This window comes from Rhizobacter sp. (genome assembly GCA_021153565.1).
Classification (GTDB): domain Bacteria; phylum Pseudomonadota; class Gammaproteobacteria; order Burkholderiales; family Burkholderiaceae_C; genus Albitalea.
Genome location: JAJKJU010000178.1, coordinates 1 through 56,592, shown reverse-complemented (window position 1 = coordinate 56,592; position 56,592 = coordinate 1). Strand labels below are relative to the sequence as shown.

Sequence of the window (56,592 nt, the reverse complement as noted above, 5' to 3'; positions counted from 1 at the left end):
AGCGGACAGCGACAGGTCAGGCCGTTGAATGCCCCGCATGAAGACGTCGAGCTTGGGCAGGCGACGCGGATCAGCCACGGGCTCACCCTCGGTGCCGCGCATCAGCATCGCGTTCGCGCCGGAGTGCTGGAGGAACTGCGCGAGCGATTGCCCGTATTCCGGATGGGTGTAGTTGCACACCCGAAGTGCGGCTCCGCCACGTGTGGGGTCAAGCAGTTTTGCGACGGTGTGCCCGGGGTTGCGCAAACCCATCACCCAGCGTGCATCGAGCAGACGCGCCAACGGCGGGCACAGGACTTCGGTCGCGATGAACACCGGTTCACGCCGCGCCCAGGCATGGCGCACGTCATCCGCATCGTGGGCAACGGGCAACCCCAAGTCATGAAAGATCTCCGCGGTTGTGACGCGACCGGGGTCGCGCGACGGTCCGTGCACGAGCACGGGGATGCCCTCTTGCGTCAGCAGCAAGGCCAGCAGCGCGGTGAGATTCGGCAGCTTGCGCGCACCGTTGTACGACGGCAGGACCACCATCGGATGCGTGGGCCGAAGCGGATGGCAGCGCTCCTGCGCCGCATCGAGGAAACCCGCGAGTTCCTCGGTCGTTTCACCCTTGATGCGCATGGCGATGGCGAAGGCGCCGATTTCCAGATCGGTCACGCGGCCGTCGAGCACCTGGCTCATGAGGTCGTAAGCCTGCGCCTGAGTCAACGAGCGCGCGCCTTCTTTTCCTCGGCCGATTTCTTTGATGTATGCGGCAATGGTCATGCTGTCTCCTGCATGGAGCCGAGGCAAGTTTCAGGCCTCTTTTTGTGAACGTGAAAAAACGTGAAAAGTGAAATGTGAAACGTGCTGCGGACAGCGTGCAGTCCATCGAAGGATGGCACGTTTGACCCTTTAGTATTCACATTTCACGGCCCAACTGCGCACCAGGCGCTGCAACTCCGGCACACACGATCCGCAGTTGGTCCCGCACTGCAGCTTATCCTTGAGTTGCTGGAGTTGCGCGTCGGGTGATCCGCTGCACATGGCCAGTGCGCCCTCGATCGCCGTCTGGCTCACGTTGAAGCAACTGCAGACCTGCTTGCCGCGTGGCGCCACGGCAATGGGCGCCTTCGCACCAGGAACGAGTAACTGGCGACCGTAGGTCTGTGCGGGCAACTCGTCTTGCAGAACTGTCTTGATCCATGCTTCGGCGCTCGTGTCGCCGGCAAGAAGAAAGCCCTCGAGCTTGGCGTCGCCGCCGTGCATTTCGAGGCGCATGCTGCGGCGCTGGCCACGGCGCTTGTCGACGTAGTGCAGCACATTCTTGCCACCCAGGCCGAGCAAGTCCTCGATACGCACGAGCATGTCGGCAGTGGCCGCTTCGTACGCCGCGGCGCGGAACAGAAGGCCAATGCGTTCGCGGCCGAACGGCACGCAAGAGGCATACGGAAACGCCGTCATCACCGAGCGAAGCTGCTCGCGAGCGGCCAGGGCCTCATCGGCGGGCAGCCACGCGACAGCGAGCAGGCGCCACGGCATCTCCGCCTTCATGATCTTCACTGCTGTGTGCTTCAGCTCCGGCTGCTTCGATCGCGGGCAGTAGGCGGGCGACGTGAGCGCGTTCACGCCTGATACGCGCTCGCCGCTGCTGGTGCTGCCGGAAAGGAACTCCTCGCCCCAGTGCATGGCGATGAAGCATTGCGCCGCAGAGATCTGCGGGCTGATCTGAACAGGCAGGACAAGGCTGCCGCGTCGCGACGTGACGTGGACGAGATCGCCGTCCCGCAGGCGCAGACGGGCGACGTCTTGCGCGTTCATCTCGATCACCGGCTCGGGCACGTGCCCGAAGAGGCGACCAAGCGTGCCGGTGCGGCTCATGCCGTGCCACTGGTCACGCAGGCGGCCGGTGTTCAGGGAGAACGGGTAGCGGGCGTCGCGCGGTTCGGCGAGTGCTTCGTGCGGTGTGTCGGCGAAGCGGGCACGGCCGTCGGGTGTGGGGAAACGACCGTCCACGTAAAGACGAACTGTGCCTGCGCTCGCGCCTTTGGGCCAAGGCCATTGTGCGGGTGCTGCGTCAAGTTGGCGGTAGCCAAGACCCGTGATGTCGAGGTCGCGGCCGCGCGTCGATTCGCGGTGCTCATTCCACACTGCTTCTGGCGTGTCGTAGGGAAACAGGCTGGGCAGTCCGGGCCGAAGCTTCGTTTCGAGGCGACGCGCGAAATCGGTGGCGATGAGCCAGTCATGCCGCGTCTGGCCAGGGCCGGACACTGCGGGCCGAACCCGGCTGATGCGGCGCTCGCTGTTGGTGACCGTGCCGTCCTTCTCGCCCCAGGTGGTGGCGGGCAGCAGAAGGTCGGCGTAGGCGCAGGTGGCGGTGGTCGAGAAGGCCTCTTGCACCACGACGAACTCGGCACGTTCCAGCGCGCGACGCACGGTGGCTTGATCGGGCATGGATTGCGCCGGGTTGGTGCAGGCAATCCACAAGGCCTTGATCTCGCCGTCAGCTGCGGCTTCGAACATCTCCACCGCGGTCTTGCCGGGAATGGCCGGCACCTGGGCCACGCCCCACAACGCCGCCACTTCCGCACGGTGATTGGGGTTCGACAAGTCGCGATGCGCGCTCAGCAGGTTCGCCATGCCGCCCACTTCGCGGCCGCCCATCGCATTGGGCTGTCCCGTCAGAGAAAACGGCCCAGCGCCCGGCTTGCCGATCTGCCCTGTCGCGAGGTGCAGGTTCACGATCGCGGCGTTCTTCATGGTGCCGCTGCTGCTCTGGTTCAAGCCCTGGCAGTACAAAGACAAGGTTGAATTGCGTGACGAGCCGTTCACGCCGGCGAACCATCGCGCCGCCTGCACCAAAGACGCTTCCGGAATGCCGCACAGCTTCGCAACTTCCTTGGGCGAGAAGTCGCGCACGCGATCGCGCGTCACGTCGAAGCCGCTGGTGTGCGCGGCAATGTAGGCGTTGTCGACCAGACCTTCCCACAACATGACGTGAAGCATGCCGTTGAAGAGTGCGACGTCGGTGCCAGGAAGAATCGGCAGGTACAAGTCCGCCACTTCCGCCGTCTCTGTGCGACGCGGGTCGGCGACGATGATCTTCATCGCGGGGTTGGCGCGACGTGCGTCTTCGATGCGGCGGAAAAGAATCGGATGCGCGAAGGCGGTGTTCGAGCCGGCGATGAACAGCGTGTCCGCGAACTTCACGTCGTCGTAGCACGCAGGCGGCGCGTCGGCGCCCAGCGTCAGCTTGTAGCCGGCCACCGCACTGCTCATGCACAGCCGCGAGTTCGTGTCGATGTTGTTGGTGCCGATCAGGCCCTTGGCGAGCTTGTTGAAGACGTAGTAGTCCTCCGTCAGCAGCTGGCCGGAGATGTAGAAGCCGACGGCATCGGGGCCGTGTTTTTCGACGATGCGATGGACGCGATCCACCGCATGGTCCTGCGCCTGGTCCCAATGGATGGGCTCGGGCGTCGCGCCGCGCTGCCGACGAATCTGCGGATGCAGCAGCCGCGTTTGCATCGTGATGCTTTGCGTGGCCGTATGGTGCAGCGTGCTGCCCTTGGTGCACAGCCGTCCGAAATTCGCGGGATGGTCCGGGTCCCCGCGCACGCCGGTGATCTGCCGCCCTTGCGACTCGATGATCACGCCGCATCCCACCCCGCAATAGGGGCAGGTCGAGCGCGTTTCGGTGGGGGCCGCGGCCGCGGAATTCATGTTGTCGCGACGAACTGGCTCAGTGCGAGGCTGTTGAGCTCCTCGATGTCCAAGTGAACCACGCCGTTGTCGACCTTGACGCTGAACTTCTGCGTGCAGCCTTCATCAGGCTGCTTCGCGCAGCCGTCGGCCAGGCCGATGGTCCAGTTGTGCAGCGGGCAGGCCACGCTCTCGCCAAAGACGATGCCCTGGCTGAGCTGGCCGCCCCTGTGCGGGCAGCGGTCGAGCAGCGCGAAGACCTTGTCCTCAGAGTTGCGAAAGACGGCGACATCGCAGCCCTTGTTGCGCGACACGCGACGTGCGCCAAGCACGGGAATGTCGTCGATGCGGCAGATGGATTTCCAGTTGCTCATGGTTCAGCTCAAATTTCGAGTACATGCCGGTCACCCGGTCCATCACTTGCAGAACGCGGTCGCTGGCAGCTTCGCGCTGCAGCAAAGAGGACGTCACGACGCTTCATGCAGACGCCACGGAAACGAACTGCCGCGTGTCGACCGAGGCTTTATCGAAGTCGAACCACGGATCGGGCTCACCGTCGAGCGAGAACTGCAGGCGCTCCCACAGCGCCTTGCGGCCGGTGTGATCTTCGAGGATCTTCTTCTTGACGTAATCGAGGCCCACGCGGCTCACGTAGTGCACCGTTCGCTCCAGGTACCAGCCTTCTTCCCGATAGAGCTGCAAGAAGGCACCGCTGTACTCCAGGACTTCTTCGGACGTCTTCAGCTTGCAGAGAAACACGGCGACTTCAGTCTTGATGCCGCCATTGCCGGCGATGTAGATCTCCCAGCCGGAATCGACGCCGATCACGCCCACGTCCTTGATGCCGGCTTCGGCACAGTTGCGCGGGCAGCCCGACACCGCGAGCTTGACCTTGTGCGGTGCGTACATGCGCCACAACGCACGCTCCAGATCCTTGCCCATCTGCGTGGAGTCTTGCGTGCCGAATCGGCACCACTCGCTGCCGACGCACGTCTTCACCGTGCGCAAGGCCTTCGCATAGGCGTGGCCCGAGGGCATGCCGATGTCCTTCCAGACATTGACCAGATCCTCCTTCTTCACGCCTAGCAAATCGATGCGCTGCCCCCCCGTGACCTTGACGGTCGGGATCTTGTACTTGTCTACCGCGTCTGCAATGCGGCGCAGTTCATCGGCGGTTGTCTCCCCACCCCACATGCGCGGTATCACCGAATAGGTGCCGTCCTTTTGGATGTTCGCGTGGCTGCGCTCGTTGATGAAGCGCGATTGCGGATCGTCCTTGGCCTCTTTGGGCCAGGTGCTGATCAGGTAGTAGTTGACTGCGGGCCGGCAGCTCGAGCAGCCGTTGGGCGTGCGCCAGCGCAGACGCTGGTAGACGCTGTCGATCGTCAGCAGGTGTTCGGCCTTGATGGCCTCGCGCACGTCCTGGTGGCTCGAATCGGTGCAGCCGCACATGGCCTTCTTGGTGGGCGCCTTGGAGTAGTCGCCGCCGGCCGTGAACATCAGCAATTGCTCGACCAATCCGGTGCACGATCCGCACGATGCGCTGGCCTTGGTGTGCTTGCGCACCTCGTCGAGCGTGAAGAGACCCTTCTCCTTGATCGCCTTGCAGACGGTGCCCTTGTTGACTCCGTTGCAGCCGCAGACTTCGTCGGTGTCGGCCATCGCTGCGGCCTTGTTGTGGCCTTCGTGCCCGGTGTCGCCGATGTTCGATTCGCCGAACATCAGCTTGTCGCGGATGTCGCCGATGCTGCGGCCTTCGCGCAACAGCTTGAAGTAGTACGAGCCATCGACGGTGTCGCCATACAGGCAGGCGCCGACCAGCTTGTCGTTCTGGATCACGAGCTTCTTGTAGACGCCGCCGAATGGGTCGCTCATCACGATCTCTTCGCAATCGTCGCCGCCCATGAAGTTGCCGGCGGAGAAGAGATCGATGCCTGTGACCTTGAGTTTGGTCGAAGTTTGTGAGCCGGTGTAGCGGCCGATGCCGAACTCTGCGAGGTGCGTCGCGCAGACCTTGCCTTGCTCGAACAGCGGTGCGACCAGGCCGTAGGCAATGCCGCGGTGTGCAGCGCATTCGCCCACCGAATAGATGCGCGGATCGGTGATGGTCTGCATCGTGTCGCTGACGACGATTCCGCGGTTGCAGTGCAGGCCGATCTTTTCGGCAAGCTCGGTATTGGGGCGGATGCCTGCGGCCATCACGACCAGGTCGGCCGGCACTTCGGTGCCGTCCTTGAACTGCACGGCCATCACTCGGCCGTCCTTGTCGCCGATGAGGGCCTGAGTCTGCGCACCGATCATGAACTTGAGTCCGCGGTCTTCGAGCGACTTGCGCAGAAGCCCGCCCGCCACGTCGTCGAGCTGTCGCTCCATCAGCCACGGCATGATGTGCACGACGGTGACTTGCATGCCGCGCAGCATCAAACCGTTCGCGGCTTCGAGGCCCAGGAGGCCCCCGCCGATGACGACCGCATGCTTGTACTTCGTTGCAGCATCGATCATGGTGTTGGTGTCGGCGATGTCGCGATACGCGATCACGCCTTCGAGGTCCTTGCCTGGGACGGGCAGGATGAAAGGGGTCGATCCGGTGGCGATGAGCAAGCGGTCGTACTCCGCCTCGGTCCCGTCTTCAGCACGCACGACACGATGGCGACGGTCGATCTCGACGACCTTCTTGCCCAACTGCAGATGAATGCCGTTCTCTTCGTACCAGGAGATCGGGTTCAGAACGATCTCGTCGAGCGTCTGTTCGCCGGCCAACACGGGCGACAACAGGATGCGGTTGTAGTTCGGATGCGGCTCCGCACCGAACACGGTGATGTCGTAATGATCGGGCGCGATCTTCAGCAGCTCTTCCAGGGTCCGAACACCGGCCATGCCGTTGCCAACCATCACCAGCTTCATCTTCTTCATCAGGCTCTCCAGGCTCAGTCTATTTAGCAAGGCAAGTGCCAGTTGCGGTGCATTGCACCGTTTCGGGTCCGCACTGTTTCGGTCCGCTTCCGTGCAGCAGGCGCCAATGGCGTGATCCACGATCCGAAGCAGCGCTTCGTGACAGCCGAGGAGATGGTCCTCGCGCTGGAGCGCGGTGCCTCGCGACCTATTTGGGAATCGACAGCATCAGGTGATGTGATAGGTGTCGGTGATGAACGGCGCCATGGCGCCGTTGAGCCCCCAAATGCAGCACGAAAAGCCGGAATACAGGAAGGCAGACACCAGGGTCGGCGCGTGTCCACACGCAAGAAGGTCTTGAAGGTCGACATGGGAATCATGGTCTCCGAAAGACACTCCGGCCGTGGGCCGGGGAAGGAGGCACATGACTGCTCAACGGCGTCGTGAGCATGGCTCGTCGTGCGCGGACAGGGCCTGGGTGCAGCGTCACACCCGACGCAGCATGTTCGCAAGCGCCGTGCCAGGATTTGCCTCCAGGCTGCTATGGTGCAATGCTTGCTGACATCAGACGCTGCCTCGTCGCTGGTAAACAAGCCACCTTTCCGATGATCTCCTGCCTTGTTCTCGCCGGTTCCGGCCCCGCTGCACCCGCTCTCGATGTTGACCTCGAGGCTGCCGGGATTCACGTGCTTGGTGCGGTGCTGCGCGGCAACTTGGTGCAAGAAGCAGTGCGTCTGGTGCCTGATCTGGTCGTTTGTCATGAGTCGACGGTCGATGAGGGGCTGTTCGGCGCGATCGCGCTGTTGCAGGCCAGCTCACCGCGACCCGTGGTGCTTTTCACGCCCGATCCCGACGCAGACAAGATGGCCCGCGCGCTGGAGGTCGGCATCCACGTCTACGTCGTCAACGGCTATGCGGCCCAGCGCCTTCGCCCGCTCATCCATCTGGCGCAGGCACGCTTCGCTCACGAGCAGAAACTCCGAGCTGATTTGGCTGACGTGTCGCATCGTTTCGAGGAGCGAAAGCTCGTCGACCGCGCCAAAGGCATCCTGATGCGAGCGCGGCAGGTGTCGGAAGAAGAAGCGTTCAGGGTCCTGCGCGCCGCGTCCATGCACAGCAACCAGCGCGTCGGGCAGGTCTCTCAGCATGTGATCGCCGCGGCGGGCGTGGCCGAAGCCATCAACCGCGCGGGGCAGCTGCGCATGCTGTCGCAAAGGCTGGTGAAGCTGTATGCCCTGGCGTCGATGGGGGTGGACTGCTCTTCGCAAGCCGAATCGTGCGCACGTGTCGATGCCAATCTCTCGACTCTGGTCAAGACCCTGTCAAAGTCGACTTATGGCGATCTGCTCGACGCAGTCACCACGCCGTGGACTTCGCTCAAGACTTTGCTGGCCGCGACCGTGGACGCAGTCCGCTTGCAAGAGGCCGATGCTCTCGCCGAGCGCATGCTGCTGCAAGCTGACCGGCTCGTCACAGCGCTGGAAACAACGGGTGCCGCGACGACGCTTCATGTGATCAATGTGGCCGGCCGCCAGCGCATGCTGTCGCAGCGCGTTGCCAAGCAGGCGCTTCTTGCTGTTTTGCTGACGGGTGAAGCAGCCACGCAGGCATCAGCCGAAACCGAGCGTTCGCGGCATGCCTTCGAGGAGGCTCTAGGCTACTTGAACGCCGCGCCCCTCACCACTCGCGACATTCGCGAGTCGCTGGACGAAGCGGGCAGGGTATGGGATGCGATGTCGAAAGTCTTGGCGCGGCCTCGTGCCAGCAATGGCCCGAAGACGCTGGCAGACGCAAGCGAAACCTTGCTGATGCTGTTCGATCGCCTCACGCAGCGCTACGAACACAGCATGCAGGTGCTGGTCGGCTGAACGTCTGGATTCAACAGCGGTGCAGGCTGCGAATTGTGTGCACTCTTACGCACATCATGCGACAGGTCATGTCGTCACACCGCTATGATCAATTGAGGGTCGTGCCTGGTTTGCAGGGAGAAGCTTGCAAACCCCACGACCCTTTGACAAAGTGGACGCTCAGGCGTTTCGGTGGCCGGATCCTGACGAAGCGCCGACGAAGGAAAATTCATGACCGAGACAATGCAGTCAACCCCTGCCGAACTGGCAGACCGGGCGAGCGAGCTTCGTGCCGCAAATGGTCTCGCCGAAGGTTCTTTGGGGGCGGTGCTGCTGAGCCTGGTCGAGCGTCTGGAAGCACCCTTTGCGGTCAAGGAAATCAGCACCGGCAAATACGTGCATGTGAACATGCACGTGGCAGCTTTGTACGGTCGCTCGCCCGAGCAATTGCTCGGCCATACCGATGCTGAACTGCTGGGGCCTGAACTGTCGGCTGCCTTGCGCACAGCAGACCAAACGGCCCTCGGCCAGTCCTTGCCCTACACCACCGATCACCGCATCGAGCGTGAACGCAAACGTCGCGAATTCAGCGTCACGCGCGTCGCCTTGCCGACGGCGGACGGCGGGCCGGCTCGCCATTTGTGCTACGTCTGGGTCGAGACGACCCTTGCGCATCATCGCGAGGCGCAACTGACCAAGGCGCTGCAGCAACTGGAACAGCAGCAGGTCGCGGGCGAAACCCTGCGCCGCGAAATGCAGGATCAGACACTGCGCGACAACGTCACCGGCTTGTACCAGCGCGCGCATTTCGACGATCAACTGCGCCGCGAGGTGGACTTGTCGTCACGTGAGCACCGCGAATTTGCGATGGTATCGATTGCGCTCGATCCGCTTCCCGATCAAGTGCGCTCGCACGGCGAAGCAGCAAGAACACGCGTGCTGGAGGAACTCGGTCGATTGCTGCGCGGCAACACGCGTGCGATGGACGCCTCGTGCCGGCTGGACGAAGACCGCTTTGTGATTCTGTTGTCTGGTGTTGGGCTGGCGACCGCCCATTCACGCATGGAAGGCTTGCGCCGGCAGTGCGCAACACAAATCGTGGTGCTCGATGGTCGCGATCTCGGCTTCACGGTGTCCATGGGCGTGGCGAGCTTTCCCCACACCGCACACACGCAGGAAGACTTGATGCAGGCAGCCGATCTGGCGCTGGCCGAGGCGCAGCGCCGGGGTGGAAACCAGGTGACGCTGGCGAGCATCCGCTTCGACGCTGTTTGAATTCCCGGCCGCCGGAGGCGGTCCGGGCTATGGGCAAATTCGCATCAGAGGCTGAGAGTATTTCGATCATGTCCGCTCATCACGCCAAAAGCCCCCTGCTCGTCATTGCAAATGCTCGCCATAGCCCAGCTATGGCTGCGCTTTGCGCCTGGATCAGGCGCCTTTTGACGTGCTGCTCGGACACGTTCGAAATACTCTCAGCCTCTCAGCCGCTGAACGCCTTGAGCAACATATAGCTTGCCAGCGCATATAGCATCAGCGCGAACACCCTTTTCAAGTGCGCAACGTCCATTGCATGCGCCGCTTTGGCCCCTAGCGGCGCGAGGACCACGCTGGCCGATGCGATGACCAGAAGGCCCGGCAACCACAGATAGCCCACTCCGCCCGATATCGGGCTGGCCATCGACCATCCGCCAATGATGTTGCCCAGGGTGCTTGCCACCGCGATCGGGAACCCAAGTGCCGCGCTCGTCGCCACAGCGTTACGCATCGGAACGTTGCACCAGGTCATGAAGGGCACGGAAATGAACCCTCCACCGGCGCCCACCAAACCAGATACGCTTCCGATCACACCGCCCGCCACCCACCGACCCGCCGTGCCCGGCATCTGCCGCGATGCGTGCGTCTTCTTATTGCGCAGCATCTGCGTGGCGGAAAAACCGACGAACAAGGCAAAGATCAGTGCGAGTGCAGCGCCCTTGACCAGGGGATAGATGAAAGCACCGGTGATCAAGGCCATCACCGTGATTCCTGGTGCCAGTGTGCGAACGAGATCCCAGCGGATCGCTCCGTGCGAATGATGCGCTCGAATGCTCGACATCGAGGTGAACATGATCGTGGCCATTGAGGTCGCGATGGACATCTTCACCGCCAGTGCCGAATCGACGCCGTGATGCGACAGGATGAAGGTCATGAAGGGCACCATCAGCATGCCGCCGCCAATGCCAAGAAGACCTGCCAGAAAACCTGTGCAACAGCCCAGAAGGAGAAGTTCGAGAACCAGTTGCCACTCGAGGCCGAAGATCATTCGCGTTCCAGAAGCCTGAGGACGGCGCGATGCTCATCCGCAGTCACCGGAGTGATGGACAAGCGATTGCCGCGCTTCAAGACCTGCATGGTCGCTAATGCTGGCGCTTCACGCATCTCAGTCAGTGAAAGCAGGCGCGTCTTTCTCACGAGCGTCACATCCACATGCAGCCAGCGCGGTGCATCGCGTTTTGCCGTCGCGTCGAAATATGGACTCTCTGGATCGAACTGGGCCTCATCCGGATAGGCTGCACTCGATACTTCCGCCAGGCCGGCAATGCCCGGCTCCGGGCAAGACGAGTGATAGAAGAGCACACCGTCACCAACATGCATTTCGTCGCGCATGAAATTGCGTGCCTGGTAGTTGCGCACACCCACCCACGGCACGGTGTGGCGTGGCATGCGCACAAGGTCGTCGATCGAGCACTCTGTGGGCTCGCTCTTCATCAGCCAATAGGCCATCGGAAACGTCGTCAAGAAAAATGAGGTGTCCACCGCTAACCGTGAGCCGCATTCCTGAACCGGGGGTTCAGGTGGGCCAGGTCAACTGCGCTTCGGGTTCATCTGACGCGAGACGATCACACCTGCGGTGTATGTTCCAAGCCCGAGCTCAATGAGCATTGGTTCAAGGAAATATAAAACTCACGCGAAGGCGGCGGACAAATTCATTCTACGCCGCGCGTCTTCGCAAATCACAGCAATTGACCGTCGGCACCAAGGGTTTGATCAATACGACGGATCAGCGCATCGATGTCCGTGCTACCACCACTTGACGCGACTGAACCCGCGCTCGAAGCAGACGCGGAAAGAGGCCGTTCGGCGAGTGCATAAGCGAGGTTCAGCGCTGCCAGAACGGCGATGCGTTCGCGGGCCTTGACTTTTCCTGCATCGCGAATTGCGCTCATCTCGCGGTCGACGTTGCCCACCGCTGCGAGAAGCGATTGCTCTCCGCCCTCGGGGCAGCCGAGGATATAGCTCTGACCCATGATGGTCACTTCCATCTGTTTCATCGTTCGCTGCCTCCGCTGTCAGATGTTGCGGCAACCGAGTTGTCCCCGGGCAGTCGCTCGAGCAGGGCGTCGATTCGGCCGCGCGCTGCGTTCAGGCGCGACTTGAGGCTGTCGCGTTCGTGCGTGATCTGAGCAAGTTGATGTTCGAGCAGTATGTTGGTGCGCACGATTTCTTCATGTCGCAGCAGCAACCTCTCGACTCGCTCGGCGAGTTCTTCGATCTTGGACATGGAGCGTGTGCCCTGTGCCGGTAAGGAGTTCGATTGTAGGGGGGTGCTTAAAATTAAACGCTACGCTCCCGCGGGGAAGCGGGGGCAGCACTCATGCTCCGGATATTCATCATGTCTCTCCCTCCTTTCGCGCTGCGCGCATCTTCGGCCGCCGCCTGGCTTTGCCTTGTCTGTGGCGTGCTGTCCGCTTCTGCTTTCGCTCAGACGACCACGCTGGCCCCCGTCATGGTGACCGGTTCGCGCGAGCCCGCGCCGATCAATCGCCTCGTCGGCGACGTGTCGGTCATCGATGCCGAGCACATTCGCGCATCGACCGCCGACTCCATTGAAGAACTGCTGCAGCGTGAGGGCGGTATTCAGGTGTCTCGCAACGGCGGGGCCGGTCAAAGCGCTGGCGTCATGCTACGTGGCTCCAGCGCAAGCAGTACGGTGGTACTGATCGATGGTGTGCGGATCGGCTCGGCAACGCTCGGGCAGACGGACCTTTCAGGCATCAGTCTCGCGCAGATCGAACGCATCGAAATACTGCGCGGACCAGCTTCCAGCCTTTACGGTGCGGATGCTGTCGGTGGTGTTGTCCAGATCATTACGCGGCGCGGCAAGGGCCCGCTCGATATCGCGGTGCACGCAGCTATCGGAGCTTACGCATCCCGCGAACTCGATGTCTTTGTGAGCGGATCGTCCGGCGCGTTCGACTACGCAGCTACCTTGAGCCATGAGGCGAGCGACGGCGTGTCGGCGCTCAAGCCTGGCGACAAAAACGGTTACTTCAACCCGGACCGCGACGGCTTCAAGCGCAGCAGCGCGCAGTTTCGTGGGGGATTCATCGTCGCGCCCGGCCATCGGGTGGGTATCAGCATGATCGACAGCCGCTTGCGCTCGCAGTTTGACAGCGCAGACTTTGACCCGTCCACGAACAAGCTGGACCCAACACCGGACTTTCGCAATCGTTTCGACACCCGCGTGACATCACTCGACTATCGCGGCGCAATATCGACGGAATGGACCATGTCGGTGCAGGCGTCCAAGGAGATTGATCGCTTGGAATCGGGCGGTACCACGTTCGCCGGCTTCGACACGAGCCGCCAGCAATTGACTTGGCAAGCCGCCTGGGCGCCGGTGGCTGGCCAGCAGTTTGTCGCAGCGTCCGAACGACTTGATGAAACCGTGGCCGCAGACGCGCTCGCAGGGGCACCCAAGAGACGCAATGACGCGGTCGTCCTCGGCTACAGCGGCGCCTTCACAGGGCACAAGTTGCAGGCCGACGTGCGCCATGATCACAACTCGGCGTTCGGCAACGTCGACACCGGCAAACTTGGCTGGGGATTCGATCTGACGCCAACTCTCTCGCTGCGTGCGGTGGCGGGAACGGCATTCCGCGCCCCGTCGTTCAATGACCTTTATTTCTCCGGCTTCGGTGTCGCCACGATCCGGCCGGAGCGTTCGCAAAGCGTCGAGGTCGGCGCCAATTGGCGCGATGGTGACAGCACGGCTGGCATCACGCTCTACAGAAACCGCGTCCGCGACCTGATCGGTTACGAGCCGCTTGCCGCCAATTGCCCGCCCGGATTTACTGACGGTTGCGCGGCCAACGTGAGTCGTGCGCGCCTGCAGGGAGCGACCCTGAACGCGTCGCAGCGAGTCGGCGCCTTCTCGCTGCGTGCCACGGTCGACTTCCTCGACGCCAAGGACGACATCACCGGCAAGCGGCTTGCTCGACGAGCCGCCCACCAGGAGACATTAGGCGTCGATTGGTCCAGCGGCCAGTGGATCATTGGGGCGACGGTGGTTGACGTGGGTGCGCGCCCCGATGGTGCGGCGACGCTCGACGCCTATCAGACGCTGGACCTGCAGGCGCGATACAAGGCGACGCTTCATTGCCAGATCGAAGCCAAACTGCTGAACGCCACAAATCGCCAATACGAACCGGCGCACGATTACCAATCCTTCGGGCGGCAGGCCTGGATCGGCGTGCGTTACAGCAGCGTGGGACTCTGATCCATCGTCGCGGCCGACCCCGCTTCTTCGGGTGCACGCGAGTTCGACGGTCTAGTGCTTGCGCCCGATGCCCTCGTAGAGCGGCATTGGCATCGTCATTAACCGGTTGGGCGTGCTCGGCTCCCACAAGGCGGCGGGCTGAGTGTCCACTTGCGAGGTGATCGTGTGCATCAGTGCAAGGCTCACACGTGATGCCATCCTTCGCAGAAGCTTGACCTGGTGTGACGACCACTCCTGAGTTGCGCTGATCTGCTCGCAACTGAAGCAGCCGTACAAGGCGCCATTGACCGAGAAACTCACGTCCAGCAGAGAAAACACGTTCTGCGGTCCGAAATAGCTCGAAAGAAAAGGTGTGGTAGCAGGGTGCGTCTTGCAGTCGGGCGCAATGATGCATCCTTCACGCAGCAGGGCGGCAAAGTAGGGCGCCGGGTTGTCAGACTCCATGTCAGGCACCCGCACGTTGACGTTGGTCGCGAAGTCGTGAAGCGCCATCGTCCGCAGGGCGGCGCCATGGTTTGTTTCGATCAGCATGCGCACGCCTGCCCGCGAGCAGCCAATGTCTTGTGCCATGCGTCGCGTGAACAATTCAAGGAATTGGGCTGAGTCGATTTCTCCGCGATCCAAAAGACCGCAGATGCGCTGCAGCGCCATGAGCTCGGACATGACCCGATTCTGGTGGACAGGCTACGTGTTTGATACTGCAAGATCTTGCAGGTTTGCGAGCGCTTCAGGCTGCGGCGTTGCTCCTCACTTGTGTGGTTCGCCACACGGCGCTCGGAGCGCCTTGCATCGCATCCCGTCCAGCGCCACCAAAACGGGAACTTATTCCGGGCCATGTCCTGGACCTAAGGGACGTGAATCGCACAGGTGTGCGACTGCACATTCCTCGCACAAGGGCCGGCGCGCAATGCAGACGTAGCGGCCGTGCAGGATGAGCCAGTGATGCGCGTCGACAACATAGGTCGCTGGCACGCGTTCGAGGAGGCCCATTTCGACTTCCAGCGGCGTCTTTCCGGGGGCAAGTCCTGTGCGATTGCTCACGCGAAAGATGTGTGTATCGACCGCCATGGTCGGTTCGCCGAAGGCGACGTTGAGCACCACATTGGCTGTCTTCCGACCCACGCCTGGCAGCGCTTCGAGGGCCTCGCGGGTGCGCGGCACATGGCCGTCATGCTGTTCAATGAGGATGCGGCTGGTCTCGTGCAGGTTGCGCGCCTTGTTGCGAAAAAGGCCTATCGACTTGATGTGCTCAGTGATGCCATCGACACCCAGCGCCAGCATCCGCTGAGGCGTGTTCGCCACCGCAAACAACCGGCGAGTTGCCTTGTTCACTCCGACGTCTGTGGCTTGTGCCGACAGCAACACGGCGGCCAGAAGTTCGAATACGTTGGTGTATTCGAGTTCGGTATTGGGTCGAGGGTTGGCCGCCTTGAGGATGGCGAAGAAGGGCTCTATCTTGGCTTTGTTCATCACCGCCGATTTTGGCAGCGAGTTGCCCTTACTTGGCAGGTGCTGACGCCTCAGGCGCTGACGCTGCCGCGATTTCCGCGGTCGACGGCAAAGACGGATCCGACGCGGGCGTCGCCGCATTCGCCGCACCCATGGCTTGGGTGGTTGGAGTCGGCGGCTGCGGACTGCCCTTCTTTTGGCACGCGCCGAAGAGCGTCAGAACAGCCAGGCAGGTGGCGAGGGGGAAGTTGATGCGACACATGGATCACCAGTAGCGCGATTGCAGCTCGCGAATCTGTCGCCGGGCTTCGTCCTCACGAATCCCGAAGGTCTTCTGCGATTTGGCGTCCGTGTGTCCCCGACCGCCGTCGCGTTCGCCCGCATCCGGGGCCACGTTCCATTGCTTGCGATGCTCCTTCAAATGTTTGCGAGTTCCCTCGCTGCGATCACGGCTCATTGAGACTCCTCTGACCCAGTGCCGGCACACCGTCCCCGCCAGCCATGCTCAAAGCCTAGTGGGTTGGATGCGCAAAAACGTCAGCGCCTTGCGGCGTTGCCGGTCGGAAGGTGCCGATACGGCTGTAGGAGGCCGCCGACAGGGTTTTCTTGAGCGTTGATTTAGGCGCCAACTGCAGACGAAGAAACGCGTTCGCGTCTGCATCCTTGATGCTTTTGATAATTCGAAATGTTCGCCGACGTCGGGCCAAATCCTAAAGCAACGTAACGTGCGATCCGTCGGCCGCAGATCACGCCTGCGGCACGAGCCACGCCGAGACTCACAGCGCTGCAGCGAGTCAGCGCGACCGGCGAGCCGGTCATGTTCCGGAATTGCCCGTGCCGGACTTGCGCTCGCGTGAACGAGCAAGCGCTGCCTCGATGACCGCGCGCTTGCCGTCGAGCGCCTGGGGTTCCGTCAGCTTGGACACGGCGGGAAGGTCCTGCAATGCGGCCACGGCCTTGGCTGCGAGACGTTCATTTTGTTCGCGCGACTCGCGTTCCAGGCGGAAGCGATGGAAGGCGTAGCGCTCGCGGGCCTCGTCTGCAGCTGCTTCGCTCCACGCATCCCAGCCAGTTCGCGGCCCGGTCACGTCGACTAGCGAGATGCAATCGACAGGGCACACCGGAATGCAAAGCTCGCAGCCAGTGCAGAGCGAGTCGATGACGGTGTGCATGGTCTTGGGCCCGCCTACGATGCAGTCGACCGGGCAGGCCTTGAGGCACAAGGTACAGCCGATGCACCAGTCCTCATCGATGACCGCGAGGTGGCGCGGGCCTTCGACGCCGTGCGTCGGATCCAAAGGACGAATCGGTCGACCCGTGATGGCTGCCAGACGCACGATCCCTTCGGCGCCGCCGGGCGGACAGCGGTTGATGTCGATACCCTCTTCATCGATGGCTTGTGCGTACGAACGGCAATCGGGATAGCCGCAGCGAGTGCACTGCGTTTGAGGCAGTGCGGCATCGATGGCGAGAACGAGGTCGCTGACGGCGGTGGCATTCACCACCGGATTATCGCCAGCGCGCAGACTGCTTCGGGGCCTGGGGCTGCTTCAGAGGCTGGGAGTATTTCGATCATGCCCGCTCATCACGCCAAAAGCCCGCTGCTCGTCGTTGCAAATGCTCGCCATAGCCAAGCTATGGCTGCGCTTTGCGCCTAGATCAGGCGCCTTTTGACGTGCTGCTCGGACACGTTCCGAAATGCTCTCAGCCTCTCAGATCGACGCAGCGGCGCGACGGGGCGTCTTGACGCCCTTGCGGGCGTTCGACTTCTTGTTGCCGCCAGGTTCATCCTGATGACTGGCAATGAAGTCACGGACCTGCGGGTAGACCTTCTCGCGCCAGCGTCGGCCCGAGAAAATGCCGTAGTGGCCGGCACCTTCGACGTCATAGTGGAACTGGCGCGTCTTCGGAATGCCGGTGCAAAGGTCGTGCGCGGCGCGGGTCTGGCCGGCGCCCGAAATGTCGTCGAGCTCCCCTTCGATGGTCAGCAACGAAGTGGTCTTGATGTCTTGCGGCCGCACGAGCTGGCCCCTGACGTCCCAGGTGCCGTTCACGAGCGCGAAGTCCTGGAACACAACTTTGATCGTGTCGAGGTAGTACTCGGCTGGCATGTCGAGCACGGCGTTGTATTCGTCATAGAAGTTGCGATGCGAATCGGCACTGTCGTCGTCGCCGCGAACCAGGTCGAGGAAGTAGTCGTAGTGTGAGCTCAGGTGGCGGTCCGGATTCATCGCGACGAAGCCCGTGTGCTGCAGGAAGCCCGGGTACACGCGGCGGCCATTGCCGGGATAGTTGATGGGCACGCGGTAGATCACGTTGTGCTCGAACCATTCATGGCTCTTGTTCATTGCCAGGTTGTTGACGGCGGTCGGCGACTTGCGGGCGTCGCTGGGGCCACCCATCATGGTCATCGTGCGCGGGGTGGGCTCGCCTCCGCTTGCCATGAGCGAAATCGCTGCCAGCACCGGGACGGTGGGCTGGCACACCGAAATCACGTTCGCTTCGGGGCCAATGTGACGAATGAACTCCTGCACGTAATCGATGTAATCGTCGAGGTGGAAGGGGCCGGCCTCGATCGGCACCATGCGTGCATCGGTCCAATCGGTGATGTAGACCTTGTGGCTTTCCAGCATCGAACGCACTGTATCGCGCAGCAGTGTGGAGTGGTGGCCCGACAGGGGCGCGACGATCAGGACCGTGGGCTGGTCCTTCATCTTGGTGAGCAATGGAAGATTGTCGGAGAAGCGCTTGAAGCGCAGCAGTCGGCAGAAGGGCTTGGCAATGGCGACCTGTTCTTGCACGGCGATATCGATGTCGTCGACCCGCACGGAGTTGATATCGAACTCTGGCTTCTCGTATTCCTTTGACAACCGGTGCATCAAATCGAGCCCGGCCGAAATCCGATGCGCCATCGGCGTATGCGTGAACGGCGACAGCGGATGGTTGTAAAGCTTCGACGATGCACTCGCGAATTCTGCGAAGGGACTCAACAGCGCGCGCTGGGCTTCATAAACCTGGTACAGCATCGACATTCCTTTACGTGGTGGTCAAATCAAGTCTTGAGAGCGCTTGCAGCCCAAAAAATATCGAGCCAAGCCTGTGAACGCGGCATACGCAGTAACCACCTGTGATTGTGCAACGCAACATTCTAGAAAGTTTGCGGTTCATCGTGTTGCAACCAAGCCCTGTGAAAACCCGGAAAAATACTCTCAGCCTCTTCAGGAAACCGTCGCGATGGCACTCACCACTGCATCAATGTTCTTGCTGTTCAGCGCTGCCACGCAGATGCGGCCCGAGTCCACGCCGTAAATTCCGAACTCACCTCGCAGGCGCTGCATCTGGTCCTTGTTGAGCCCCGAGTAACTGAACATGCCCTTTTGCTGCGTGATGAAGCTCATGTCCTGCTTCACGCCCGCCGCCTCGAGCTTGTTTTGCAAGGCGACGCGCATCTGCTCGATGCGAACGCGCATGCCCGCGAGTTCTTGCTCCCACATTTCACGCAGGGCAGGTGTGGTGAGCACGGTGGCGACGACCTGCGCACCGTGTGTCGGTGGGTTGGAATAGTTGGTTCGGATCACGCGCTTCAACTGACTCAGCACGCAGTCGGCTTCTTCCATCGACTTGCACACCACGCTCAGCGCGCCGACGCGTTCGCCGTACAGCGAGAAGCTCTTGGAGAAGCTGGTTGATACGAAGAAATCGAGACCGGCGGCGAGGAATAGTGAGACGACCGCGCCATCTTCGGCAATGCCTTGGCCGAAACCCTGATAGGCCATGTCGAGGAAGGCCACGAGGCCGCGCGCCTTGACGGTCGCGATGACCTGCTCCCACTGGTCGAGCGAGATGTCGTAGCCCGTCGGGTTGTGGCAGCACGCGTGCAGTACCACGATGGTCCCGGTGTCAGCGCCATTGAGCGCGGTGAGCATGCCATCGAAATTGATACCACGCTTCGCGGCGTCGTAGTACGGATAGCTCTCGACCAGGAAGCCGGCGCTTTCGAAGAGCGCGCGGTGATTTTCCCAGCTTGGGTCGCTGATGAGCACCTTTGCGCCGGAATTCACTCGTTTGAGAAAGTCGGCGCCGACCTTCAGTCCGCCGGTGCCGCCCACGGCCTGAACGGTAGCAATTCGACCGCCCTTGACAGCTTCGCTTTCGGCCCCAAACACCAGGCCTTGCACCGCCTTGGCATAGGCCGCGATGCCGTCGATGGGGAGGTAGCCACGTGCCTTGGGCGCGGCGACCATCTGTTTTTCGGCCTGCTGCACGCACTGGAGCAAGGGCAGCTTGCCGTTGTCGTCGTAGTACACGCCGACACCCAGGTTCACTTTTGCCGGATTCGGGTCCGCATTGAACTGTTCGTTCAAGCCCAGGATGGGGTCACGGGGAGCCATTTCGACGGCGGCGAAGAGCGAAGCCATGTCAGTCCTTGCAGATGTGGTAACACACGGAGGTGTCAGTAAAGCTCGTATGAGAATTGAATTGGGCTAACCTCTTCGATTCCCCTTTGCCTTCCCAGGACGGGAAAACCCGGGAATTTTACGTGGTCCCCGGTTTGCTTCATTTCCTCATTTGTTTGCTTCATTTGTACTCGAGCAATGGCTGATCACCTCTCTGTCGTTGGAAGTCCGGACGCCACGGGCATGAACGTGCCGATGCCCGGCGAGTTCGTGAGCTTTCCTGAATCGCCGTTTCAGTTGTGGCAGCCTTACGCGCCAGCCGGTGACCAGCCGACCGCGATCGATCAACTGGTTGAAGGGGTTGAAGACGGCCTGAGCTACCAGACGCTTCTGGGCGTGACGGGTTCTGGCAAGACTTTCACCATGGCGAACGTCATCGCGCGCCTCGGCCGTCCCGCTATCGTGTTCGCGCCCAACAAGACACTCGCCGCTCAGCTCTACAGCGAGTTCCGCGAGTTCTTTCCGAAGAACGCGATCGAATATTTCGTCAGCTACTACGACTATTACCAGCCCGAGGCCTACGTGCCTCAGCGTGACCTGTTCATCGAGAAAGACAGCTCGATCAATGAACACATCGAGCAGATGCGCTTGTCGGCGACCAAAAGCTTGCTGGAGCGTCGCGACGTGGTCATCGTGGCAACCGTAAGTGCCATCTACGGCATCGGCAATCCGAGCGACTACCACCGCATGGTGATGACGCTGCGCGCCGGCGACAAGATGGGCCAGCGCGACGTGATTGCGCAGCTCATCCGCATGCAGTACACGCGCAACGAAATGGATTTTTCGCGCGGCACCTTCCGAGTGCGCGGTGACACGATCGACGTGTTTCCGGCCGAGCATTCGGAACTCGCGATCCGCATCGAATTGTTCGATGACGAGGTCGAGTCGCTGCAGCTCTTCGATCCGCTCACTGGGCGTATTCGCCAGAAGATTCCGCGCTTCACGGTATACCCGTCGAGTCACTACGTGACGCCGCGCGATCGCGTCGTGTCGGCCATCGATACGATCAAGGCGGAGTTGCGCACACGGCTCGACGAATTGGTGAAGTCGGGCAAGCTGGTAGAGGCGCAGCGCCTTGAACAGCGCACGCGCTTCGACCTGGAAATGCTGCAGGAAATTGGTCACTGCAAGGGCATCGAGAACTACACCCGGCATTTGTCGGGTGCCGCGCCCGGCGAGCCGCCGTCGACGCTCGTCGACTACCTGCCCCGTGACGCACTCATGTTCCTCGACGAAAGCCACGTGCTCATCGGGCAGTTTGGCGGCATGTACAACGGAGACAGGGCGCGCAAGACGACGCTCGTCGAATACGGCTTTCGCCTGCCGAGCGCGCTCGACAACCGTCCCCTGAAGTTCGAGGAGTTCGAGTCAAAGATGCGGCAGGTGATGTTCGTGTCGGCCACGCCCGCGGCCTACGAGCAGCAGAACGCGGGTCAAGTGGTCGAGCAGTTGGTGCGTCCCACGGGCCTTATCGATCCGACGGTGGAGGTGCGTCCCGCCACCCGCCAGGTCGACGACGTGCTCCAGGAGATTCATGACCGTGTTGCGGTGAATGAGCGCGTGCTGATCACCACGCTCACCAAGCGCATGGCGGAACAATTGACCGACTACCTCGCGGACAACGGCGTGAAGGTGCGCTACCTGCACAGCGATATCGACACGGTGGAGCGAGTCGAGATCCTGCGCGATTTGAGATTAGGAACTTTCGATGTGCTTGTCGGCATCAACCTGCTTCGCGAGGGCCTGGACATTCCAGAGGTGTCGCTCGTCGCCATCCTCGATGCCGACAAGGAAGGATTCCTGCGCGCCGAACGGTCGCTGATCCAGACAATCGGCCGCGCAGCACGCAATCTGAATGGCAAAGCCATTCTTTATGCGGACAAAATTACCGATTCGATGCGCAAGGCCATTGACGAGACCGAGCGCCGCCGCGCCAAGCAGATCGCGCACAACGAAGCGATGGGCATCACGCCGCGAAGCATCAAGAAACACATCAAAGAGATGATCGACGGGGTCTATTCCGAAAAGACCAAGCGCGAGAACCTGCAAAAGGAACACGACACAGCCGAAGTCGAGGTCATGTCTGAGAAAGACCTCGGAAAGCGCATTAAGTCGCTGGAAAAGCAAATGCTCGAGCATGCTCGCAACATGGAGTTCGAGAAGGCGGGCAGGGTGCGCGACCAGTTGGCGCTGCTGCGCGAGCAGGCCTTCGGTGCACCCGGCACGGACAGCATCGTCTCAATCCAGGCAGGCCCGGGCAAAGGCCAGGAATAACCCCGATCGGCACGTGGATTGCCAGCTCGCACGCGGGAGCAGCGGATTGGTTATTGCGGCGCACCAATTCCGTTGAACTTCCCCCTGCGTTACCGACCGAATCATTGGCATTCAGCTATACTCGACAAAACAAGTAGGAATAAAAACGAGGGTTTCTCAGAGAGGGAAAACCCGGTCTGCGGTGAGTCGGCAAGGGGAACCGTTCAATTCAGGTCGCTGTCTTTGTTGCGCCGCAAGGCTACAGGAGAAATTCAATGCGTTTGACCACCAAAGGGCGTTTTGCCGTTACGGCGATGATCGATCTGGCTCTTCGCGAGCATTCGGGTCCCGTCGCACTGGCTGCCATCAGTGCCCGCCAGCAAATTTCACTTTCCTACCTCGAGCAGTTGTTCGGCAAGCTGCGCCGCCATGAACTGGTGGAGAGCACACGCGGTCCCGGCGGCGGTTACTCGCTGGGTCGCAAATCGGAGGAAATCACCGTTGCCGACATCATCGTCGCCGTTGATGAGCCCATTGATGCCACCGGGTGCGCCGGCAAGGATAACTGCATGGGCGAAGACACCGGTCGCTGCATGACTCACGACCTGTGGGCCAGCCTCAACACCAAGATGATCGAATATCTTGATTCGATTTCGCTCAAGTCGCTCGTCGACGAGCAGCTCTCAAAGGGCGTGTCGATCGAAGAGCATCCGGTGAAGCGCGCGATATCCACTCAGCCGGTGGTCAAGCCCATCAAGGTGACTGCACCCAATTCCGTTTTCGCTCTCGGAAACGCGTTCTCGAAGTAATTGACGTTGACCCTGCGGCGCAGTGGACGCGCCGCGCTGAGCACACTCGCCTCCCATGGACACGACGACCCCTCACTTCCCGATCTACATCGACTACGCCGCGACGACCCCGGTCGACCAACGCGTGGTGGACGCGATGATTCCCTGGTTGCATGAACACTTCGGCAACCCGGCTTCACGCAGTCATGCATGGGGGTGGGAAGCGGAAGCGGCGGTCGAGAAGGCGCGAGAGCAAGTGGCCCAGTTGATCAACGCCGACCCGCGTGAAATCGTCTGGACCTCGGGGGCTACGGAATCCATCAACCTCGCGCTCAAGGGCGCGGCGCAGTTCTACAAGACGCGTGGCAAGCACCTCGTCACCGTGAAGACCGAGCACAAGGCCGTGCTTGACACAATGCGCGAGCTGGAGCGCCAGGGCTTCGAGGTGACCTACCTCGACGTACAGGAAGATGGTCTCGTCGACATTGAGAAGTTCAAGGCCGCGCTGCGGCCCGACACCATTCTTGTGTCGGTGATGTACGTCAACAACGAGATCGGCGTCATTCAAGACATCCCGGCAATGGGCACGATCTGCCGCGAGCGTGGGATCATCTTCCACGTCGACGCGGCGCAAGCCACGGGCAAGGTGGCGATCGACATCACCAAGTTGCCTGTTGACCTGATGAGCCTGGCCTCGCACAAGACCTACGGCCCAAAGGGCATCGGCGCGCTATATGTGCGCCGCAAGCCGCGTGTTCGCATCGAAGCGCAGATGCACGGCGGCGGCCATGAGCGCGGCATGCGTTCGGGCACGCTCGCGACGCATCAAATCGTCGGCATGGGCGAGGCCTATCGCATTGCCCGTGAAGAGATGGGCGTGGAGAGCGAGCGCATCCGAATGCTGCAGAAGCGGCTCATCGACGGTCTGTCAGATATCGAGCAGGTCTTTCTCAATGGCCACCCCGAAAAGCGCGTGCCGCACAACGTGAACATGTCGTTCAACTTTGTGGAAGGCGAGTCGCTGATCATGGGCATCAAGGGGGTGGCTGTGTCGTCGGGCTCGGCTTGCACGTCGGCGAGTCTTGAGCCGAGTTACGTGCTGCGCGCACTTGGCCGAAGCGACGAACTGGCGCACTCGTCATTGCGCATGACGATCGGACGCTTCACCACGGTCGAGGACATCGATTACGTCGTCGGCACATTGAAAGACCGCGTGGCCAAGCTGCGCGAGCTGTCTCCTTTGTGGGAGATGTACCTGGATGGCGTGGACATCAGCGCCATCCAGTGGACCGCACACTGAAGTCGTTGGAGAACTGACATGGCATATAGCGAAAAGGTTGTCGAGCATTACGAAAATCCGCGCAACGTCGGCACGTTCGAAAAGGGCGACGACACGGTTGGTACCGGCATGGTCGGCGCTCCGGCCTGTGGTGACGTGATGAAGCTGCAGATCAAGGTGAATCCGAAGACCGGCCTGATCGAGGACGCGAAGTTCAAGACCTATGGTTGCGGTTCTGCCATCGCGTCGAGTTCACTTGTGACCGAATGGGTCAAAGGCAAGTCGCTCGACGAGGCTCTCACCATCAAGAACACGCACATCGCCGAAGAATTGGCCCTGCCGCCGGTGAAGATTCACTGCTCCATCCTTGCTGAAGACGCGATCAAGGCGGCGGTCCAGGACTACAAGGCCAAGAAAGCCCATTGACCCCATGGCCGTCACTCTGACCGAAGCGGCAGCCCGCCACGTCTCGCGCTACATCACCAAGCGCGGAAAGGGCGTTGGCGTGCGCCTGGGCGTGAAGACGACCGGCTGTTCCGGCCTGGCATACAAACTCGAGTACGCCGACGACGTCGCGCCCGAGGACGTGGTGTTCGAGGAACACGGCGTCAAGGTGCTCATCGACCCGAAGAGCCTGCCGTACATCGACGGCACTGAACTCGACTTCGTGCGCGAAGGCTTGAACGAAGGTTTCAAGTTTCGCAATCCTCGCGAAAAAGACCGCTGCGGATGCGGCGAGTCATTTCGCGTGTAAACCGCCGGAGAGAAGCGCCTACGAAGTTCCGCAGCGCAGGCGAGGTCATGGGCGCCTTTTGCCGCACAACTTCGCAGGAGTTTCGTTGCAGCGTGCGGTTCATGTTTGATATCAGGCGCTGCCGCAAGTCGCGCATTTCTACGTGCCACAGCCACCCACCATGAAGCTCGACAGCGACGACTTCGAACTGTTCGATGTGCCCAGGCGTTTTGAGCAGGACCGTGCCGTGCTCGACGCGCGTTGGCGAGCGTTGCAGGGGGAAGTGCATCCCGACAAGTTCGCTGCAGAAGGTGCGGCGGTCCAGCGCGTGGCAATGCAGTGGGCGGTGAGGGTGAACGAGGCCTATCAGCGGCTCAAGGATCCGCTGAAGCGGGCAGCGTATTTGTGTGCATTGAACGGATCGCCTGTCGACACGGAGAAGAACACGGCCATGCCTGCGAGCTTTCTCATGCAGCAAATGGAATGGCGCGAGGCACTCGACGAGGCGGATTCGATCGAAGAGGTCGAGGCCATTGCCGACGACGTGGCCGCGCGTCAGAAAGCGGCCTTTGCGGAGTTGCGGCACTCCTTCGATGAGCGTCGCGACACCGCTGCTGCCGCAGAGCAGGTAAGAGCCCTCATGTTCGTAGAGCGCTTTGCGCAAGACATCGATCGTCGCCTCGAGGCGCTGGGACAATAATTAGATGGCATTGCTTCAAATCTCCGAGCCCGGCGCCGCGCCCGATCCGCATCAGCGGCGCATTGCGGTGGGCATCGACCTCGGCACGACGCACTCGCTTGTCGCAGCAGTGCGCAATGGTGTGGCCGAATGCCTGCCGGACATGCAGGGTCGCGTGATTTTGCCGTCGGCCGTTCGGTATCTGTCCGAAGGTGGCCGTCATATCGGGCACGATGCGCTGGCGGAGGCGGCCATCGACCCGCGTAATACCATCGTGTCGGTCAAGCGATTGATGGGGCGCGGGCTTGGTGACATCGCGCATCGCGAGAAGCTGCCTTACGACTTCATCGATGCGCCGGGGATGGTGCAGGTGCAGACTGTGGATGGCGTGAAGTCGCCCGTCGAAGTCTCCGCAGAGATCCTGGCCGCGCTTCGTCATCGTGCCGAGGACGCCTTCGCGGATGACCTCTTTGGTGCTGTCATTACCGTGCCGGCCTACTTTGACGAGGCCCAGCGACAAGCCACGAAGGATGCGGCGCAACTTGCCGGGTTGAACGCGCTGCGTCTCATCAACGAACCGACCGCCGCGGCCATCGCCTACGGGCTCGAGCACGGATCGGAGGGGCTCTATGCAGTCTACGACCTCGGAGGCGGCACCTTTGACATCTCGCTCCTGCGACTGAGTCAGGGCGTATTCGAGGTGATTGCGACGGGCGGCGATTCGGCCCTCGGCGGCGACGACTTCGATCGATTGCTGGCCGATTGGGCGCTGTCGCAAAGCGATCTTGAGGCGACGACGCCGCGGGACAAGCGCAGCGTGTTGGTAGCGGCGCGCGCGGCCAAGGAAAAGCTTTCTGCTGCCGATCACGCGACGCTCGCTTGCCCGTTATCCGGGGGCGAATTGTGGGTGCGCGTCAGTCGAAACGAGTTCGAGGCCATGAGTCGCGAACTCGTTGCGCGCACGCTCGCTGCAGTCCGCAAGGTTTTGCGCGACGCCAAGGCAAACAAGACTGAGGTGCACGGTGTTGTGATGGTGGGTGGATCGACACGCATGCCCATGGTGCAGAAGGCGGTCGGCGACTTCTTTTCACAGACGCCGCTCACCAATCTCAATCCCGACGAGGTCGTGGCGCTAGGTGCCGCCATCCAGGCAAACGCGCTCGCGGGCAATGCCGGCGCCGATGAACTGCTCCTGCTCGACGTCATCCCGCTCTCGCTCGGTCTGGAAACCATGGGCGGTCTGGTCGAACGAATCATTCCTCGCAACAGCACCATTCCGACGGCGCGCGCACAAGAGTTCACTACGTTCAAGGACGGCCAGACGGCGATGGCCATCCACGTCGTTCAAGGCGAGCGCGAGTTGGTCAGCGATTGCCGATCTCTCGCCCGCTTCGAACTGCGCGGCATCCCCCCAATGGTGGCCGGCGCCGCGCGCATTCGAGTGAGTTTCCAAGTCGATGCCGATGGCCTGTTGAGCGTGAAAGCGCGCGAGGAAACATCGGGCGTGGAAGCCGCGATCGACGTTAAGCCCAGCTACGGTCTTGCCGACGACGACATCGCGCGCATGCTGCGGGAAAGCTTCATTACCGCCGAATCCGACATGAAAGCGCGCAGCCTCCGAGAGTCGCGCGTGGAGGCCGAGCGCATGCTGCTGGCCACCCGCGCCGCTCTCATGGCCGACGGCGACCTGCTGAGCCAGGACCAGCGCGATGCCATCGAGGCCTTGCTTGCCGGCATCGAAGCGGTGCGCGAAGGCGAAGACCACCACGTTATCGACGCTGCCGTCGAGGCCCTGGCCAAGGGCACCGAGGCATTTGCCGCCGAACGAATGAACCGCAGCATCCACCAGGCGCTGGCAGGCCGCCGCGTCGAAGAAGTCTAGCCATGCCCATCATCAAGATCCTTCCGCATGCCGAATACTGCCCGAACGGCGCCGAGATCAAAGCAGAGGCGGGGACGTCGCTGTGCGAAGCGATGCTCGAACATGACATCGAAATCGAACACGCCTGCGAGATGAGTTGCGCGTGCACGACGTGCCACGTTGTGGTGCGTGAAGGTTTCAATTCACTGGGCGAGATGGACGAATCCGAAGAGGACTTGCTGGACCGTGCATGGGGCCTGGAGCCGACCTCGCGCTTGTCCTGCCAGGCCATCGTCTCGCAGCAGGACGTGACCATCGAGATTCCGAAGTACTCGATCAATCACGCCAAAGAAAAGCACTGAGGATTTGGCCCGGAATAAGTTCCCGTTTTGGGGGCGCTGGGCGGGATGCGGATGCAAGGCGCTCCGAGCGCCGTGTGGCGAGCCACACAAGTGAGGAGCAACGACGCAGCGCGCCCGCCCAGCGCCCCCAAAACGGGAAATCGTTTCGGGCCAAATCCTGACGCCCGAGTTCGGTGCAAAAAAAGCCTCCTGGCCCATGACGACCAGGAGGTTTGTCAAAAGGGGCACGGCCCCACTGAGGAGATAAGCAATCGCGCCGCGACTGCCTATCATGCGCACGCAAGGCCCGTGCCCGCTTCCGTAGCTGTTGTTCTCCTTCTCGAAACTCAGGCCGCCAGCGCCTTCTCGCCGTGCCGCGTGTACAAGAAGTCCAGTACTTCCTTGCGGTAGTGCACGTAGCGCGGATCCTCGGCCAATTCAACGCGCTCGCGCGGGCGCTTCAGGTCGACAGTCAGGATCTCGCCGATGGTCGCCGCCGGTCCGTTCGTCATCATCACGATCCGATCTGACAGCAACACCGCCTCGTCCACATCGTGCGTCACCATCACCACTGTGCTTTGCGTGCGCGCCACGATCTTCAGCAGCTCGTCCTGCAGATGCGCGCGAGTCAGCGCGTCGAGCGCACCAAAGGGTTCGTCGAGCAGCAGCACCTTCGGCTCCATCGCCAGCGCCCGCGCGATGCCCACACGCTGCTTCATGCCGCCGGAGATCTCATGAGGTCGCTTGCCGGTCGCGTGGCCCATGCCCACGAGCTCCAAGGCCTCCTGCGTCCGTTTCTTCAACTTCGTCTTTGCTTCGGTGGCTGCAAACACACGTTCCACCGCGAGGTACACGTTCTCGAAGCAGGTGAGCCACGGCAGAAGCGAATGATTCTGGAATACCACCGCCCGCTCCGGCCCCGGTGCGGCAATCTCGCGGTTGTCGCACAGCAGTGCACCGCTCGTGGGCATCAGCAGGCCGGCGATCAGGTTCAAGAGCGTCGACTTGCCGCAGCCCGAATGCCCGATCAGCGTCACGAACTCACCCTTGGCCACCGTGAGGTGGACGTCGTGCAGCGCGTGAAAACGGCCCTTTTTCGTGCTGAACACCATTTCGGCGCTGTGCACATCAATGAAGTTCTTCTTCATGGCGGATGTCCTCATGTGTTGTCGTAGCTGAATCGCTTGGCGATGCTGACGAGCATCCATTCCAGCAAGAGACCCACGGTGCCGATCACGAAGATCGCGATCAGGATGTGCGTGACGTTGAGGTTGTTCCACTCGTCCCACACCCAGAAGCCGATGCCCACGCCGCCAGTCAGCATTTCGGCCGCGACGATCACGAGCCAGGCGGTGCCAACGGACAGGCGCACACCCGTCAGCATGTACGGCAGCACCGCGGGGAAGAGGATGCGCGAGACGATCTTCCATTCCGACAGGTTCAGCACCTTTGCGACGTTCATATAGTCCTCTGGCACGCGCTGTACACCGACCGCGGTGTTGATGATCATTGGCCAGATCGAACAGATGAAGATCGTCCAGATCGCGGCCGGGTTAGCGGCCTTGAACACAAGCAAGCCAATCGGCAGCCACGCAAGAGGCGAGACCGGGCGCAGCAGGCTGATCAGCGGCGACACCATGCGATTGAGCACATCGAAACGACCGATCATGAAGCCCAGCGGAATGCCCACCGCCGCTGCCATGCCGAATCCGATGGCCACGCGCTGCAGCGAGAAGAGGATGTTCCAGCCGATGCCCTGGTCGTTCGGGCCCTTGCTGTAGAACGGGTCGGAAAACACCTTGATGGCTTCCGTGAAAGTTGCCGCGGGCGTCGGGAAGGTGGTGCTCTTCATCGTGAGCAACCCCCAGATGCCCACCAGCAAGGCAATTCCCGCAAGCGGTGCAAACACCCTGAGAAACAGGCTTCCCCAATCGGCGGGTGGTTTCACCGGCGCCGGCGGCGCCACCTTCTGCTGGGCGGGCGGGGCGATGACCGACGCCGCCTTTACAGGCTGGGCAAGCGCCTCAGCCTGGGATTCCGCCGCAGCTTCGAGCGGCGAATGAAACACTGCACTGACCATGATCGACTCCTTGGTGCTGCGAAATCAGGCCACGCTGGCGCGCACGGAAAAGCTGTCGGCGTACTTCTTAGGGTCCTTGCCGTCCCACACCGTGCCGTCGATCAGCTTGCTCGTGCGGATCGGCTCCTTGGGGATGTTGACCTTGAGCGCACTTGCCGCCTCCTTGTACAGATCGATCTGGTTGATCTGCTTGGCGATCGCGAGATAGTCGGGGTGCTCCTTGATAAGACCCCAGCGCTTGTGCTGCGTGAGAAACCACATGCCATCGGACAGGTATGGGAAGGTGACTGCGCCGTCGTTGAAGAACTTCATGTGGTTGGGGTCGTCCCAGGTCTTGCCGAGGCCGTTCTGGTAGCGGCCCAGGATGCGCTGGTTGATCGCGTCGACGCCGGTATTGACATAGCTCTTGTCGGCCACGGTCTCGGCCATCTTCATCTTGTTCTGCAGGCTCGCGTCGATCCACTTGCCAGCTTCGATGATGGCCATCATCACTGCGCGGCAGGTGTTGGGGTTCTTCTTCACAAAGTCGGCCGTGCTTCCGAGCGTCTTCTCGGGGTGGTCCTTCCAGATGTCCTGCGTGGTGACACCTGTGATGCCGATGCCGTCCATGATGGCCCGGTGGCCCCAGGGCTCGCCGACGCAATAACCGTCCATGTTGCCCACTCGCATGTTGGCAACCATCTGTGGCGGCGGCACGGTGATGACCTTGGCGTCCTTCATCGGATTGATGCCATAGGTCGCGAGCCAGTAGTACAGCCACATGGCATGCGTCCCGGTTGGGAAAGTCTGCGCGAAGGTGTATTCCCGCTTTTCGGCCTGCATCAGCTTGGCGAGACTCGGGCCGTCGACGGCTCCCTTGTCCGCGAGCTTTTTCGACAGCGTGATGGCTTGGCCGTTGTTGTTGAGCGTCATCAACACGGCCATGTCCTTCTTGGGGCCGCTCACCCCCAGGTGCACGCCGTATATCAGGCCGTACAGCACGTGCGCCATGTCGAGCTCGCCGTTGACGAGCTTGTCGCGCACGCCGGCCCACGAGGCTTCCTTGGTCGGAATGATCTTCACACCGTACTTCTTGTCGAAGCCGAGTACCGAGGCCATCACCACCGATGCGCAGTCGGTGAGGGGAATGAAGCCGATGCGAACCTCTTCCTTCTCGGGCTTGTCCGATCCGGCGGCGTAGACCGCGCTTTGCAAGCCGGGGACCATGCCGGCGGCGCCTGCGGCTGCAGCGGCTTTGATGAGTTGACGGCGGCTCATGTCGATCTTTCCGTTCAGGAATGGGGTCATGGTGTTGTCTCGTGCAAAAAGCAAAAATGGCGTCCGCACGTCACTGGCCTAGACCAGTTCGGTGGGGACGCCGTCGTCCTTTCGAGACGTACCGTCGATGGTGCGTATCGATGTTGTTGGAAGATCGCCGTTGACCGTCCGCAAGGGGATATGCAAGCCCCATGCCACGGGGCGTTTGGGTGGGGAATGCGAAGGATCCGCGGACTGTCGACGCAGCCCGACGCGGGACGTCGTCCCGGTGTGGACGATCGTCTGGGGTCCTTCGACCGGCACCTCATGCCCGGACCTTCGCTCTGCCACCCGCGAAGCATTCCGCACCAATTGGACTCGTGCAATGCACAAGCCTTGTGCGTCAGCCAAGCAAATCCGCCACGTCGATGATCCGCTGTGCCACTTCGGCGAGCTTCATGCCCTTGTCCATTGCTGTCTTGCGAAGCCGCGCATAGGCTTCGCCTTCCTCCAGCGAGTGCCGGCGCATCAGGATGCCCTTCGCCCGATCGATCACCTTGCGCTCGGACAGCTGCATGCGCGCATCCGCCAGTTCGCGACGCATGGCTTCTTCATGCTGGAAGCGTGCAAGTGCGACTTCCAGCACGGGTTTCACGCGATCCGCGGCCAGTCCGGCGACAACATAGGCAGTGACACCCGCCGCGATGGCGTCGCGCACATGGCTGGTATCGTCATCGTTGGTGAACAAAACGATCGGCCGACGCGCATCTCGCGTGGCGACCACCACATGTTCCAGCGTGTCGCGTGCCTGGCTCTCGGCGTCCACGATGATCATGTCGGGGCTGATCTGCGCGAGCCGGTCGGGCAGGAATACGTCTGCCGGTAGCACGGCAACGATGTTGTAGCCGTTCTCGAGCATGCCGATGCGCAGGCTGCGCGAGCGCTCTGCCTCCACCTCGGCCTGCGGATCAGAAGGATCGGGGGCGAGGGTGTCGGGAGCGACGATGACGATGCGCAGGGCCGTGGCCTGATTCATGCGCAAGTGTTGCAACATTCGCGCCACAACAGGAATGAAAATGCCCGCTTTCAGCGGGCATTTTCACGAGAAATGAGATGTTCAGCGGCCCCCAGCCGCGCCGGAAATTGCTCGTCGCAGCCATCCCCCGAAAGGGCTCAGCGACCAGAACTGAGGCGTCATGCACTCGCGCTCGAGTAGCACCCCCTTGGCTTCCAGCATCTCGACGAAGTGGCGGACCTCCATGCGTTTCAAGCCAGTGACATTGGCGAGTTGAGTGATCGTCAAGTGGCGATGCGACATGTCGCTCGCCATGCGTCGATACGCAGTGCGGTGGAAGGGCGTAGGCAAATCCGGCCAGCAGGCTAGACGATATTCTTTCATCGCTCTGATGATCTTTCGTGGCGGCTGCTTCGAGACAGACGCTCTATGGGGAGTCCGCAGAGTAGCGGCAGCGCGTCATGCAAGAAAGGCAATTCTTAATGAACAAGGGAAAACTCTGGACAAATCCTGTTTCGAGTTGTTAGTAAGCCAATTCAAATGGTCCGACTGTCACGACGCTGGGATCAACGGGTCCCTCGTAAACTGCTCGCATGAACATCCTCGGAGTCGAGTCGTCCTGCGACGAAACGGGCGTCGCGCTTGTGCGCTGCGCGGACACGGCCGGCGTGCCCGAACTGCGTGCCCATGCCCTGCACAGTCAGATCGACATGCATCAAGCCTATGGTGGTGTGGTGCCGGAACTGGCGTCGCGTGACCACATTCGCCGGGTCCTGCCCTTGACACGCATGGTGCTCGCCGAAGCAGGCGTGCCGCTCGACGAAATTGACGTCGTGGCTTTTACACAGGGTCCCGGCCTGGCCGGCGCATTGCTTGTGGGCGCGGGCGTGGCCTGCGCGCTGGGCGCGGCATTGGGCAAGCCTGTCATGGGCGTGCATCACCTCGAAGGGCATTTGCTCTCGCCATTCCTATCGAAGGATCCGCCCGAGTTCCCATTTGTTGCCCTGCTTGTTTCGGGCGGGCACACGCAGTTGATGCGGGTCGACGATGTGGGCGAATACGAATTGCTCGGAGAAACCATCGACGATGCCGCAGGCGAAGCCTTCGATAAGTCAGCCAAGTTGATGGGGCTCGGGTATCCCGGGGGGCCCGCGTTGGCGAGGCTTGCGGAGTTCGGCGACGCTGCGACTTTCGATCTTCCGCGCCCCTTGCTTCACAGCGGGAACCTGGATTTTTCCTTTGCTGGCCTGAAGACGGCGGTGCGCACGCAGCTCATGAAAATGGGCACCAACGTCTGCGAACAGGACAAGGCGAATTTGGCGGCGTCCACCCAGGAGGCGATCGCGGAAGTGCTGGCTCGCAAGTCGGTGGCAGCCTTGAAAGAGACGGGGCTGAAGCGCCTGGTGGTGGCAGGCGGCGTCGGCGCGAATTCACGCCTGCGAGAAATGCTGAATGCCGAGTGCATGAGGCGGCAGGTGCGAGTGCACTACCCGGAGTTGTCGCTGTGTACTGACAACGGGGCGATGATCGCTCTGGCCGCGGCGATGAGGCTGCAGCGCGGGATCGCGAAGGCCAACAAGTGCTACACGTTCAACGTGAGGCCCAGGTGGCCGCTGCACGCTGCTTGAAGAAAATGCGCGTCCCTCTGAGGCTGAGAGTTTTTCGATCATGCCCGCTCATCACGCCAAACGCCCCCTGCTCGTCGTTGAAAATGCTCGCCATAGCCAAGCTATGGCTGCGCTTTGCGCCTGGATCAGGCGCCTTTTGACGTGCTGCTCGGACACGCTCGAAATACTCTCAGCCTCTCTGCGCAAACAAGGCACTGCAAGATAATCTCCAACCAGCGGCTGCACCAGCAGCCGCATTTTTTTGGAGTGGCCATGAGAAGCGTGATCCGCGATTTGCCTGGGTCAAAGATTCGGGAAGTTGCGAATGCCGGCACGGGGCGCCACGACGTCCTCGCGTTCTGGTTCGGTGAAAGCGATGAGCCGACGCCGGGATTCGTGAAGGATGCGGCAATCGAGTCGCTTCGCCGCGGCGAGACCTTTTATGCGAACAACCTCGGCATTCCGGAGTTGCGCGAGGCGATTGCACGCTACATGAGTGACTTGCATCCTGCGGTGAGTGCGGATCGGATCGCGGTGACGTCGTCGGGTGTCAGCGCGTTGATGGTCGCGATGCAGGCCCTCGCCGGGGCAGGCGACGAGGTGGTGGCGGTCGTGCCTCTGTGGCCGAACTTGACATCGCAACCGGCGATCCTCGGCGCAAACGTGAAGCGGGTGTCGCTTCGCAGCCCGGGTGACGGGTGGCATCTCGACTTGGACGAGTTGTTGTCAACCGTCACCGACAAGACCGCCGTTCTCCTCGTCAACGCCCCCAACAATCCCACCGGCTGGACGCTCACCCGCGACGATCAACAAGCAATCCTGGATCACTGCCGCCGTACCGGCACCTGGGTTGTCGCCGACGAGGTTTACGAGCGAATGTATTTCGCTGAAGGCGCCCGGGCCGCGCCGAGCTTTCTCGACATTGCCGTCGCCGATGATCGTCTCGTTGTCGTGCACAGTTTCTCAAAGAGCTTCCTGATGACCGGCTGGCGTCTGGGCTGGATGGTCGCGCCGCCCGATTTCATCGCCGATGCGGGAAAGCTCATTGAGTTCAACACCTCCTGTGCCCCGGTGTTCGTACAACGAGCCGGCCTCGCAGCTCTGGCCCATGCCGAAGAATTCGTTCCCGGCCTCGTCCGGCGCATGAAAAACTGCCGGGACACATTGATCCCGCAGTTGGCGGCCGTTCCGGGAGTGCAGGTCGCCAATCCCTTGGGCGGCATGTATGCCTTCTTCCGAGTCGAGGGTCAGAAGGATTCCCTCGCCTTTGCCAAGCACCTTGTGTCGTCTGTCGGCCTTGGCATTGCCCCTGGCGCTGCTTTCGGCGACGAGGCCGAAGGCTGGCTGCGCTGGTGCTTCGCTTCGCAAGATCCGGGTCGACTTACCCTTGGGGTAGGGCGGTTGAAGCAGGCGATCCAGTCTCATCCGCTATAATTGACTGGCTTTGCCTTGCACGAATCATTCGAAAAGGTGAAGTCCCCCGCACGGCGCTGGTCGGTTTCACCGGCGACCGCAAGTTCAACACCAGGAAACCGCTGCCCCGCCACATCGGACGCACGGACCTGACCACAGGAAACATCATGAGCATCAACAAGGGCGCGATCGTCAAGGAAAACGCACGCGGCGCCGCCGACACCGGGTCCCCCGAAGTCCAGGTCGCTCTGCTGACTGCACGCATCAACGACCTCACCCCCCACTTCAAGCTCCACTTGAAGGACCATCACGGCCGCCGCGGCCTGTTGAAGATGGTCAACACCCGCAAGAGCCTTCTTGCGTACTTGAAGAGAACTGACGCGGACCGCTACACCGCACTGATCCAAAAGCTGGGTCTGCGCAAGTAAGCAGCCGATGAGATCGAAGAGCCTGTCTGGAAAACTGTCCAGCACAGGCTCTTTGTGTTTGGAGCTGGGCACCCATCGATGACGATGTGTCATTCCATCGACGTTTCTCTCGCTGTGAGCTGGGATGAAGTCTCGCTGGAATGGCATCGCGCCAGGATGCCTTCGCTCCGAGGACAAGAGCGCCGCCCCACAAGGCGCTCGCTATAACCGGAGATCCGAAATATGAGCATGTTCAACAAAGTCACCAAGACCTTCCAATGGGGTCAGCACACCGTCACGCTAGAAACCGGCGAAATCGCCCGCCAGGCGAGTGGTGCGGTCATTGTCAACGTCGAGGACACGGTCGTCCTGGCCACAGTGGTCGGCGCGAAGAGCGCCAAGCCGGGACAGGATTTCTTTCCTCTAACCGTTGACTACATCGAGAAGACCTACGCCGCCGGCAAGATCCCGGGCAGCTTCTTCAAGCGTGAAGGCCGGCCGAGCGAACTCGAGACGCTGACCTCGCGCCTCATCGACCGTCCGCTGCGTCCGCTCTTCCCCGAAGGCTTCTACAACGAAGTCCAGGTCGTCATCCACGTCCTGTCGCTGAACCCTGAAGTCGCGGCCGACATTCCTTCGCTCATCGGCGCCAGCGCTGCGATGGCGATTTCCGGTCTGCCTTTCAACGGCCCGATCGGTGCCGCTCGCGTGGGTTACATCAACGGCCAGTACGTGCTGAACCCGACAAAGACCCAACTGGTCGAATCGCAGATGGACCTCGTCGTCGCCGGCACGCAGGCCGCTGTGCTGATGGTCGAATCCGAAGCCAGGCAGCTGAGCGAAGAAGTGATGCTCGGCGGCGTCGTCTTCGGTCACGATCAAGGCAACATCGCCATCGCCGCGATCAATGACCTGGTGCGCCAGGCCGGCAAGCCGGCCTGGGACTGGAAGCCCGCCGACAAGGACGAAGCTTTCATCGCCAAGGTCACGGCATTGGCCGAAGAGAAACTGCGCGCCGCCTACCAGATCCGCTCCAAGCAGGCCCGCACGCAAGCCACGCGTGAAGTCACCGCTTTCACCATCGGAGCACTGACAGAAGAAGGTGTGGACTTCGACAAGGTCAAGGTCGACAATGTCCTCTTCGACATCGAAGCCAAGATCGTTCGCAGCCAGATCCTGGCGGGCGAGCCACGCATCGACGGTCGCGATACCCGCACCGTGCGCAACATCGAGATCCGCAACGGCGTGCTGCCGCGCGTTCACGGCTCCGCACTGTTCACCCGCGGTGAAACGCAGGCGCTGGTGGCCGCCACGCTCGGCACTGATCGCGATTCGCAGAAGATCGATGCCCTTGCTGGAGAGTTCAGCGAACACTTCATGCTTCACTACAACATGCCTCCGTTCGCCACTGGGGAAACGGGTCGCGTGGGTACTCCGAAGCGTCGCGAAATCGGCCATGGCCGTCTGGCCAAGCGCGCACTGGTTGCCGTGCTGCCGGACCGTGGCGAATTCCCGTATTCGATGCGCGTGGTGTCTGAAATCACCGAGTCGAACGGTTCTTCCTCAATGGCCTCGGTGTGCGGCGGCTGTCTCGCGCTGATGGACGCCGGCGTTCCGATGAAGGCGCACGTCGCCGGCATCGCCATGGGCCTCATCAAGGAAGGCAACCGCTTCGCGGTGCTGACCGACATTCTCGGGGACGAAGATCACCTGGGCGACATGGACTTCAAGGTGGCTGGGACGACCACCGGCGTGACCGCCTTGCAGATGGACATCAAGATCCAGGGCATCACCAAGGAAATCATGCAAGTGGCACTGGCCCAGGCCAAAGAAGCCCGCATGCACATCCTCGGCAAAATGGTTGAGGCCATGGGCGGTGCAAAGACCGAGGTATCGCAGTTCGCTCCGCGCCTGTATACGATGAAGATCAACCCCGAGAAGATCCGTGACGTGATCGGCAAGGGCGGCGCGACCATCCGTGCGCTGACCGAAGAGACCGGCACCACGATCGATATTGGCGAAGACGGCACCATCACCATTGCATCCACCGATGCCGACAAGGCGGAGTACGCGAAGAAGCGCATCGAAGAGATTACGGCGGAAGTCGAAGTGGGCAAGGTCTACGAAGGCCCGATCACCAAGATCCTCGACTTCGGCGCGCTCGTGAACCTGCTGCCGGGCAAGGACGGTCTGCTGCACATCAGCCAGATCGCGCACCAGCGCGTCGAGAAGGTCACCGACTTCCTCAAGGAAGGCCAAATCGTCAAGGTCAAGGTGCTCGAGACCGACGAAAAGGGGCGCGTCAAGCTATCCATGAAGGCGCTGCTCGATCGCGAACCGCAGTCCTCGCACGAGTGACCCAATGAAATGTGACGGGTGAGAGGTGAGGCGTGCCATGCACGCCACGTCTTGCCCGTTATGTCATGGTTCGCCTTTCACGTTTCACCTTTCACGCAAGATGAAAGCCATCGAGATCACGTCTTACGGGGCTCCGGAAGTCCTGCGACTCGCCGTTCGTCCCGACCCTGTCGCGGGTCAAGGCGAGGTGCTTATCCGTGTGGCGGCTTCCGGCGTCAACAGGCCGGACGTGCTTCAGCGCAAAGGGATGTATCCGGTTCCTCCGGGAGCGTCGGATTTGCCCGGGTTGGAAGTCGCGGGGGTGATTGTTGCTGGTGATCAGGCGGCGATGGCGCAGGCTGGCTTCAAGCTAGGCGACCGCGTCTGCGCGCTGGTGGCTGGCGGTGGATACGCCGAGCTGTGCGTGGCTCCAGTCGGCCAGGTCTTGCCGGTGCCCGCTAATCTGAGCGACGTCGAAGCTGCAAGCCTGCCCGAAACCTTCTTCACCGTCTGGTCGAACGTATTCGATCGCGGACATTTGCAACCCGCCGAGACACTGTTGATCCAGGGCGGCAGCAGCGGCATCGGTGTGACGGCGATTCAGTTGGCGAAAGCGGCCGGCGCAAAGGTCATTGTCACTGTGGGGTCGAACGAAAAGGCCGCGGCCTGCACCGCGCTGGGCGCCGACGAAGCTATCAACTACAAGACCCACGATTTCGTGGTCGAGGTGAAGCGCATCACCGAGGGGCGGGGCGTCAATGTCATTCTCGACATGGTTGCCGGCGACTACATCGCGCGTGAGCTCGATTGTCTGGATGACGATGGCCGCCTCGTCATCATTGCCGTCCAGGGTGGCGTGAAGGCACAAATCGATGCGGGAGCCGTGCTGCGTCGACGCTTGACCATCACCGGCTCGACGCTGCGTCCGCGATCCATCCAGTTCAAGGCGGCAATCGCGAAGGCTTTGCGCGAGAACGTCTGGCCGCGGTTGGAAACCGGCAAGGTCAAGCCGGTGATCCACCAGGTCTTTCCGGCCCATCACGTCGTGCAGGCCCACGCCTTGATGGAATCAAACCAGCACATCGGCAAGCTGGTTTTGCAATGGTGAATGGGGAGGCAACAAGAATGCGACGCAAACTGGTAGTCGGCAATTGGAAGATGAATGGCAACCGACGTGCCAACGCGGAATTGTTAGCTGGCATCGAAGAGGCGGGGCCATTCGTGGCCGATGTTGCCGTATGCGCCCCTTTCCCGTACCTCTCGGAAGTCGCACTGTCATTGCAGGGCGACAAGCACATCGGCTGGGGAGGGCAGGATTGCTCCTCGCACGAGGCGGGTGCCTACACAGGCGAAGTGTCCGCCGCGATGCTGGCTGAGTTCGGCTGCAAGTACGTGATCGTCGGCCACTCCGAGCGCCGTGCTTACCACGCCGAGTCTGATCAACTGGTGGCCGACAAGGCCAAAATCGCGCTCGCACACAAGCTCATTCCAATTGTGTGCGTCGGTGAAACGCTGGACGAGCGTGAGGCGAACCGGACCGACAAGGTGGTCAAGCGCCAGATGTCTGCCGTCATCCACACGCTTGGGCACTGCATTTCGCAAATCGTGGTCGCATACGAGCCCGTATGGGCCATCGGCACCGGAAAGACTGCGACGCCGGAGCAAGCGCAGGCGGTGCATGGGCTGCTGCGCACGCAGCTGCATGCGGCGACGCCGAAGTCCGGCGAGATGCAGATTCTGTATGGCGGCAGCGTCAGGCCCGACAACGCCGCGGTTCTGTTTTCGCAGCCCGACATCGACGGCGGGCTGATCGGGGGCGCGTCCCTCAAGGCGGCGGATTTCACCGCCATCTGTCGAGCTGCGGCCTGAAGGCCAATGCCCAACGAATTTCCCTGGAGCTGAGTAAAAAAATGAGCTGGTTGCTGAATGTTGTAGTGATGATCCAGATCTTCGCGGCACTCGTGATGATCGGGCTGGTGCTGGTGCAGCACGGCAAGGGCGCCGACATGGGCGCGTCCTTCGGCAGTGGCGCATCGGGCAGCCTCTTCGGAGCCACCGGCAGCGCAAACTTCTTGTCTCGATCGACGGCGGTTTGCGCGGCCGTGTTCTTCGTGTGTACCTTGGGTCTGGCTTACTTGTCGAATGACCGTGCACGGGCCGTGCCGAGTGGTGCCACAGGCAGCGTGCTCGACCGTGCGCCGGTGACCGCACCCACGCCAGCCGCAAGCGGCGTGCCACAGATTCCGACGGGAGCCGCGCCTGCGCCGACGACGAATGCCACGGCGGCTGCTCCTGCGAGCGCCGCAGCATCGGGTGCCATTCCGACGAAGTGATTTCGTAAGTCAGGATGGAGTCTGAGAGGCTGAGAGTATTTCGATCATGCCCGCTCATCACGTCAAAAGCTCCCTGCTCGTCGTTGCAAATGCTCGCCATAGCCCGGGCTATGGCTGCGCTTTGCGCCTAGATCCGGTGCCTCTTGACGCGCTGCTCGGGCACGCTCGAAAAACTCCCAGCCTCTGAGATGTGTCATCGCGCGAATATCCATGCATCCGGGCTCCAGAAACGTGTTCGACAACCGTTCTGCAGCGCCGCTGCTCACATAGAATCGCCCTTCTTTGGGGTTAGAATGCAAGGCTGTTCAGAGAGCTACTCCTCATGCAAACTGAACTCCGCTTTACACAAGTGGCCGTCGTGGTGAAATTGGTAGACACGCTATCTTGAGGGGGTAGTGGCGAAAGCTGTGCGAGTTCGAGTCTCGCCGACGGCACCAGTGTTTTAGAAGGGGGCTTTTACAGCCCCCTTCGATTGCCAAGCTCACAAAGTCACCATGAATCTGGAACCCTACCTGCCCGTCATCCTCTTCATTTTGGTAGGGGTGGCAGTCGGGGTGGCGCCTCAGGTTCTCGGCTTTGTGCTCGGCCCTCGCCGTCCTGATGCGGCGAAGAATTCCCCCTACGAGTGCGGCTTTGAAGCCTTCGAAGACGCTCGTATGAAGTTCGATGTGCGCTACTACCTTGTCGCCATCCTGTTCATTCTTTTCGACCTCGAGATCGCCTTCCTCTTCCCGTGGGCGGTGTCCTTGCGTGAAATCGGCGCCACGGGCTTTTGGGCCATGATGATTTTCCTGGGCATCCTCGTCGTGGGCTTCGCTTACGAGTGGAAAAAGGGCGCCTTGGACTGGGAGTAAGCAATGGGCATCGAAGGCGTTCTCAAAGAAGGATTCGTCACGACGAGTCTGGATACCGTCATCAACTGGTCCAAGACCGGTTCTCTCTGGCCGATGACATTTGGCCTCGCGTGTTGCGCGGTAGAAATGATGCACGCGGGCGCCGCCCGATACGACATCGACCGATTCGGCATGCTGTTCCGGCCCAGCCCTCGTCAGTCCGATCTGATGATCGTCGCTGGTACGCTTTGCAACAAGATGGCTCCAGCATTGCGCAAGGTGTACGACCAGATGGCCGAACCCCGCTGGGTACTGTCCATGGGCTCATGCGCTAACGGCGGCGGCTACTATCACTACAGCTACTCCGTTGTGCGCGGCTGCGATCGCATCGTGCCGGTCGACGTGTACGTGCCTGGCTGCCCGCCGACGGCAGAAGCGTTGCTGTACGGAATCATCCAACTGCAGGCGAAGATTCGCCGCGAAAACACGATCGCGCGGTGAATATGAAGACTTCGACGAACTGTCTGTTGCGGGCTGAGTGCCGGGCCGCTCCCAAGCATGTCCTCGGCTCGATCGAAGGGCCGGATCGCGCCCCCTCGAAAGACCGTTCGAAGTATTCATCGAACGAGGGGCGGCCATGACCCGACTCGAAACTCTTCAGGCGGCGCTCGAAAATGTGCTCGGCAGCAAGCTCAAGCACCTCGTGAGCGACCGCGGCGAGATTACGATCACCGTGTCCGCTGACGATTACACCGAGGCCGCGCTCGCACTGCGTGACGACCCGGCGCTGAAGTTCGAACAACTCATCGACCTGTGCGGTGTCGACTATTCCAACTACAAGGATCAACCCTGGGACGGCCTGCGCTATTGCATCGTTAGCCACCTGCTGTCGGTCACGCAAAACTGGCGTGTCCGCCTGAAGGTATTTGCACAAGACGATGACGTGCCCACCGTGGCGTCGCTCAACGACGTCTGGAGCGCCGCCAACTGGTTTGAACGCGAAGCGTTCGACCTCTACGGCATCATCTTCGACGGCCACCTCGATCTCCGTCGCATCCTCACCGACTACGGCTTTATCGGCCACCCGTTCCGCAAGGACTTCCCGGTATCTGGACACGTCGAGATGCGCTACGACCCCGAGCAAAAGCGCGTGATTTACCAGCCGGTCACCATCGAGCCGCGCGAAATTACCCCGCGAATCGTTCGCGAAGACAACTACGGCGGTCTCCAGTAATGGCTGAGATCAAGAACTACACCCTGAACTTCGGGCCACAGCATCCGGCAGCCCACGGCGTGCTCCGGCTCGTGCTTGAGCTCGACGGCGAGGTCATCCAGCGCGCCGACCCGCACATCGGCTTGCTTCACCGCGCCACCGAGAAGCTCGCCGAGACACGCACCTTCATCCAGTCGCTGCCGTACATGGATCGTCTCGACTACGTGTCGATGATGTCTAACGAGCATGCGTACTGCCTCGCGATCGAAAAGCTGCTTGGTGTCGATGTCCCGATTCGGGCGCAGTACATCCGCGTGATGTTCGATGAAATCACGCGTCTGCTGAATCATCTGCTATGGCTGGGGGCGCACGGACTCGACTGCGGTGCGATGAACATCTTCATCTACTGCTTCCGCGAGCGAGAAGACCTGTTCGACATGTACGAGGCGGTGTCGGGTGCTCGAATGCACGCGGCCTACTATCGTCCGGGCGGCGTGTACCGCGACCTGCCAGACTCGATGCCGCAGTACAAGTACTCGAAGATCCGCAATGCGAAGGCAATGGCGAAGATGAACGAGAACCGCAGCGGTTCTTTGCTCGACTTCATCGACGACTTCGTGAAGCGCTTCCCAAGCTACATGGACGAGTATGAGACGCTGCTGACGGACAACCGCATCTGGAAGCAGCGCACAGTCGGTATCGGTGTAGTGTCGCCCGAGCGCGCGCTGAACCTCGGCTTTACCGGTCCCATGCTGCGCGGCTCGGGCATCGCCTGGGACTTGCGCAAGAAGCAGCCGTACGAGGTGTACGACAAGATGGATTTCGATATCCCCATCGGGGTCAACGGGGACACCTACGACCGGTATCTCGTGCGAATCGAAGAGATGCGCCAGTCCAACCGCATCATCAAGCAGTGCGTCGACTGGTTGCGTGCCAACCCGAACTTGCCAGTTATCACCAGCAATCACAAGGTGGCCCCGCCGTCTCGTGTCGAGATGAAGTCGAGCATGGAGGAGCTGATCCATCACTTCAAGCTCTTCACTGAAGGCTTTCACGTGCCCGAAGGTGAGGCCTATGCGGCCGTGGAGCATCCGAAGGGTGAGTTCGGCATCTACCTCGTGAGCGACGGCGCGAACAAGCCGTACCGACTGAAGATCCGTGCACCAGGCTTCCCGCACTTGGCGGCGCTTGACGAAATGGCACGCGGACACATGATTGCCGACGCGGTCGCGGTCATCGGTACGATGGACATCGTTTTTGGAGAAATTGACCGATGACGACTGACGACCCCAAGGCTGCCGCTTCGCGTCGTCCGTCCTCCGAGGGGAGCAAGGAGACCATGGGAGGCCCGTCGCTTCTTTCCGAAGCGATACAACAACGCTTCGCCCGAGAGGTCGCGAAGTTCCCGTCCGATCAGAAGCAGTCGGCTGTGATGGCCTGCCTGGCGATCGTGCAGCAGGAGTTCGGCCACGTCTCGCAAGACAGCGAGCTCGCCGTGGCCGACTACCTCGGCATGGCGCCGATCGCGGTGCACGAGGTGACGACCTTCTACAACATGTACAACCAGCAGCCGCTTGGAAAGTACAAGCTGAACGTTTGCACCAACCTGCCTTGTCAGTTGCGGGATGGCGAAGCTGCGCTTGACCACATCTGCTCGCGCTTGGGCGTAGAAGAGGGCGGCACCACCCCCGATGGGCTGTTCACCGTGCAAAAGAGCGAATGCCTGGGCGCCTGCGCCGATGCGCCAGTGATGCTGGTCAACGACCGGCAGATGCTCAGCTTCATGAGCAATGAGCGGCTCGACGAGCTGCTCACGATGCTCGCGAACACGAAGTAGTCGGAAGAGCACCAACGACATGCTGGACCTCTCCAAATTCCAAGCGACGGGCACCGAGACGTGCTTCCACGGTCGCCACATCAACCCTCAGATCTATGCGGACTTGAACGGCCGCAACTGGTCGATCAAGGACTATGAAGCGCGCGGCGGCTACAAGGCGCTGCGCAAGATACTCGGCCAGGACGGCGGCGAGGGCATGACGCCCGAGCAGGTAGTGGCGGAAGTGAAAACCTCGGGCCTGCGCGGCCGCGGAGGCGCGGGTTTCCCGACCGGCCTGAAGTGGAGCTTCATGCCGCGGCAATTTCCAGGTGCGAAGTACTTGGTGTGCAATTCGGACGAAGGCGAGCCGGGCACCTGCAAGGACCGCGACATCTTGATGTTCAATCCGCACATCGTCATCGAAGGCATGGCGATTGCGGCGTACGCCATGGGCATTGCCGTTGGCTACAACTACATCCATGGCGAGATCTTCGAGGTGTATGATCGCTTCGAAGAGGCGCTGGAAGAAGCGCGTCAGGCGGGCTACCTCGGCGTGGGAATCATGGGCTCGGGCTACAACTTCCAGTTGCATGCGTCGCATGGTTTCGGTGCCTACATCTGCGGCGAAGAAACTGCGCTGCTCGAATCGCTGGAAGGCAAGAAGGGCCAGCCTCGCTTCAAGCCGCCTTTCCCCGCGAGCTATGGCCTTTATGGCAAACCGACGACCATCAACAACACCGAGACCTTTGCCGCGGTGCCGTGGATCATCAACAATGGCGGGCAGCCCTACCTCGAGATCGGTAAGCCGAACAACGGCGGTACGAAGATCTTCTCGGTGGTCGGCGACGTGCAACTCCCCGGTAATTTCGAAGTGCCCTTGGGCACGCCGTTTTCGAAACTTCTCGAACTCGCCGGCGGTGTTCGTCCCGGCCGCACGCTGAAGGCCGTCATCCCCGGCGGATCATCGGCGCCGGTTCTGCCTGCGAACATCATGATGGACACGACGATGGACTACGACGCCATCGCCAAGGCCGGGTCCATGCTGGGCTCGGGCGCTGTTATCGTGATGGACGATACGCGCTGCATGGTCAAGAGTCTGCTGCGGCTGTCCTACTTCTACCAGCACGAAAGCTGTGGGCAGTGCACGCCCTGCCGAGAAGGCACGGGCTGGCTGTGGCGGATGGTGGATCGCATCGAACACGGCCATGGAAAGATGGCCGACATCGAACTCCTGAACTCGGTGGCCGACAACATCCAGGGCCGCACGATCTGTGCACTGGGCGACGCGGCTGCGATGCCGGTGCGCGCCATGATCAAGCACTTCCGTGATGAGTTCGTGCATCACATCGAACACAAGACCTGCGTGGTGTCTGCTCATGCTTGAAATCGAAGTCGACGGAAAAAGGTATCCGTGCCGGAGGGCAGCGTCGTGATGCATGCCGCCGACAAGGCCGGCACCTACATTCCTCATTTCTGCTATCACAAGAAGCTCTCGATCGCGGCCAACTGCCGCATGTGCCTCGTGGACATCGAAAAGGCGCCCAAGCCGATGCCGGCCTGCGCCACCCCCGTGACGCAAGGCATGATCGTTCGCACCAAGAGCGACAAGGCCATCAAGGCGCAGCAGAGCGTCATGGAATTTCTGCTGATCAATCACCCGCTCGACTGCCCCATCTGCGACCAAGGTGGCGAGTGCCAGTTGCAAGACCTGGCGGTGGGCTACGGCGGTTCATCGTCACGCTACGAAGAAGAGAAGCGCGTGGTCTTCCACAAGGAAGTCGGGCCGCTGCTCTCAATGGAAGAAATGACGCGCTGCATCCACTGCACGCGCTGCGTCCGCTTCGGCCAGGAAGTGGCAGGCGTGATGGAACTCGGCATGATCCATCGCGGCGAACATTCCGAGATCACGACGATCGCTGGCGACACAGTGGACTCCGAACTGTCGGGCAACATGATCGACCTGTGCCCGGTCGGCGCGATCACCAGCAAGCCCTTCCGCTACCAAGCCCGTACTTGGGAACTGTCGCGTCGCAAGAGCGTCAGCCCGCATGACAGCACCGGCGCGAACCTGATCGTTCAGGTCAAGGCCAACAAGGTGATGCGCGTCGTTCCGCTCGAGAACGAGGACGTCAACGAATGCTGGATTGCCGACCGCGATCGCTTCTCGTATGAAGCGCTCAACAGCGACGAGCGCCTGACGGCACCGATGATCAAGCAAGGCGGCGAGTGGAGGGCGGTCGACTGGACCACCGCGCTCGAATACGTCGCCCGTGGCCTCACGCAGATCAAGGCTGACCATGGTGCGCAAAGCATCGGTGCGATCGGCTCCGCGCACAGCACGGTCGAAGAGTTGCACCTGCTGGCAAAGCTGGTACGTGGCCTTGGCAGCGAGAACATCGACTTTCGTACGCGGCATGCCGACTTCCCGACGTCGGAGGCGGTTCGGTGGTTGGGCACATCCATCGCATCGCTGTCGAATCTCCAACGCGTGCTGGTCGTCGGCTCGTTCCTGCGCAAAGACCATCCGTTGTTCGCGGCGCGTTTGCGTCAGGCGGCGAAGAAGGGCGGCAGGATCCACAGCATCCACGCAGTGCAGGACGACTGGGCGATTCCGCTGGCTCAGGGCATCAGTGTCGCGCCGAGCGGCTGGGTCCGCGCACTCGCCTCGGTGGCCGCGTCCGTCGCGACTTCAAAGGGTGTCGCCGCGCCGGTGCAGGGCGATCCTTCCAAGGAAGCAGACGCCATCGCTGCATCGTTGCTGAGCGGTGAGCGCAAGGCCATTCTGCTCGGCAATGCGGCTGCACAGCATCCGCAAGCGTCGAGCATCCTGGCGATCGCGAATTTCATCGCAGATCAGACCGGCGCCACGGTGGGGTATCTGACCGAAGCCGCCAACACCGTCGGTGCGCAGCTTGTCAACGCAGTGCCGGGGCAGGGCGGGCTGAACGCCGCCGATATGCTGGGCGGCAAGCTCAAAGCTGCGCTCCTGCTCAACATCGAGCCGGCCTTCGACGCAGCCAATCCGAGGGCTGCTATCGCCGCCATGCAGAAGGCTGACATGGTCGTCGCGCTCACACCGTTCCGCAGCGCTGCCGTGGAATGCGCCGACGTCATGCTGCCGATCGCACCGTTCACCGAAACCTCGGGCACCTTTGTGAATGCTGAAGGCCGCTCGCAAAGCTTCCATGGCGTGGTGAAACCGCTCGGCGATGCACGACCTGCCTGGAAGGTCTTGCGCGTGCTCGGCAATACGCTGGGCTTGCAAGGCTTTACGTTCGAAACCTCGGAAGAAGTCCGTAGCGATGCTCTCAAGGGCGATGTTGCTTCGCGCCTTGGCAACCACACGAGCACCGCCGTCGCAACGATCACCGTGTCTAACGAGGAGCTCGAACGTGTCACCGACGTGGCGATCTACGGCACCGATTCACTCGTTCGCCGCGCCACTTCTTTGCAGCTGACGGCGGACGCCAAGCCCGCGCTCGTCGGGCTGTCGCAAGCTGTGTGGTCGCGTCTCGGACTCGCCAGCGGTGCCAAAGTTCGCGTCATTCAGGGCGATGCGCAAGCCGTGCTCCCCGCCCAGCTCGACACAACGCTTGCCTCGAACGCGATCCGGGTTCCCGCAGGTCGCCATGAGACGGCCACGCTGGGCGCAATGTTCGGCCCGATCAGCGTCGCGAAAGCCTGAGGACCCCGATGCTCGACACCATCCACCTCTACGGCAACCACTGGCTCGGCGCCGGTTGGCTGACCGTCTGGACGCTGATCAAGATTGTTGCGGTCGTGCTTCCGCTGTTGCTGAGCGTCGCCTACCTGACGCTGTGGGAGCGCAAGGCCATCGGCTGGACGCAAATCCGCCCGGGCCCCAACCGCGTGGGCCCTATGGGCCTGTTGCAGCCGATCGCGGATGCGGTGAAGCTGATCTTCAAGGAGATCATCGTCCCGACGGCCGCGAACAAGGGCCTGTTCTTCCTCGGTCCTGTCATGACCATCATGCCGGCGCTGGCTGCGTGGGCGGTCGTGCCGTTCGGGCCGGAAGTGGCCCTGGCCAATATCAACGCCGGTCTCCTGTTCGTGATGGCGATCACCTCGATGGAGGTCTACGGCGTCATCATTGCCGGCTGGGCGTCCAACTCGAAGTACGCCTTCCTTGGCGCACTGCGCGCTTCGGCGCAGATGGTCAGCTACGAAATCGCAATGGGCTTTGCGCTCGTGGTGGTGCTCATGGTGGCAGGCAGCATGAACATGACCGACATCGTGCTGAGCCAGGGCAAGGGTCGCTTTGCAGGCATGGGTCTCACCTTTCTGAGCTGGAACTGGCTGCCGCTGTTGCCGATTTTTGTGGTCTATGTGATTGCCGGCATTGCCGAAACAAACCGCCACCCCTTCGACGTGGTGGAAGGCGAATCCGAAATCGTGGCCGGCCACATGGTCGAGTACTCGGGCATGGCCTTCGCCATGTTCTTCCTCGCTGAATACGCCAACATCATTCTCGTGTCGGCGCTCGGCTCGGTGATGTTCCTCGGAGGATGGTTGTCTCCGATCGACAGCGCCCTCTTCAACTGGATTCCGGGCTGGATCTGGCTCGGCATCAAGGTCTTCATCATCTGCACGCTGTTCCTGTGGGTGCGTGCCACTTTCCCGCGCTTCCGCTACGACCAGATCATGCGTCTGGGCTGGAAGATCTTCATCCCGGTCACGCTGGTGTGGCTGGTGGTGGTGGGTCTGTGGATTCAATCGCCCTGGAACATCTGGAAGTAGGACACATCATGGCTGCTGCAACGCCGATCAAGGACTTGTTCTCGAGCTTCTTTCTGCTCGAGCTCGCCAAGGGAATGAAGCTCACGGGGCGCCATTTCTTTCAGAAGAAAATCACCGTCCAATTCCCGGAAGAAAAGACGCCGCTGTCGCCGCGATTCCGCGGCCTGCACGCGCTGCGCCGCTATGAAAACGGCGAAGAGCGCTGCATCGCTTGCAAGCTGTGCGAAGCGGTGTGTCCGGCGCTCGCAATCACGATCGAATCCGACATTCGCGACGACGGTTCGCGACGCACGACGCGCTACGACATCGACCTGACCAAGTGCATCTTCTGCGGCTTCTGCGAGGAGAGCTGCCCGGTCGACTCGATTGTCGAGACGCATATCCTGGAGTACCACGGCGAAAAGCGCGGTGACTTGTACTTCACGAAAGACATGCTGCTCGCCGTCGGCGACCGCTACGAAAAGGAAATCGCGGCCAACAAGGAGGCTGACGCCCGCTACCGCTGAGGCCGAACGGCTTCGCGTGAAGGCCCGACGGAGGAGTCGGCGGGCCCCCGGCGTTTCACAAAAAATGCAGACCATCACCGCGCTCTTCTATGTCTTTTCGGCCGTGCTGCTGTTCGCCTCATTCAGGGTGATCACGGCGCGCAGCCCTGTCTACGCCGCGCTCTACCTTGTGCTCGCCTTTTTCTCGGCGGCATGCGTGTGGATGCTGCTTCGCGCGGAGTTCCTCGCCATCTCGCTCGTGCTCGTGTACGTGGGGGCGGTGATGGTGCTCTTCCTGTTCGTCGTGATGATGCTGGATATCAACGTCGACACCATGCGTGAAGGCTTCTGGAAGCACTTCCCCGTGGCGCTGCTGGTGGGCGCGGTGATTGCGCTCGAAATGGGGCTGGTGCTCATGCCCGGCTTCGACGTGCGAAGCGTCCCGGCCACCGATGCGGCTTCACTCAAACTCGGCAACACCAAGATGCTGGGGATCGAGCTCTATACCCACTACCTGTATCCGCTGCAGATCGCGGCTGTGCTGCTGCTCGTGGCCATCATCGCGGCCATCGCGCTCACGCTGCGTCGCCGCAAAGACTCGAAGTACATCGACCCGTCGGACCAGGTCAATGTCAAGAAGGCCGACCGCGTGCGCCTCATCAAAATGCCGCCGACCATCGAGTTGCCGGCGGTGTCGCAAGCGACCGGAGACAAAGCATGAGCGTAGGTCTCGGCCACTACCTGTCGCTGGGCGCGATCCTTTTCGCGCTGTCGGTGATCGGAATCTTCCTGAACCGCAAGAACCTGATCGTTCTGCTGATGTGCATCGAGTTGATGCTGCTCGCGGTCAACCTGAATTTCGTCGCCTTCTCAAACTATCTGCCGATCGGTGCGGACAAGATGGGCGGGCAGGTCTTTGTCTTCTTCATCCTGACCGTGGCAGCGGCCGAATCGGCCATCGGCCTTGCGATCCTCGTGGTGCTGTTCCGCAATCGCGCGTCGATCAACGTCGACGAACTCGACGAGTTGAAGGGCTGAGAGGCCGAGAGTATGTCGATCATGCCCGCTCATCACGCCAAAAGGCCCCTGCTCGTCGTTGCAAGTGCTCGCCATAGCACGAGCTATGGCTGCGCTTTGCGCCTGGATCAGGCGCCTTTTGACGTGCTGCTCGGACACGCTCGAAATACTCTCCGCCTCTGAGGCAAACACAATGTCCGCACAACTCTCCCAAACGCAACTCCTGTGGGTGCCCCTGGCGCCCCTGGCCGGCGCCATTCTCGCGGGCTTCTTCGGCAAGGCCATCGGCCGCCGTGGCGCCCACACGGCCACCATCCTCGGCGTGCTCATTTCCTTCATCCTGTCGGCGATGGTGCTCAAGTCAGTCGCAGTCGACGGTGCGCGATTCAATGCCACGGTCTATGAATGGATGACGCTCGGCAACCTGAAGATGGAAGTCGGCTTCCTCATCGACGGCTTGACTGCAATGATGATGTGCGTGGTGACTTTTGTGTCGCTCATGGTGCACATCTACACCATCGGCTACATGGAAGAAGACCCGGGCTACCAGCGCTTCTTCTCGTACATCTCGCTGTTCACCTTCTCGATGTTGATGCTCGTCATGAGCAACAACTTCCTGCAGCTCTTCTTCGGCTGGGAAGCGGTGGGCCTCGTGTCCTACCTGCTGATCGGCTTCTGGTACACCAAGCCCACGGCGGTGTTCGCCAACATGAAGGCATTCCTTGTGAACCGGGTGGGCGACTTCGGCTTCATCCTCGGCATCGGCCTGATCGTGGCCTTTGCGGGTACGCTGAGCTACGCCGAGGCTTTCGCCAAAGGCTCCGAGTTGGCCAAGCTGAGCTTCCCAGGCACGAACTGGATGCTGATCACCGTGACCTGCATTTGTCTGTTCATCGGAGCAATGGGCAAGAGCGCGCAGTTCCCACTGCACGTGTGGCTGCCCGACTCGATGGAAGGCCCGACGCCGATCTCCGCGCTGATTCACGCGGCGACCATGGTGACGGCCGGAATCTTCATGGTGGCCCGCATGTCGCCGCTGTTCGAGCTGTCGGACACGGCGCTGAGCTTCGTGATGGTCATTGGAGCGATCACGGCGCTGTTCATGGGCTTCCTGGGCATCATCCAGAACGACATCAAGCGTGTGGTCGCGTATTCGACGCTGTCGCAACTCGGCTACATGACAGTTGCGCTCGGCGCCTCGGCCTACTCGGTCGCGGTGTTCCACCTGATGACGCACGCATTCTTCAAGGCCTTGCTGTTCCTCGGCGCGGGCTCAGTCATCATCGGCATGCACCACGACCAGGACATCCGAAACATGGGTGGGCTGCGCAAGTACATGCCGATGACGTGGATCACCTCGCTTCTAGGATCGCTGGCGCTCATCGGCACGCCGTTCTTTTCGGGCTTTTACTCGAAGGACAGCATCATCGAGGCGGTGCACATGAGCCATCTGCCCGGTGCTCACTTCGCGTATTTCGCTGTCGTGGCGGGCGTGTTCGTCACTGCCTTTTATTCGTTTCGGATGTACTTCCTCGTCTTCCATGGCAAGGAACGCTTCCATCACAAGCCGTTCCCGCCTGAAGGCGAAGACCCGCACCATGCCCCGCATGGCGACGAGCAGCACGATCCGCACGAGTCACCGTGGGTGGTGACAGCGCCTTTGATTCTGCTTGCGATTCCCTCCGTCGTCATCGGCTATATGACCATCGGCCCGATGCTCTTCAGCGACTTCTTGAAGGACTCGATCTTTGTCAATTCCGAGCTGCATCCGGCAATGGAAGAGATGGCCAAGGAGTTTCACGGCGCGGTGGCAATGGCCGTGCACGGCGTGATGTCGGTGCCGTTTTTCCTCGCACTCGCCGGCGTGGTCGTGGCCTACCTCTTCTACATGGTCAAGCCGGAGATTCCGGCGGCCATCAAGGCGCGATTCGGCTTCGTCTACCGCGTGCTCGAGAACAAGTACTACATGGATTGGTTCAACGAGAACGTGCTTGCGCCGCTGGCACGCGGGATGGGGCACGGCCTGTGGAAGGGCGGTGATGTCGGCCTGATCGACGGCGTGATCAACGGCTCGGCGAGCGGTGTTGGTGGCGTCGCATCGCTCGTGCGCCTCATACAGACCGGCTACCTCTACTGGTATGCCCTCGTCATGATCCTTGGCGTCATCGGACTGATGACCTGGCAGTTGTGGCCGTACTTGCTTACCTTCGTGGGCACTTGAAACAGGCTCGGAGAATAAGAACATGGGATTGTTGAGCCTCGCCATCTGGCTGCCGATCATCGCGGGCGTCGTCCTGCTGATGGTCGGTCGCGACGAGCATGCGAACGTGGTGCGCTGGACTGCCTTGGTCGCCGCGCTCGCGAGCTTCCTCGTCACGCTGCCACTGATCATCAACTTCGACGCTGCCAGTGCGGCGATGCAGTTCACCGAGAACCTCGCGTGGATCGACCGATTCAAGGTGCGCTACCACCTCGGCGTGGACGGCATCTCGGTGTGGTTCGTGCTGTTGACGGCCTTCATCACGGTCATCGTCGTCATTTCCGCCTGGGAGGTGATCGAAGAGCGTGTGCACCAGTACATGGGCGCGTTTCTCATCCTGTCCGGGATCATGGTTGGCGTCTTCAGCGCCCTCGACGGCTTGCTGTTCTACGTCTTCTTCGAAGCGACGCTGATTCCGATGTACATCATCATCGGCATGTGGGGCGGCCCGAACCGGGTCTATGCGGCGTTCAAGTTCTTCTTGTACACGCTTGCCGGCTCGCTCCTGATGCTCGTCGCGCTGATCTTCCTGTACTACAAGTCAGGTGGGAGCTTCGACATCCTCGAGTGGCAAAAACTGCCGCTGGGCATGAAGTCTCAGGCTTTGCTGTTCTTCGCCTTCTTTGCGGCTTTCGCAGTCAAGGTGCCGATGTGGCCGGTGCACACGTGGTTGCCCGACGCCCACGTCGAAGCGCCCACGGGCGGCTCTGTGGTGCTGGCGGCCATCATGCTCAAGCTTGGCGCCTACGGCTTTTTGCGTTTCTCGCTCCCGATCACGCCCGATGCGTCGCACGAGTACGCCTGGTTCGTCGTCGCGCTGTCGCTGATCGCGGTGCTCTACATCGGTCTCGTCGCGCTCGTGCAGAACGACATGAAGAAGCTGATTGCGTATTCGTCAGTCGCGCACATGGGCTTTTGCACGCTTGGATTCTTCATCTTCAATGAGTTGGGTGTCTCCGGTGGCATCGTGCAGATGATCTCGCACGGCTTTATTTCGGGTGCCATGTTCCTATGCATCGGCGTGCTCTACGACCGGGTGCATTCGCGTGAAATCGCGGCCTACGGCGGCGTGGTCAATACCATGCCCAAGTTTGCTGCGCTGGCCGTCTTCTTCGGCATGGCTAACTGCGGCCTGCCGGGTACCAGCGGGTTCGTTGGCGAATGGATGGTCATTCTCGGCACTGTGAAGTTCAACTTCTGGCTGGGCGCACTGGCCGCGACCACGCTGGTGTTCGGCGCTGCCTATACGCTGTGGATGGTCAAGCGTGTCTACTTCGGGGCGGTCGCCAATGACAACGTTCGAGCGCTCAGCGACATCAACTCGCGCGAGTTCCTTATGCTTTCGCTGCTAGCCGTCGCTGTACTTTGGATGGGCGTGTACCCCAAGCCTTTCACCGATACCATGCACGTTTCCGTCACCGAGCTCCTGAAGCACGTGGCGCTTTCGAAGCTTCCAAGCTGATCAGAGGGCCATACAACATGAATACTCTCGATCATTGGCTCAAGGTCGCTCCAAACGCGACGGCCATCGCGCCGCTCACTCTCTTGCTGCTGCTCGCCTGCGCGGTGGCACTGGCTGACTTGTTCATCGCCGACCCGCGCAAGGTCGTCACCTACCGACTGACGCAACTTTCGCTTGCCATCGTTGCAGGCTTCCAACTCTGGTATTTCGACCACGGCTTCACCATTTACGCCATGCAGCGCATGGTGGTCGCCGACCCGATGGGCCATGTGCTGGGCTTCTTCGCCTGCATCGCGACCATGATGACGCTGGCCTACGCTCGCTCGTACGCTGCATCGCGCGACATGCTCAAGGGAGAGCTCTTCACGCTTGCGATGTTTTCGCTCCTGGGCATCGGCGTGATGCTGTCGGCGAACAACTTCCTGGTCATCTACCTCGGTCTGGAGCTGATGAGCTTGTCGCTCTATGCACTGACGGCCATGCGGCGCGACAACCTCAACGCCACCGAAGCGGCGATGAAGTACTTCGTGCTGGGCGCGTTGGCGAGCGGCTTCCTGCTCTACGGGCTGTCGATGATGTACGGCGCCGCCGGCTCGTTGGAAATCGGCGAAGTCTTCAAGGCGATTGGTACCGGGCAGATCAACAAGTCGGTGCTGGTGTTCGGCTTGGTGTTCATCGTTGCAGGCCTTGGCTTCAAGCTGGGCACCGTGCCGTTTCACATGTGGGTGCCCGACGTGTATCAAGGTGCTCCGACGGCCATTACCTTGCTTATCGGCGGCGCCCCCGAGTTGGCGGCCTTCGCAATCTGCATTCGCCTGCTTGTCGAAGGCATGCTGGGCCTGGCGGTGGATTGGCAGCAGATGCTGGTCGTGCTCTCGGTCGGGTCGATGGCCTTGGGCAACCTCGCCGCCATAGCCCAGACCAATCTCAAGCGCATGCTGGCCTACTCGACCATTGGCCAGATGGGCTTCATGCTGCTTGGCCTGTGTTCTGGCGTGGTCAGCAACAACACGCTTTCCGCCGGCAACGCCTATAGCTCATCGATGTTCTACATCGTGACCTATGTGCTCACGACGCTCGGCACCTTCGGCGTGATCATGCTGTTGTCGCGTCAGGGCTTCGAGTCGGAGCAGATTGACGATTTCAAGGGCCTTGCGAAGCGTAGCCCCTGGTATGCGGGCGTGATGGCAATCTTCATGTTCTCGCTGGCCGGTGTTCCGCCGACGGTGGGTTTCTTCGCCAAGCTCGCGGTGCTGCAATCTCTGCTGACCACGGCTGTCACTGGCTACATCTGGCTGGCGGTGGCGGCGGTGTTGTTGTCGCTTGTCGGCGCGTTCTATTACATCCGCATCGTGAAGATCATGTACTTCGACGAGCCGATCGAGACAGCGCCCATTGTCGCGACTACCGACGTGCGCGCCATACTGTCGCTCAACGGTGCGGCCGTACTGCTCTTCGGCATGATGCCGGGCGGCCTGATGTCCTTGTGCGTGGACGCGATCGTCAAGACGCTCGCGACCTGAAAGGCTGAGAGCATTTCGATCATGCCCGCTCATCACGCCAAAAGCCCCCTGCTCGTCGTTGCAAATGCTCGCCATAGCCCGGGCTATGGCTGCGCTTTGTGCCTAGATCAGGCGTCTTTTGACGTGCTGCTCGGGCACGCTCGAAAAACTCTGAGTCTCTGAGGACATGAACGTTCCGGCCCCCGCCGACGACGCACACTTGCGCGAAGAGACCATCGACTCCGAGCAGGTGTTTCTCGGCAAGCTGCTCGACGTTCGCCGCGACCATGTGCGCCTGCCCAACGGTGCTACGGTCACGCGTGAATACATTGTGCATCCCGGTGCGGTGATGATCGTGCCCATGCTCGACGACGGCCGCCTCGTGGTCGAGCACCAATACCGCTACCCGCTGGCGCGCGTGATGCTCGAGTTTCCGGCGGGCAAGCTCGATCCCGGTGAATCGGGGCTGTCCTGCGCCATGCGGGAACTGGCGGAAGAAACCGGGTATTGCGCGGCCGAATGGGCGCGCGCCGGCATCCTGCACAACGCCATCGCGTATTCGAGCGAAGGCATCGAAATCTGGTTTGCACGCGGCCTGACCAAGGGCGATCAGGTGCTGGATGACTGCGAGTTTCTCGAGGTCGACACGGCGACGCTGGATGAGTTGCTGGCGCTCGCGCAGCATGGCGGTGTGACCGATGCGAAGACTTTGATTGGGCTTTTGTGGCTGCAAAACTGGCGCAAAGGCCTCTGGAGCCTTGACTGGCAGGCGGCGACTTGAAGTGCCGTCCTTGCGTGCAACGCTTGCCATCCTTGTCCGCTTGGCCCGCACCGGGCTGAGAGGCTGAGAGTATTTCGATCATGCCCGCTCATCACGCCAAAAGCCCCCTGCTCGTCGTTGCAAACGCTCGCCATAGCACGAGCTGCACTAAACCGCTGACGCGGTAGTCCTACCGCCCAGACCGGGCCGTTTGCATGGCGCGGTATCCCTGGCGCCCTGATTGGAGAACGATGGAGGGGCT

At 61.4% G+C, this 56,592-nt stretch carries 52 protein-coding genes, 1 tRNA gene, 1 other RNA gene and 1 pseudogene (1 of these 55 only partly in view); 34 read left to right on the top strand and 21 right to left on the bottom strand.

The features are described from left to right. The 4 genes from ybiB to nirB form a co-directional block, all read right to left on the bottom strand. Positions 1 to 765: the 5' portion of a DNA-binding protein YbiB gene (ybiB, locus tag AC30NL_RS11065; RefSeq protein ID WP_489464051.1), read on the bottom strand. The gene continues 189 nt to the left of window position 1, outside the view; only the first 765 of its 954 coding nucleotides appear in the window; the start codon lies at positions 763 to 765; the stop codon falls past the left edge of the window. A 129-nt stretch (positions 766 to 894) separates the two neighbouring features. Further along, a complete protein-coding gene (locus tag AC30NL_RS11060) occupies positions 895 to 3,699 on the bottom strand; it encodes a nitrate reductase (RefSeq protein WP_489464050.1) in 2,805 nt (934 codons plus the stop codon). Beyond that, a complete protein-coding gene (gene nirD / locus AC30NL_RS11055) occupies positions 3,696 to 4,052 on the bottom strand; it encodes a nitrite reductase small subunit NirD (RefSeq protein WP_489464049.1) in 357 nt (118 codons plus the stop codon). The genes AC30NL_RS11060 and nirD overlap by 4 nt, the downstream gene beginning before the upstream one ends. Before the next feature lie 103 nt (positions 4,053 to 4,155). Further along, positions 4,156 to 6,591, bottom strand: coding sequence for a nitrite reductase large subunit NirB (gene nirB / locus AC30NL_RS11050; RefSeq protein WP_489464048.1), 2,436 nt, complete (start codon positions 6,589 to 6,591; stop codon positions 4,156 to 4,158). Positions 6,592 to 7,175: 584 nt separating this feature from the next. Between nirB and AC30NL_RS11045 the strand changes: the two genes are divergently transcribed. Together AC30NL_RS11045 and AC30NL_RS11040 are read left to right on the top strand one after the other, a co-directional pair. Further along, positions 7,176 to 8,438 carry a type IV pili methyl-accepting chemotaxis transducer N-terminal domain-containing protein gene (locus AC30NL_RS11045; protein ID WP_489464047.1) on the top strand — a complete coding sequence of 421 codons (1,263 nt, stop codon included), beginning with the start codon at positions 7,176 to 7,178 and terminating at the stop codon, positions 8,436 to 8,438. A gap of 210 nt (positions 8,439 to 8,648) precedes the next feature. Then, on the top strand, positions 8,649 to 9,692 hold the full coding sequence (locus AC30NL_RS11040) for a GGDEF domain-containing protein (protein WP_489464046.1): 1,044 nt from the start codon (positions 8,649 to 8,651) through the stop codon (positions 9,690 to 9,692). Positions 9,693 to 9,897: 205 nt separating this feature from the next. Here the strand turns inward: AC30NL_RS11040 and AC30NL_RS11035 are convergent, their stop codons facing one another. The 5 genes from AC30NL_RS11035 to AC30NL_RS11015 form a co-directional block, all read right to left on the bottom strand. Continuing rightward, positions 9,898 to 10,719, bottom strand: a complete 822-nt coding sequence (locus AC30NL_RS11035; RefSeq protein ID WP_489464045.1) for a sulfite exporter TauE/SafE family protein — start codon at positions 10,717 to 10,719, stop codon at positions 9,898 to 9,900. Then, complete coding sequence (locus tag AC30NL_RS11030; RefSeq protein ID WP_489464065.1) at positions 10,716 to 11,180, bottom strand: EVE domain-containing protein; 465 nt, start codon at positions 11,178 to 11,180, stop codon at positions 10,716 to 10,718. Before AC30NL_RS11030 ends, AC30NL_RS11035 begins: the two co-directional genes overlap by 4 nt. 22 nt (positions 11,181 to 11,202) lie before the next feature. Further along, positions 11,203 to 11,383: non-coding RNA, 6S RNA (gene ssrS, locus AC30NL_RS11025), on the bottom strand. Positions 11,384 to 11,410: 27 nt separating this feature from the next. After that, positions 11,411 to 11,728, bottom strand: a complete 318-nt coding sequence (locus tag AC30NL_RS11020; protein WP_489464044.1) for a cell division protein ZapA — start codon at positions 11,726 to 11,728, stop codon at positions 11,411 to 11,413. Beyond that, the gene (locus tag AC30NL_RS11015) at positions 11,725 to 11,958 is read right to left on the bottom strand and encodes a DUF904 domain-containing protein (protein ID WP_489464043.1); all 234 of its coding nucleotides are present in this window, start codon (positions 11,956 to 11,958) and stop codon (positions 11,725 to 11,727) included. Before AC30NL_RS11015 ends, AC30NL_RS11020 begins: the two co-directional genes overlap by 4 nt. Positions 11,959 to 12,069: 111 nt before the next feature. Here AC30NL_RS11015 and AC30NL_RS11010 point away from each other — a divergent pair, with 111 nt between their 5' ends. Continuing rightward, positions 12,070 to 13,956: a TonB-dependent receptor domain-containing protein gene (locus tag AC30NL_RS11010; RefSeq protein ID WP_489464042.1), complete on the top strand. Its 1,887-nt coding sequence runs from the start codon at positions 12,070 to 12,072 to the stop codon at positions 13,954 to 13,956. 51 nt (positions 13,957 to 14,007) lie between these two features. Here the strand turns inward: AC30NL_RS11010 and AC30NL_RS11005 are convergent, their stop codons facing one another. From AC30NL_RS11005 to AC30NL_RS10975, 7 genes are all read right to left on the bottom strand, one after another. Continuing rightward, positions 14,008 to 14,619 (bottom strand): GAF domain-containing protein, encoded by a 612-nt coding sequence (locus AC30NL_RS11005; protein ID WP_489464041.1) that lies wholly within the window; start codon positions 14,617 to 14,619, stop codon positions 14,008 to 14,010. Positions 14,620 to 14,778: 159 nt separating this feature from the next. Next, positions 14,779 to 15,426, bottom strand: a complete 648-nt coding sequence (gene nth, locus AC30NL_RS11000) for an endonuclease III (protein WP_489464040.1) — start codon at positions 15,424 to 15,426, stop codon at positions 14,779 to 14,781. Positions 15,427 to 15,454: 28 nt separating this feature from the next. Then, a complete protein-coding gene (locus AC30NL_RS10995; protein WP_489464039.1) occupies positions 15,455 to 15,667 on the bottom strand; it encodes a hypothetical protein in 213 nt (70 codons plus the stop codon). 3 nt (positions 15,668 to 15,670) lie between these two features. Beyond that, complete coding sequence (locus AC30NL_RS10990; RefSeq protein ID WP_489464038.1) at positions 15,671 to 15,862, bottom strand: hypothetical protein; 192 nt, start codon at positions 15,860 to 15,862, stop codon at positions 15,671 to 15,673. Positions 15,863 to 16,220: 358 nt separating this feature from the next. After that, positions 16,221 to 16,907 carry an electron transport complex subunit RsxB gene (rsxB, locus tag AC30NL_RS10985; protein WP_489464037.1) on the bottom strand — a complete coding sequence of 229 codons (687 nt, stop codon included), beginning with the start codon at positions 16,905 to 16,907 and terminating at the stop codon, positions 16,221 to 16,223. A 210-nt stretch (positions 16,908 to 17,117) separates the two neighbouring features. Then, the gene (locus AC30NL_RS10980; RefSeq protein ID WP_489464036.1) at positions 17,118 to 18,431 is read right to left on the bottom strand and encodes a polyhydroxyalkanoate depolymerase; all 1,314 of its coding nucleotides are present in this window, start codon (positions 18,429 to 18,431) and stop codon (positions 17,118 to 17,120) included. A gap of 192 nt (positions 18,432 to 18,623) precedes the next feature. Continuing rightward, complete coding sequence (locus AC30NL_RS10975; protein WP_489464035.1) at positions 18,624 to 19,823, bottom strand: amino acid aminotransferase; 1,200 nt, start codon at positions 19,821 to 19,823, stop codon at positions 18,624 to 18,626. Between the two features lie 222 nt (positions 19,824 to 20,045). On the opposite strand from AC30NL_RS10975, the gene uvrB reads away from it, so the two are divergent. From uvrB to fdx, 8 genes are all read left to right on the top strand, one after another. Beyond that, positions 20,046 to 22,136 (top strand): excinuclease ABC subunit UvrB, encoded by a 2,091-nt coding sequence (gene uvrB, locus AC30NL_RS10970; RefSeq protein ID WP_489464064.1) that lies wholly within the window; start codon positions 20,046 to 20,048, stop codon positions 22,134 to 22,136. Positions 22,137 to 22,390: 254 nt separating this feature from the next. After that, entirely contained in the window at positions 22,391 to 22,924 is a 534-nt protein-coding gene (gene iscR, locus AC30NL_RS10965) for a Fe-S cluster assembly transcriptional regulator IscR (protein ID WP_489464034.1), read from the top strand. Positions 22,925 to 22,979: 55 nt separating this feature from the next. Then, the gene (locus tag AC30NL_RS10960) at positions 22,980 to 24,203 is read left to right on the top strand and encodes an IscS subfamily cysteine desulfurase (protein WP_489464033.1); all 1,224 of its coding nucleotides are present in this window, start codon (positions 22,980 to 22,982) and stop codon (positions 24,201 to 24,203) included. An 18-nt stretch (positions 24,204 to 24,221) separates the two neighbouring features. Then, positions 24,222 to 24,608 carry a Fe-S cluster assembly scaffold IscU gene (iscU, locus tag AC30NL_RS10955; RefSeq protein WP_489464032.1) on the top strand — a complete coding sequence of 129 codons (387 nt, stop codon included), beginning with the start codon at positions 24,222 to 24,224 and terminating at the stop codon, positions 24,606 to 24,608. 4 nt (positions 24,609 to 24,612) lie between these two features. Further along, a complete protein-coding gene (iscA, locus tag AC30NL_RS10950) occupies positions 24,613 to 24,936 on the top strand; it encodes an iron-sulfur cluster assembly protein IscA (protein ID WP_489464031.1) in 324 nt (107 codons plus the stop codon). A gap of 160 nt (positions 24,937 to 25,096) precedes the next feature. Next, positions 25,097 to 25,615 carry a Fe-S protein assembly co-chaperone HscB gene (gene hscB, locus AC30NL_RS10945; protein WP_489464030.1) on the top strand — a complete coding sequence of 173 codons (519 nt, stop codon included), beginning with the start codon at positions 25,097 to 25,099 and terminating at the stop codon, positions 25,613 to 25,615. 4 nt (positions 25,616 to 25,619) lie between these two features. Beyond that, entirely contained in the window at positions 25,620 to 27,476 is a 1,857-nt protein-coding gene (gene hscA, locus AC30NL_RS10940) for a Fe-S protein assembly chaperone HscA (RefSeq protein ID WP_489464029.1), read from the top strand. 2 nt (positions 27,477 to 27,478) lie between these two features. After that, entirely contained in the window at positions 27,479 to 27,817 is a 339-nt protein-coding gene (fdx, locus tag AC30NL_RS10935; RefSeq protein WP_489464028.1) for an ISC system 2Fe-2S type ferredoxin, read from the top strand. A gap of 326 nt (positions 27,818 to 28,143) precedes the next feature. Here fdx and AC30NL_RS10930 read toward each other — a convergent pair whose 3' ends face one another. The 5 genes from AC30NL_RS10930 to AC30NL_RS10910 form a co-directional block, all read right to left on the bottom strand. Further along, positions 28,144 to 28,944, bottom strand: a complete 801-nt coding sequence (locus tag AC30NL_RS10930; protein WP_489464027.1) for an ABC transporter ATP-binding protein — start codon at positions 28,942 to 28,944, stop codon at positions 28,144 to 28,146. Positions 28,945 to 28,955: 11 nt separating this feature from the next. Continuing rightward, a complete protein-coding gene (gene ntrB / locus AC30NL_RS10925) occupies positions 28,956 to 29,876 on the bottom strand; it encodes a nitrate ABC transporter permease (protein WP_489464026.1) in 921 nt (306 codons plus the stop codon). A gap of 24 nt (positions 29,877 to 29,900) precedes the next feature. Next, a complete protein-coding gene (locus tag AC30NL_RS10920; RefSeq protein ID WP_489464025.1) occupies positions 29,901 to 31,163 on the bottom strand; it encodes a CmpA/NrtA family ABC transporter substrate-binding protein in 1,263 nt (420 codons plus the stop codon). Positions 31,164 to 31,515: 352 nt separating this feature from the next. Continuing rightward, positions 31,516 to 32,148 (bottom strand): ANTAR domain-containing response regulator, encoded by a 633-nt coding sequence (locus tag AC30NL_RS10915; RefSeq protein ID WP_489464024.1) that lies wholly within the window; start codon positions 32,146 to 32,148, stop codon positions 31,516 to 31,518. An 81-nt stretch (positions 32,149 to 32,229) separates the two neighbouring features. Beyond that, entirely contained in the window at positions 32,230 to 32,430 is a 201-nt protein-coding gene (locus AC30NL_RS10910) for a hypothetical protein (protein ID WP_489464023.1), read from the bottom strand. 290 nt (positions 32,431 to 32,720) lie between these two features. On the opposite strand from AC30NL_RS10910, the gene tsaD reads away from it, so the two are divergent. The 23 genes and pseudogenes from tsaD (at position 32,721) to AC30NL_RS10795 (ending at position 56,351) form a co-directional block, all read left to right on the top strand. Next, positions 32,721 to 33,755 (top strand): tRNA (adenosine(37)-N6)-threonylcarbamoyltransferase complex transferase subunit TsaD, encoded by a 1,035-nt coding sequence (tsaD, locus tag AC30NL_RS10905; RefSeq protein ID WP_489464022.1) that lies wholly within the window; start codon positions 32,721 to 32,723, stop codon positions 33,753 to 33,755. A gap of 252 nt (positions 33,756 to 34,007) precedes the next feature. Further along, on the top strand, positions 34,008 to 35,168 hold the full coding sequence (locus AC30NL_RS10900; RefSeq protein WP_489464021.1) for a pyridoxal phosphate-dependent aminotransferase: 1,161 nt from the start codon (positions 34,008 to 34,010) through the stop codon (positions 35,166 to 35,168). Positions 35,169 to 35,314: 146 nt separating this feature from the next. After that, on the top strand, positions 35,315 to 35,575 hold the full coding sequence (rpsO, locus tag AC30NL_RS10895; RefSeq protein WP_489464020.1) for a 30S ribosomal protein S15: 261 nt from the start codon (positions 35,315 to 35,317) through the stop codon (positions 35,573 to 35,575). 222 nt (positions 35,576 to 35,797) lie between these two features. After that, positions 35,798 to 37,912, top strand: a complete 2,115-nt coding sequence (gene pnp / locus AC30NL_RS10890) for a polyribonucleotide nucleotidyltransferase (protein ID WP_489464019.1) — start codon at positions 35,798 to 35,800, stop codon at positions 37,910 to 37,912. Between the two features lie 100 nt (positions 37,913 to 38,012). Continuing rightward, entirely contained in the window at positions 38,013 to 38,999 is a 987-nt protein-coding gene (locus tag AC30NL_RS10885) for an NAD(P)H-quinone oxidoreductase (RefSeq protein WP_489464018.1), read from the top strand. A gap of 17 nt (positions 39,000 to 39,016) precedes the next feature. Further along, complete coding sequence (gene tpiA, locus AC30NL_RS10880) at positions 39,017 to 39,760, top strand: triose-phosphate isomerase (protein ID WP_489464017.1); 744 nt, start codon at positions 39,017 to 39,019, stop codon at positions 39,758 to 39,760. A 41-nt stretch (positions 39,761 to 39,801) separates the two neighbouring features. Further along, positions 39,802 to 40,224 carry a preprotein translocase subunit SecG gene (secG, locus tag AC30NL_RS10875; RefSeq protein ID WP_489464016.1) on the top strand — a complete coding sequence of 141 codons (423 nt, stop codon included), beginning with the start codon at positions 39,802 to 39,804 and terminating at the stop codon, positions 40,222 to 40,224. Between the two features lie 352 nt (positions 40,225 to 40,576). Then, positions 40,577 to 40,661, top strand: a tRNA-Leu gene (locus AC30NL_RS10870). Between the two features lie 57 nt (positions 40,662 to 40,718). After that, on the top strand, positions 40,719 to 41,078 hold the full coding sequence (locus tag AC30NL_RS10865; protein WP_489464015.1) for an NADH-quinone oxidoreductase subunit A: 360 nt from the start codon (positions 40,719 to 40,721) through the stop codon (positions 41,076 to 41,078). Between the two features lie 3 nt (positions 41,079 to 41,081). Then, positions 41,082 to 41,558 (top strand): NuoB/complex I 20 kDa subunit family protein, encoded by a 477-nt coding sequence (locus AC30NL_RS10860; RefSeq protein WP_330834571.1) that lies wholly within the window; start codon positions 41,082 to 41,084, stop codon positions 41,556 to 41,558. Positions 41,559 to 41,694: 136 nt separating this feature from the next. Further along, on the top strand, positions 41,695 to 42,291 hold the full coding sequence (locus tag AC30NL_RS10855) for an NADH-quinone oxidoreductase subunit C (RefSeq protein WP_489464014.1): 597 nt from the start codon (positions 41,695 to 41,697) through the stop codon (positions 42,289 to 42,291). After that, positions 42,291 to 43,547, top strand: a complete 1,257-nt coding sequence (locus tag AC30NL_RS10850) for an NADH-quinone oxidoreductase subunit D (RefSeq protein ID WP_489464013.1) — start codon at positions 42,291 to 42,293, stop codon at positions 43,545 to 43,547. Before AC30NL_RS10855 ends, AC30NL_RS10850 begins: the two co-directional genes overlap by 1 nt. Positions 43,548 to 43,609: 62 nt before the next feature. After that, positions 43,610 to 44,107 carry an NADH-quinone oxidoreductase subunit NuoE family protein gene (locus AC30NL_RS10845; RefSeq protein WP_489464063.1) on the top strand — a complete coding sequence of 166 codons (498 nt, stop codon included), beginning with the start codon at positions 43,610 to 43,612 and terminating at the stop codon, positions 44,105 to 44,107. A gap of 19 nt (positions 44,108 to 44,126) precedes the next feature. Continuing rightward, positions 44,127 to 45,470, top strand: a complete 1,344-nt coding sequence (gene nuoF / locus AC30NL_RS10840) for an NADH-quinone oxidoreductase subunit NuoF (RefSeq protein ID WP_489464012.1) — start codon at positions 44,127 to 44,129, stop codon at positions 45,468 to 45,470. Then, positions 45,463 to 47,771 (top strand): annotated as a pseudogene (gene nuoG / locus AC30NL_RS10835) (NADH-quinone oxidoreductase subunit NuoG). Before nuoF ends, nuoG begins: the two are co-directional and overlap by 8 nt. Before the next feature lie 8 nt (positions 47,772 to 47,779). Next, positions 47,780 to 48,844: an NADH-quinone oxidoreductase subunit NuoH gene (gene nuoH, locus AC30NL_RS10830; protein ID WP_489464011.1), complete on the top strand. Its 1,065-nt coding sequence runs from the start codon at positions 47,780 to 47,782 to the stop codon at positions 48,842 to 48,844. A gap of 8 nt (positions 48,845 to 48,852) precedes the next feature. Beyond that, entirely contained in the window at positions 48,853 to 49,350 is a 498-nt protein-coding gene (gene nuoI, locus AC30NL_RS10825; protein WP_489464010.1) for an NADH-quinone oxidoreductase subunit NuoI, read from the top strand. A 64-nt stretch (positions 49,351 to 49,414) separates the two neighbouring features. Next, positions 49,415 to 50,050: an NADH-quinone oxidoreductase subunit J gene (locus AC30NL_RS10820; protein ID WP_489464009.1), complete on the top strand. Its 636-nt coding sequence runs from the start codon at positions 49,415 to 49,417 to the stop codon at positions 50,048 to 50,050. After that, positions 50,047 to 50,367, top strand: a complete 321-nt coding sequence (nuoK, locus tag AC30NL_RS10815; RefSeq protein ID WP_489464008.1) for an NADH-quinone oxidoreductase subunit NuoK — start codon at positions 50,047 to 50,049, stop codon at positions 50,365 to 50,367. Before AC30NL_RS10820 ends, nuoK begins: the two co-directional genes overlap by 4 nt. A gap of 172 nt (positions 50,368 to 50,539) precedes the next feature. Then, the gene (nuoL, locus tag AC30NL_RS10810) at positions 50,540 to 52,567 is read left to right on the top strand and encodes an NADH-quinone oxidoreductase subunit L (protein WP_489464007.1); all 2,028 of its coding nucleotides are present in this window, start codon (positions 50,540 to 50,542) and stop codon (positions 52,565 to 52,567) included. A gap of 22 nt (positions 52,568 to 52,589) precedes the next feature. Further along, positions 52,590 to 54,068, top strand: a complete 1,479-nt coding sequence (locus AC30NL_RS10805; protein ID WP_489464006.1) for an NADH-quinone oxidoreductase subunit M — start codon at positions 52,590 to 52,592, stop codon at positions 54,066 to 54,068. Positions 54,069 to 54,085: 17 nt separating this feature from the next. Beyond that, positions 54,086 to 55,591 carry an NADH-quinone oxidoreductase subunit NuoN gene (nuoN, locus tag AC30NL_RS10800; RefSeq protein WP_489464005.1) on the top strand — a complete coding sequence of 502 codons (1,506 nt, stop codon included), beginning with the start codon at positions 54,086 to 54,088 and terminating at the stop codon, positions 55,589 to 55,591. Between the two features lie 166 nt (positions 55,592 to 55,757). Next, positions 55,758 to 56,351: an NUDIX domain-containing protein gene (locus AC30NL_RS10795; RefSeq protein ID WP_489464004.1), complete on the top strand. Its 594-nt coding sequence runs from the start codon at positions 55,758 to 55,760 to the stop codon at positions 56,349 to 56,351. Positions 56,352 to 56,592 lie beyond the last annotated feature (241 nt).

Excerpts from the sequence above, each read along its gene's own strand:
- AC30NL_RS10930 (WP_489464027.1), bottom strand. The coding sequence starts at position 28,944 with ATGAAGAAGAACTTCATTGATGTGCACAGCGCCGAAATGGTGTTCAGC.
- nuoF (WP_489464012.1), top strand. The coding sequence starts at position 44,127 with ATGCTGGACCTCTCCAAATTCCAAGCGACGGGCACCGAGACGTGCTTC.
- AC30NL_RS11015 (WP_489464043.1), bottom strand. The coding sequence starts at position 11,958 with ATGTCCAAGATCGAAGAACTCGCCGAGCGAGTCGAGAGGTTGCTGCTG.
- nuoN (WP_489464005.1), top strand. The coding sequence starts at position 54,086 with ATGAATACTCTCGATCATTGGCTCAAGGTCGCTCCAAACGCGACGGCC.
- AC30NL_RS10995 (WP_489464039.1), bottom strand. The coding sequence starts at position 15,667 with ATGTGTCGCATCAACTTCCCCCTCGCCACCTGCCTGGCTGTTCTGACG.
- uvrB (WP_489464064.1), top strand. The coding sequence starts at position 20,046 with ATGAACGTGCCGATGCCCGGCGAGTTCGTGAGCTTTCCTGAATCGCCG.
- AC30NL_RS10820 (WP_489464009.1), top strand. The coding sequence starts at position 49,415 with ATGCAGACCATCACCGCGCTCTTCTATGTCTTTTCGGCCGTGCTGCTG.
- iscR (WP_489464034.1), top strand. The coding sequence starts at position 22,391 with ATGCGTTTGACCACCAAAGGGCGTTTTGCCGTTACGGCGATGATCGAT.
- AC30NL_RS10865 (WP_489464015.1), top strand. The coding sequence starts at position 40,719 with ATGAATCTGGAACCCTACCTGCCCGTCATCCTCTTCATTTTGGTAGGG.
- AC30NL_RS10900 (WP_489464021.1), top strand. The coding sequence starts at position 34,008 with ATGAGAAGCGTGATCCGCGATTTGCCTGGGTCAAAGATTCGGGAAGTT.
- nuoH (WP_489464011.1), top strand. The coding sequence starts at position 47,780 with ATGCTCGACACCATCCACCTCTACGGCAACCACTGGCTCGGCGCCGGT.
- AC30NL_RS10845 (WP_489464063.1), top strand. The coding sequence starts at position 43,610 with ATGGGAGGCCCGTCGCTTCTTTCCGAAGCGATACAACAACGCTTCGCC.
- nuoI (WP_489464010.1), top strand. The coding sequence starts at position 48,853 with ATGGCTGCTGCAACGCCGATCAAGGACTTGTTCTCGAGCTTCTTTCTG.
- AC30NL_RS10960 (WP_489464033.1), top strand. The coding sequence starts at position 22,980 with ATGGACACGACGACCCCTCACTTCCCGATCTACATCGACTACGCCGCG.
- AC30NL_RS10975 (WP_489464035.1), bottom strand. The coding sequence starts at position 19,823 with ATGGCTTCGCTCTTCGCCGCCGTCGAAATGGCTCCCCGTGACCCCATC.
- AC30NL_RS10850 (WP_489464013.1), top strand. The coding sequence starts at position 42,291 with ATGGCTGAGATCAAGAACTACACCCTGAACTTCGGGCCACAGCATCCG.
- AC30NL_RS11010 (WP_489464042.1), top strand. The coding sequence starts at position 12,070 with ATGTCTCTCCCTCCTTTCGCGCTGCGCGCATCTTCGGCCGCCGCCTGG.
- AC30NL_RS11035 (WP_489464045.1), bottom strand. The coding sequence starts at position 10,719 with ATGATCTTCGGCCTCGAGTGGCAACTGGTTCTCGAACTTCTCCTTCTG.
- hscA (WP_489464029.1), top strand. The coding sequence starts at position 25,620 with ATGGCATTGCTTCAAATCTCCGAGCCCGGCGCCGCGCCCGATCCGCAT.
- AC30NL_RS10915 (WP_489464024.1), bottom strand. The coding sequence starts at position 32,148 with ATGAATCAGGCCACGGCCCTGCGCATCGTCATCGTCGCTCCCGACACC.
- AC30NL_RS10910 (WP_489464023.1), bottom strand. The coding sequence starts at position 32,430 with ATGTCGCATCGCCACTTGACGATCACTCAACTCGCCAATGTCACTGGC.
- AC30NL_RS10980 (WP_489464036.1), bottom strand. The coding sequence starts at position 18,431 with ATGCTGTACCAGGTTTATGAAGCCCAGCGCGCGCTGTTGAGTCCCTTC.
- tsaD (WP_489464022.1), top strand. The coding sequence starts at position 32,721 with ATGAACATCCTCGGAGTCGAGTCGTCCTGCGACGAAACGGGCGTCGCG.
- nirB (WP_489464048.1), bottom strand. The coding sequence starts at position 6,591 with ATGAAGAAGATGAAGCTGGTGATGGTTGGCAACGGCATGGCCGGTGTT.
- AC30NL_RS11030 (WP_489464065.1), bottom strand. The coding sequence starts at position 11,180 with ATGGCCTATTGGCTGATGAAGAGCGAGCCCACAGAGTGCTCGATCGAC.
- hscB (WP_489464030.1), top strand. The coding sequence starts at position 25,097 with ATGAAGCTCGACAGCGACGACTTCGAACTGTTCGATGTGCCCAGGCGT.
- AC30NL_RS11060 (WP_489464050.1), bottom strand. The coding sequence starts at position 3,699 with ATGAATTCCGCGGCCGCGGCCCCCACCGAAACGCGCTCGACCTGCCCC.
- AC30NL_RS11040 (WP_489464046.1), top strand. The coding sequence starts at position 8,649 with ATGACCGAGACAATGCAGTCAACCCCTGCCGAACTGGCAGACCGGGCG.
- nirD (WP_489464049.1), bottom strand. The coding sequence starts at position 4,052 with ATGAGCAACTGGAAATCCATCTGCCGCATCGACGACATTCCCGTGCTT.
- AC30NL_RS10855 (WP_489464014.1), top strand. The coding sequence starts at position 41,695 with ATGACCCGACTCGAAACTCTTCAGGCGGCGCTCGAAAATGTGCTCGGC.
- fdx (WP_489464028.1), top strand. The coding sequence starts at position 27,479 with ATGCCCATCATCAAGATCCTTCCGCATGCCGAATACTGCCCGAACGGC.
- pnp (WP_489464019.1), top strand. The coding sequence starts at position 35,798 with ATGAGCATGTTCAACAAAGTCACCAAGACCTTCCAATGGGGTCAGCAC.
- AC30NL_RS11005 (WP_489464041.1), bottom strand. The coding sequence starts at position 14,619 with ATGTCCGAGCTCATGGCGCTGCAGCGCATCTGCGGTCTTTTGGATCGC.
- AC30NL_RS10920 (WP_489464025.1), bottom strand. The coding sequence starts at position 31,163 with ATGACCCCATTCCTGAACGGAAAGATCGACATGAGCCGCCGTCAACTC.
- AC30NL_RS10885 (WP_489464018.1), top strand. The coding sequence starts at position 38,013 with ATGAAAGCCATCGAGATCACGTCTTACGGGGCTCCGGAAGTCCTGCGA.
- rpsO (WP_489464020.1), top strand. The coding sequence starts at position 35,315 with ATGAGCATCAACAAGGGCGCGATCGTCAAGGAAAACGCACGCGGCGCC.
- ntrB (WP_489464026.1), bottom strand. The coding sequence starts at position 29,876 with ATGGTCAGTGCAGTGTTTCATTCGCCGCTCGAAGCTGCGGCGGAATCC.
- iscU (WP_489464032.1), top strand. The coding sequence starts at position 24,222 with ATGGCATATAGCGAAAAGGTTGTCGAGCATTACGAAAATCCGCGCAAC.
- tpiA (WP_489464017.1), top strand. The coding sequence starts at position 39,017 with ATGCGACGCAAACTGGTAGTCGGCAATTGGAAGATGAATGGCAACCGA.
- iscA (WP_489464031.1), top strand. The coding sequence starts at position 24,613 with ATGGCCGTCACTCTGACCGAAGCGGCAGCCCGCCACGTCTCGCGCTAC.
- AC30NL_RS10805 (WP_489464006.1), top strand. The coding sequence starts at position 52,590 with ATGGGATTGTTGAGCCTCGCCATCTGGCTGCCGATCATCGCGGGCGTC.
- nuoL (WP_489464007.1), top strand. The coding sequence starts at position 50,540 with ATGTCCGCACAACTCTCCCAAACGCAACTCCTGTGGGTGCCCCTGGCG.
- AC30NL_RS11020 (WP_489464044.1), bottom strand. The coding sequence starts at position 11,728 with ATGAAACAGATGGAAGTGACCATCATGGGTCAGAGCTATATCCTCGGC.
- nuoK (WP_489464008.1), top strand. The coding sequence starts at position 50,047 with ATGAGCGTAGGTCTCGGCCACTACCTGTCGCTGGGCGCGATCCTTTTC.
- AC30NL_RS10990 (WP_489464038.1), bottom strand. The coding sequence starts at position 15,862 with ATGAGCCGTGATCGCAGCGAGGGAACTCGCAAACATTTGAAGGAGCAT.
- AC30NL_RS11045 (WP_489464047.1), top strand. The coding sequence starts at position 7,176 with ATGATCTCCTGCCTTGTTCTCGCCGGTTCCGGCCCCGCTGCACCCGCT.
- AC30NL_RS10795 (WP_489464004.1), top strand. The coding sequence starts at position 55,758 with ATGAACGTTCCGGCCCCCGCCGACGACGCACACTTGCGCGAAGAGACC.
- secG (WP_489464016.1), top strand. The coding sequence starts at position 39,802 with ATGAGCTGGTTGCTGAATGTTGTAGTGATGATCCAGATCTTCGCGGCA.
- nth (WP_489464040.1), bottom strand. The coding sequence starts at position 15,426 with ATGAACAAAGCCAAGATAGAGCCCTTCTTCGCCATCCTCAAGGCGGCC.
- AC30NL_RS10860 (WP_330834571.1), top strand. The coding sequence starts at position 41,082 with ATGGGCATCGAAGGCGTTCTCAAAGAAGGATTCGTCACGACGAGTCTG.